Raw genomic sequence first — 56,306 nt, forward strand, 5'->3', positions numbered from 1 at the left:
GGGGAAAAGGGCACCGCCGCGCGACGGCTCCCACTTCAGTGCGTCGCCGCAGGCATCGCCATCAACGGTCAGCAGCAGCAGGCCGTCCTGGCCCCGCCTGTGTCTGGCGGCACTTTCCGGCAACTGGGCACCGGTGGAAAAATGGATGAAGCCGTCGGCCCTGTCCTGGGACGAGCCGTCATAGCGGCCAAGGGCCTGGGCGGCCTGCCATTCATCGGCGCGGCACATGTGGAAGATGGGGGCGGCCATGATGTCCGTTTGATGCGACGGGAAAGGGTTGGAACGACTGGCGCCACCCTAATCCGAAAGGGCCGCGACTGCCAATGGCCCTACGCATCGTGCAAGAGAATGCACGCCGGCCTTTACCAACATCAAACAGCATGTATTCGGCAAATAACGGCAAATCTATACGTCTGCACAGTGGCCGCCCCTTAAGAATCCTGTCTATAGTTAATCATCCACAGGGCGGGCCGGTGTTGCGACCATCGGCCCAACCAACCAGTACCAGGAGTATCCGTCATGAAGGACGTGGTCCGCATCTTCCCCGAGATCAATGAAACCATGCTGAGCGATCGCATGCGTTTCGCCTTGAATGAGGTGGAACAGATGGGAACCCGCGGCCTGACGGCGGTTCCCGTGAAGCCGACGCAGGAAATGCTGACCGCCGGCGCCCGCGCCGGCGGGATCAGCATCGAGATGGCCATGGCTGTTTATACAGCGATGCTCCGCGCCGCTGACTGATCAGGCTTTCCTGTCTGTCTTCATTATTTCTCTTCTTCTTCCCTTCTCCCTGTTCCGTAGCATACACCTTGCCGCCGTCCCCGGTACTTGCCAGGGACGGCGTTTTTTTATGTCCGGTAGAAATGAAAGCCCGCCAGCAGTGCGCGCGGTGCCAGCGCGGCAACGCCTGCGGGTACCGGATCGGCAATATCATGGAACCAGGTGGCCCCATCCACGGGATCTGCACCGCCGGCAAGCGCGCGGCGGGCCACCCGCAGGGCAGCGGCGAAGGCCGGGTCGGCACTGTCGGCCCGGCGCATCGCCTCATGGCGCGCATCGGCCGGGTCCCAGGCCGCGAACAAGGTGGGGTCGGACGCGATGCAGGCCAGCGTCCGCCCCGGAAAGAGGGTGCGGCGGTTCACCGCCATGGCGGCCAGCGCCTCCATGGCGCGGATGCCCCGTTCCCGCCCATGGGCCCAGATGGCGCGGGCCAGGGCATCGATGCCCGCATCGGGGCCGGGGCGGGCCCCAGCCCCTTCGGTCACGGCGAGCAGCACGGGCCGGCTCATCGCCCGCCCCCTTCGGCCAGCCGGCCATCCAGCTTGGTTTCGATGCGCAGCAGATGCGCCGTCAGCCGGTCTTCCAGCGCCGTGACGGCCGCGATGGAGGCATAGTTCTTGGCCACCTCCAGCTTGTAGGCGGCCAGGGCCTCGCGAAGCTGGATGGAGGTGGTCTCCAGCCCGCGCCGCAGCGGGTCGAGCGCCTGTTCATTCTCCTTGCGCGTCTGCTGCACCAGCCAGAACAGGCCGGCCAGGGCCGGCACCTCGATGGCCGTGATCCACCAGATGAGGTCCAGAGGGGGGGCGGAGGTCATGGTCGTGAAAACTCCTTGCGAGGTCGAAGCGGGTCGGGAATGCGCTATGCGGTGAAACTGCTTTCCACCTGCATCACGGCCATGCGCACGGCATCGGCCGGGTGCTGTGCCGGGCAGGTGGACAGGGCGCCGGCCAGGGCGTCCAGCCCGTCATCATGGCCCTTGCCGCCGGGCCGCCATTCGCGCATCTCGCGCAGCAGCGGCCCGGCAAACACGCTTTCATGGGCGAAAAGCCGGCTGTCATGCAGCGGCGCATCGATATGGCCCAGAATGCGGTCGGCCTTGGCCAGGGTGGAACGGACGGGCACCACCCGGGTTGCCACCTGCCGCGCCGCCAGCACGGCCCGCAGCGTTTCGGGCAGGAAGGCGCCGATGCCGTTCACCTCCAGATGGAGCACCGGCACCGCCATCTCCTTCAGCATGACGGCCAGTTCCTCGCACTGGGCGCGGCCGGCCTGCTGTTCCGCACCGGGCGGAACCTTCAGGTAAAGGGCGCGGTGGATGAAGAAATGCCCCTCCCCATCCTCCCCCAGCAGCACCGCGACGGAACCGTCGCCGGCCCGTCGCCGCTTGCGGTCGCGCAGGCCCACCGCCGGGTCCCACCAGACACGCAGGCTGCGCAGCCGGGTCTCCCCCAGGCGGTGGAAGGGCTGGCCCGTGCGCGGCATGGACAGGTCGTGGCGATAGGGCAGCAGCTTGTCGACGTCCAGCCGCCCGTCTTCCAGCGAGGCGGGCAACAGCATCATCTGGCTGGCGAACTTGTTGGCACCGGACCGGCGGCGGATGCGCTCGATGGCGGCGGCGGGGAACCGCTCGGGCCAGGCGCTGTCGCCCGCCGGCGTGTAGACGGGCTTCTCCAGCCGCTCGAACCCGTCCAGGAACGGCTCCTCCTCCCCTTCCTCCGCATGGGCCTTGCGGCTGTAGATGGAATGGAAGGCGTGCGGCGTGCCGATATAGAGAAGGGTGCCGCCGGGCGACAGGACATAGGCGATTTCCGCCAGGCGCTGGCGCAGTTCCTGACGCTTGTCGGCCGTGGCGCTGGTGTTGGGCACCTCCACATCGTCACAGACGACGATATCGGCATGGCTGCCCGTGATGTTGGCCGCAATGCCCTTGGCCAGCATGGACGGGTCGCGGATCACCTTGTCACGCGCGATGGTGAATTCCTCCGCCCCCCACAGGTCGGGCTTCTGCGGCTTCATGCCCTGACAGTCGGGATGGCGTTCGATGATGCGCTTGACGGTGCGCACCATCTTCTTGGCCAGCCGCGTTTCCGCCGCCAGCACCAGGGTACGGCGGTTGGGGTCCAGATACAGAAGCCAGGCGCAGAACAGGCCGACCAGGGTGGATTTGCCGCTGTCACGGAAGGCCAGCAGCAGCAATTCCCGCGCCCCCGCCCGCCAGCGCCCCTCCAGCCAGGCGGCCATGTCGGTGTGCAGGGCGGGGGTCTGCATGCCCTGTTCGCCATTCCAGCATTCCAGGAAGGCGTGAAAGCTTTTCTTGTCGCCGTCATCCATCAGGTGCGCCCGACAATGTGCCAGGCGCTGCCGTTGGACAGCAGGCAAAGCCCGTCATGCTGGCCGGCCAGGACCTGCGGACCGCCATCGGGGCCGGCCGTGCCGTCGCCACTGGTGACCGTGACGGGATTGGCGGACGGGTCCGTCTTTTTCACGCCCAGCCGGATGCCGGCATTGGCCGCATCCGGGGCGGGCAGGCGCAGTTCCACCGGCCCCGCGAAGGCGGAGACGAGGTAATGCTCGGCGCCCAGATCGGGCTGGAACAGGCCGGCCGCCTCGTGGAAATGGATGGTGGCCGGCGGCCGGCTGGCCCCCGTAACCCACCAGCCCGCCCCGTTGGAGAGGACGGTCACCTGCTCATGCGGCTTGCCCAGGCGCCAGACGCGCCCGTCCGGCCCCGTGCCGGCCGCCGCCGTCACCGTCACGGCGCCGTCGGACGGGTCGGATTTCTTGATGGTGATGCGGCGGCCCACGGCCTGCACGGCCGACGGGGCGGGCAGGCGTACCTCCACGGCTCCGGCCGCACCGGACACGAGATACAGATCCTTCATCAGGTCAGGTTCGAACAGGCCGGCCATGTCGCGGAAGGCGGCGTTGGCCGGTGCGCCGGTGCGCGCCGTGACCCACCAGCCGGCGCCGTTGGACACGACCGACACATGGTCGTAGCGGCTGGCCAGCAGCACGGGCCGGCCATCCGGCCCCGCCCCGCCCAGTTCGCTGACCGTGACGGGGTTGTCACTGCTGTCCGTCTTCTTGATATGCAGGATGCGGCCATTGGCCGTGTCCGCCTTGGGAAGCCGGAATTCCACGGCCCCGCCGAAGGCGGAAACCAGATGCGTGGTGAAGCCCAGATCGGCCGCCACCAGCCCGCCCGTGTCGGGTTCGACATAGGTGGTCTCCACACTGAGCCCTTCCACCCGCAGGTCGGTGACATGCGTCTCCTTCAGCAGGTTGCGCAGCGGATAGCCGGCATTGACGGCTGTATAGGCCCGTGCCTGGGCCGTATCCCAGATGGGCTGACCGCCCGTGGCGCTGAACAGGTTGACGATGCTGGTGTTCTGCGATCCGTTGTCGATGCGGATGCCGGGCACCGCACCCAGGCTCTCGGCATAGAAATTGACGATCAGGTTCTGGTCGGTGGCCGACCCCAGCCGCAGGCAGGCCTGCGCGCCGGGATGCAGGTTCGCCTCGCAATCGGTGAAGCTGTTGTTGAAGCGCCCGGCGGAAATGAAGAAGCCGCAGCCGCCGATGGGCGCGGCCAGGCTGTAGACGCGGACATCCTGGAACTTGTTGGCATTGGGCGTGTCCCCGTCGCCCTCCACCGTGAACAGCACGCCATGCGCCTGCGGGCGCGCCACCAGCACGCGGGCCACATGGTTCCAGTAGCAGGGCCGGTTCGTGTCGTGATAGCCGTCCAGGACGATGCCGTTGACGGTGTCCCAGATGGACAGGTTCTCCACGACGTTCTTCACGGCCGGCCCGTCGCGCCCATAAAGCTTCACGCCCGTGGCCCCGCCGACGATGCGCAGGTCGCGCAGCGTGGCATAGCCGTCCACCAGTTCCACGGCGTTGAAGGGGCTGGGATATGTGGGCAGGTTCACAGGATCATAGGCCTCTGCCCGCGCCTGGATGACGCTGCCCTCCCCCTCGCCATAGAGCGTGTGGCCATAGCCCAGGGTGATGGGGGCGCTGGTGCGGTAGGTGCCGGCCGGCAGGAAGACCGACCGATGCGCGGCAAGGGCTGCAAGGATGGCGTTGGTATCGTCGGCGATCCCGTCACCCACGGCCCCGAAATCCCGGGCCGACACCTGGTCGCGCAGCTTGTCCGCCACGGCGCGGGTGACAGCGCCGGCCCCCAGGGCAGCAACCGTCGCGGTGGCCGGCAGGCTTTCCAGCGGCAGCGCCACGGGATTGCCGCCCGCATCGAAACCCAGCGCGGTGCCGGCCCGCACGGCACGGTCGGGCAGCAGGCTGGCCGAAGGCAGATCGGTCGCCGCCGCCTTCAGCATGCGGGCCTGATCGGCCGCCAGTTGCTGCACCATGGCGGTCAGGCGGTTGAGCTGTTCGTTCAGGCTGCGGGCGGCCAGCGGTCCGCTTTCCAGGAAATCGGCCTGCCGGTCCAGCACCATGCGCCGTTCGATGGTGACGATGGTCCCGGCCGGCGGCGGGGTATCCAGTTGCACGGCACCGCCCGCCGGATCGCCCAGCCCTTCCAGCATGAAGCCGGACCCATGCGGGGCGGCATCCAGGAAAAGCGACAGGTCGCCGGAACCATAGACGGGAAAGGGAAAGGCGAAGCGGGTGGCGGCCCCGTCGGCGACATATTGCGCACGCGGGCTCGCCGCCGGAAGGGGGGCGGTGGACATGGAATGTCTCCGGATCTCGTGTCGGGGGAAATCATGGCGGCCGGCACCGGCCGGAGGGCGGGCGGCGTCAGAAACCCCGCGCCAGCTTTCCAGCCGCTGGCGTTCCTGCTGGCGCGTCAGGTCCAGCAGGTTGCGGCGGTCCAGCACCTCCTCTTCCTCGGCAAGGGCAGCCAGGCGCAGGGCGTCCAGGCGGTCGGCGTCGCGGTCCTCCGCCGCCGCGGCGCGCTCCCGGCCCAGGATGATGGCCTCGCCCGATCCATCGGCCGTGCTGATGCCCTGGGCGCCCAGCGCGGCACGGGTGCGACCGGTTTCCTGGCGCAGGGCCCGGCTGCGGCGGCGTCCGTCAGCCCCGGCCTCGACCTGGATGCGGTCGGCGGCCAGCGCGTTGCGGCGGGAAAGCGCCTCCACCTCCGCCGCCTGGCGGGCCGTCAGGTCGGCCGTCTCGGCCTCCTGCCCGGCCAGCAGTTGCGCGCGCTCCCGCCGCCTGCGGCCGGATTTGCCGATGCCCAGCAGGTCGCCCGTCCGCTCAACGGTCCGGCCGACGCTGTTGACGGTGCCCAGCGTGGCCAGGACCGGCGTCGTGATCCCACCCATCAGTCATTCACCTTCATTTCATGGGTTACGGACAGAAGCGTGAAGGGCAGCGGCCGCGCCTCGGCGATGCGCCAGGGCGGGCCGCTGCGGCTGGCGGACCAGCCCAGCGTGGTCAGCCGCCTGTCGCCCGTGAAGGCCGGGGCGGGGCCCGCCGCCAGCGCGGGGCCGGCGGCGCGCCGGAGCGGCACCTCCACCGGCCCCTGCCCCAGGTCGGCGCGCAGCGCGGGCGTGTCCTTCAGCCGGAAGGTCACCGCCAGCAGGCGCGCACGCCGTCCCTGTCCGTCCGCCGCCAGCAGGTTGGGCGGCATGGGTTCGATGATATGCGTGAAGGCCAGCCCAGCCTGCACCGCGGCCGCCGCCTGCGGCAGGCGGATACGGCCGGCTGCGACGGGGGCGACCGGCGTCACGGCCCCGTCGGCCAGCACGGCCAGCGTGCCGTCCGCCTGCACGGCCAGCAGCAGGCGGCGGAACCGGTCGAACTCCATATCGACCGTGCCGGGCAGGATGGGCCGGGTGGTCAGCGTCAGGTCGGCCGCGGAATAGGATTGCTCCAGGTCGGTCCACAGGAAATCGCGGATCGATCCGTCGGCGGCCGCGAACAGGGTGCCGCCATCGATTTCCTGCGGCGGGATGTTGCGGTTCGCCACGCTGCCGATCCGTGTCTGCCGGTCCAGCCGGATGGCGGACGGGGTCAGGGGCTGGCCCGTCACGGCCCATTCGCCGCCCGTCGTGAAAACCTGCAGGTGCCGGCCGGAATGGACGGCGCGGATCGGGTTCACCTCATCGGACAGGATGGCGAACTCGATGGCGCTGTCATCCTCCCCCTCGCCCAGGTCGAAATTGAACAGGTCGCCCGATTTCGACAGCCACAGCCGGTTGGGCAGGTCGCGCGATCCGCCGATCACCAGCCTGTCCTGGTGGAAGGCCACGGAAATGGGCCAGCCGCGCTGCGGGCTGAACGCCGCCTCGTCCCAGTCGCGCGTCGGGTCGGTGTGGGGCAGCGTGTCGGCAAGATCGATCTCCGCTTCCCGCTCCGACCGGACGGCGGCGATGCGCCCCGGCATCCGGTGGATGCGCAGGGGCGCCCCCTCGTGGTCGGGCGTGAAGACGGGCGCCGATGCGCGCAGCCGCACCCGGCCCGTCGTGCCCGACGGGGTCAGGGTGATGGCCGCGTCGGCAAAGCGGAAGAAGGGGATGCGGGGCCGCCCCTCCTCCTCCGCGAAGCTCCAGGGTTCCAGGGTCCATTGACCCGGACCGCGCCGGCTGATGCGGCGCGGCGGCACGTCCGGATGGCAGACCAGCAGCACGTCGCCGCTCTGTGCCCAGTTCAGGCCGGGCAATTGCGCCAGGGTCCATTGACCCGGACCGCGCCGGCTGATGCGGCGCGGCGGCACGTCCGGATGGCAGACCAGCAGCACGTCGCCGCTCTGTGCCCAGTTCAGGCCGGGCAATTGCGCCAGGGTCCAGGGTGCCGGCAGCGTGGCCTGCAGGCTGTCATCACCGAAGACGGACAGAAGCCTGTCGGTCAGCACCAGCAGATGCGTCTGCTCGGTATTGAAGGTGAAGGCGATCAGGCGGCCGGGCCCCGGCGCGCGGGCGATGAAGCCCGTGCCGGGCCGGCGACGCACCCCGCCCGTGGGTTCGATCAGCACATTGGTCAGGGCCAGGGCGCCATTCTCGAACGCAGCCAGATCGCCGCGGCCCAGCAGGTCGGGGCTCACACAGCCCCCGGTGAAACTGGTCTTGATGCTTTTCAGCCGCGTCATGACAGGCGGGCCTCGATCAGGGTGAAATCCTCGAAGCCCGGCTGGCTGTCCTGGGACGTGTCGGCCAGCCGGGCGCGGCGGAACTCCGCTTCGGCATGCTTCAGCAGGCTGTCGGCGCGGGAACTGTTCTCGGTCAGCGGAATGCAGAATTCCGCTGCGAGCCGGGCGATCAGCACACCGTCGAAGAAGGCGGGAAACCGCCCCTCCCCCACACGGCCGACATAGGTCAGGGTGACCAACGGCGCATCGGCCAGCAGCGCCCCTTCCTGGATGCGGTAGGAAAGGCCCCGTCCCCGCCCGCCGGTTCCCAGCGAAAGCGCGCGCAGAAAATCATCCGGCAGGGCGAAGGCGTGGGCGAAATCGGCAACAGGCATGCCGGCCAGCCGGGCCAGCGCGGCCTGCCGCGTGGCAAAGCTCCAGCCATGGGCGGCCAGCAGGGCGTCGCGGGTGGGCGCATAAAGGGCGGCGGCCAGTTCCGCTTCGGCCGTGCCGTCCTGGAAGGAGGTAATCGGGTTCGCCCCGACCTTCAAAAGCGCGCGGGCGCACAGCCCGACCGCGGAATAGGCCATGATATGGGCTCCTCGGGGGATACTGCCGTTTCCCGGTGAGTTGTATTCACCGGGAAACGGGATTAAGGAGGCGAAGCCCCCTCCCCCGTCATCCCGAACGCTGCCGGAACGGGGGGGCGGGGGAAGGCTGCCGGTCAATCGGTATCCGTCGCCCCGACCTGCGTCAGATCGGCGGTATCGACCGTGCCGCCGGCATTGGCATTGACCAGCAGGATGCCGGACACGGGCGTGCCGCCCACCCCGGTATTGGCCAGGATCATGTCGCCCAGGCGCAACATGTGGCTGACCGCGTTGAAATAGCCGGCCAGCCGCACGGCGGTATGGGCGTCGGGCGTGCTGTAATGCCAGAGCGTGAAGCCGTTGGCATAGGCCAGGACCGACAGGTCCTGCGGAACAAAGGACATGCTTGAACTCCTTCGGATGGAAGGGAGGGGCCGCGGTCCTGGAGCGCAGGTGATGCCGCGCCCCGGACCGCGCGCATCACTCCTTGCAGCGCAGCGTGACGACGCCGGTGGCGTCGATCAGGCAGGCACCCTGGGACATCATGTTGTTCACGAAATGTGCCGCGCGGTCGCCGTGCCAGGTGATGTCGCTGGACACGTCGGCGCCGCTGGCATGGCCCACGGCCGTCTTGTGGTACCAGTGGCACAGGCGGACATTGCCGGCCGCCAGCGTCAGACCCGAATGCGGCATCCACAGCGTGCCAAGCCAGCGCTTGGCCTGCGTGCCGCGCCAGGGCAGTTCCCCCTCGCCGACATAATCGGCATTGGCGAACTCCTCGATGCCCAGCAACTGGCTCCATTGCTTCCAGCCCACCACGGCATGGCGCTGGCCGTCGTCGGGCACGTCGGCGGCCCCCATCATCTCGAACGCCGCCAGCACCTTGTCCCTGGTCAGGCCGTCCCCGTCGCTGCCGGCAAAGCTGGCACCGGCATCCAGGCTGGCGATGATCAATTCATCGGTCTTGCGGCCCAGCGCATAGGCGCCCGCATTGGCGATGACAGTCCGCTCGTCGATATTGGTCTTCAGTTCGTCCAGCTTGTCGACCCAGTCGCCGGCATAATAATCGACCAGGCCGCATTCCACGGTGCCGTGGTCCAGGTTCATGACCGGAACGCTGCCATGGCGCGACTTGGTGCCGGCGACACCCTTGCCGACCTTCTGGAAGACCGTGGTCGCGCCCTTCACATTGTTCTTCGACCGCACCGTGGCCCGAAGCTTGGAGCCCAGGCGCTGATAGGCCTCATGCACTTCACGTTCATATTGCTTCACGAACGATTTCTCGATGTCGGTGGACATCCTGCGACCTCATTCCTATGTTGAATGCAGCCGTCGCGGTTGCCGGGCGGGGGCCGGCCGCATGTCGGGCAGCGATGGGGGAAGGTCCGGACAGACAGGTGAATGTCGAGTACTGGCCCGCAGATACGCGGGTTGCCAGCAGTGACAGGGTGTCCGGACCGTGAAAATCGGGGTGATGCCAACCCCCTGTCACCAAATGGCCTGCAGCCATGGATCGGGCGTTGGTAGGTTTTTATAGGATTATTATCCGATATCTGTCAAGCAAAAAACGATCACCCTGCCGCCGGCCTGTTGCTAGGTTATAGGCGGACAACAACCCCTGATAGGAAAATACATGCTCGACCTCTATGAACCGCGGCTGTTCGTGCCGACCTACCGCGCGGTGACGGTCGGGCGCTGGCGGGTGAAGATGGCCGATCTTCTGCTGTGCAAAGGGTACTGGAGCGAGGCGCGCCTGTGCCGGAACATGGCGGGTCTGTTGCGGCGGAACGAAGGCGGCCTGGAACAAACCTGGATGTCCACCACGCCGATGGAGATCGAAAGCCAGGAACTCGGCTGTCTGCATGCACACGGCCATGTCGTGATCATGGGCATGGGCATGGGCTGGTGTACGGCGGCGACGGCCATGAACCCGGCGGTGACAACCGTCACCACCGTCGAGCTGGACCCGGCCGTCCTGGAGCTCATCGCCGAGCTGGGCGTGCTGGACCAGCTTCCACCCGATGCGCGGGCCAAGATCCGCACTGTCAATGCCAACGCCCATGATTATGTGCCGGACCGGCCCGTCGATCTGCTGATGCCCGACATCTGGCAGCCCCTGATGAATGACGGCAGGGTGGAGGAGGTGCAGGCCATGACAGCCAACTGCAAGGCGCCGCTCGTCTATTTCTGGGGCCAGGAACTGGAGATCGCGCGCCATGCCCGCCTGTGGGGCTACCCCCTGGACCGGGATGGCGTGCGGGCCACGGTGGCAAGGTTCGGCCTGCCCCTGTTGCTGCCCGATGATGTGGATTATCCCGACCTGATCGCGCGGGCGGCCAATCAATGGATGGGCAATGACTGGTTCCCCCCGGCCTGAATGGCGGCCAGCAACCGGATCGCCGCGTCCCCGCGCTCACGCCCGGAACCGCAGTTCCACCTTCAATCCGGGTGCGTCGGGATCGTCGCGGGCGTCCGACAGGTGGAGTGCGGCATCATGCAGCCAGGCGACGGCGGCGACCAGCGACAGGCCCAGCCCGTGGCCCGGCGTGCCCCGATGCGCCTCCAGCCGCACGAACCGTTCCAGCACCTTTTCCCGCTGGCCGGCGGGAATGCCGGGTCCCTGGTCCGCCACGCACAGGACCGGGCGCCCGTCCGCGACGGCGGCCGATACCGAGACGTGGCCACCCTCGGGGCTGTATTTCACGGCATTCTCGATCAGGTTGCTGATCACCTGCGCCAGCAACTGGCGGCTGCCCTGCACCAGTACGGGGGACGAGGCCGTCACATCCATGGACAGGCCCCGTTCCTCGGCCAGTGGCTCGTACAGTTCCGCCACCTCCGCGGCCAGGGCGGCCAGATCCACCTTGGTGAAATCGTCGCGCGCCCGGCCTGATTCGGCGGCGGCAATGGTCAGGATGGCGTTGAACACGCCCAGCAGCCGGTCGATCTCCGATATGGCCTGTTCCAGCGTGGTATATTGGCCGTCCGACAGGGTCTGGTCGCGCTGGGCCAGTTCCAGCCGGGCCCGCAGGCGCGACAGGGGCGTGCGCAGATCGTGGGCGACATTGTCGGTCACCTGCCGCATGCCCAGCATCAGGCGCCCGATCTCGTCCAGCATGCGGTTCAGCTTGGTCACCAGCTGGTCGATCTCGTCCCCCGACCCCGTCACCTGCATGCGGTCGGCGAAGGACCCGGCCGTGATGCGATCGATGGTGCGGTTGATGCTTTCGATCCGTTCCGACACGCGGCGGCTCATGATGACCGCGCCCAGCGTGCCCACGGCGATGGCCAGCGACACGGCCCAGATCAGGCCCGTCAGCAACTGCCCCCGCAGCAGATAGCGGTCGGTCATGTCATGGCCGACCAGCAGCCAGCCGACATTGGGAACGGGCAGGATAACGCCCACGGCCTGGCGCTTGCGGCCGGGTTCCTTGCGGCTCTTGATGTCGAATTCGATCCAGCCCGACCCGATATCGCCCGACGGCCACCGGGCCAGGTTGCCCGCAATGATGTCATGGCTGGGGGAGGTCAGGGCATAGATCATGTCCGTCCGCCCGTCCGATGCCCGTTCCGACACGACGCGCAGCAGGCCCATGAGCCCCCGCTCGTTCAGCACGGTGGACAGTTCCTCCACCTCCCGTAGCACGGTGTCCTCCGTGTGGCGGTTGATGAAGCCGGCCGTGAACCAGTAGACGACGGACAGCACCACCACGATGGAGACGGTGAAGACCCCCATATGGAAGGCGGCCAGCCGGAAGCTGGTGGTGCGGAGGAAATTGAACCTACTCACGCAGGACGTACCCCGCCCCGCGCACCGTATGGATCAGCGGGACCGGGTGGTCCTTGTCGATCTTCTGGCGCAGCCGCGCGATATGCACGTCGATGACATTGGTCTGCGGATCGAAATGATAATCCCAGACATTTTCAAGCAGCATGGTGCGCGTAACGACATTGCCCGCATTGCGGATGAGATATTCCAGAAGCTGGAATTCCCGCGGCAGCAGGTCCACGGGCCTGCCCGCGCGCTTCACGGTGCGGGCCAGCAGGTCCATCTCCAGATCGGCAATCTGGAGCTTGGTGGTGGGCGCCGCGCCGCCCCTGGACCGGCGCTGCATCACCTCCAGCCGGGCCAGCAGCTCGGCAAAGGCGAATGGCTTGGTCAGGTAATCATCGGCCCCGGCGCGCAGGCCCTTCACGCGGTCATCCACGCTGCCCAGCGCGGACAGGACCAGGGCCGGCGCCTCATTGCCCGTGGCGCGCAGCACCTCCAGCAGCGACAGCCCGTCCCGGCCCGGCAGCATGCGGTCGACGACCAGCGCGTCATAGGGTTCGGAGGCTGCCAGGAACAGGCCGTCGCGGCCATTGTCGGCATGATCGACCACATGGCCGGCCTCCTTCAGGCCTTTGACCAGATAATCGGCGGTGGCGCGGTCGTCTTCGATGACAAGGATCTTCATGATTGGCGCATCCTAACGCTTCTGGCGCCCGAAAAGAAGTGTGGCCGGGCGGTGGGGGCCGCCCGGCCACAGGGGACGAGAGAGACTACGATGTACTACAAGGGAAGCGTCGGCGGGGGTCGGAGAGTGGGGAAGCGACCCCCGCCAACTTCTGGTCTGGACCGCCGGGCGGGGGGGTGTGGGGCTCGGTGCCCGTCGATCCATGACTGCACCTTAGCCCCGCCCCGCTGACAGCCGCCTTTCGGGAAGATGAACAAAGTTTCATGATGCCCGGCCTTGAATCCGGCCGGACAATGACCCCCGATCCCGGCCCGGGGACGGCCCGGCGGGATGACAGATTTTTCATACGGCTGTCAGGGCGCTGTCGTCAGGGCGGGATGATGCTGCCATCATCAAGGCGGCACCGCCTTCCCCCTTCCCCTTATCCGGGGTCAGGCCGGGTGGAGGGCGATGCGGCGCCAGGACAGAAAAGAAGATACGGAGAGTACGATGTCGCTTGCCACGCCCCGGGCCTTTCGCCGCAACCTGGCCATGGCCCTGCTTGCCGGCACCGCCCTGCTGGGCGGCCTTGCGCCGGCAACCCTCGGAACCGCCCGCGCCGCGCCGCCGGAGGTGCTGGCCCAGGGTGGCATCGCCGATCTGGTGGAGCGCGTGTCGCCCGCCGTCGTGACCATCACGGCGGCCCAGACCACGCCGAACCGCCGCATGGCCCGTGACCTGCCGCCGGGCTTCGAGGAATTCCTGCGCCGCTTCGGCCTGCCCGGCCTGCCCGGCGGCCCCGGCGGGCGCGAGGGGCGCAGCGCCCCGATGGCCCGCGCGCTGGGCTCCGGCTTCGTTTTCGACAGTGCTGGCTATGTGGTCACCAACCGCCATGTGATCGCCGATGCCGATCAGGTGACCGTCTCCTTCAGCGACGGAACGGAGCGCGAGGCGGAGATCATCGGTGAGGATGAGCGCACCGATCTGGCCGTGCTGAAGGTGAAGACGGACAAGCCGCTGCCCGCCCTGAAATTCGCCGACAGCGACAAGGTGCGCGTGGGCGATGTGGCCATCGCGGTGGGCAACCCGTTCGGGCTGGGCGGTACGGTCACGGCCGGTATCGTCTCGGCCCGGTCGCGCGATATCGGCTCGGGCCCCTATGACGATTATCTCCAGCTCGACGCCTCCATCAATTCCGGCAATTCCGGCGGGCCCACCTTCGATATCACCGGCGATGTGATCGGCATCAATACGGCCATCTTCTCCCCCAATGGCGGCTCGGTCGGTATCGGCTTCGCCATCCCCTCCAACCTGGCCAAGCCTGTGGTGGAGGCGCTGAAGCGCGACGGCAAGGTAGAGCGCGGCTGGCTGGGCGTGAACCTGCAGGCCGTCACCAAGGAACTGGCCGAGGGCCTGGGCCTTAAGAAGGAGGGCGGCGCCCTGATCGCCACCGTGGATGCCAAGAGCCCCGCGGAAAAGGCCGGATTGCAGCCCGGCGACGTGGTCCTGTCGGCCGGCGGCAAGCCGGTGAAGGACACGCGCGATCTGGCCCGGCAGGTGGGCATGGTGAAGCCCGGCACGAAGCTGGACCTGGGGATCTGGCGCGACGGGCGGGAACGCACCATGACTGTCACGGTGGATCAGGCCCCCGGCCAGCCGCAGCAGCGTCTGGCCCGTACCGAGACCCAGCAGCAGGACGGGGAGGAGGTCGCCGGCATGAAGCTGTCGACCCTGAACGACCAGTGGCGCCAGCGGCTGCGCCTGCCCCAGGACGCCAACGGCGTCGTGGTGCTGGACGTGGGCGAGGGGATCGAGGGGCTGCGGCCGGGCGACCTCATCCAGTCGGTCAACAACACCCCCGTGAAAAGCCCGGACGACGTGGCCGAACAGGTGAAGGCCGCCAACAAGGCCGGGCGCCGCAATGCCCTGGTCCAGGTGCGGCGCGGCGACGCCACGGCCTTCCTGACCATCCCCGCCACGGTCGGATAGGCGGGAAGGACACCGGCCCGGCCAACCGGAAGGCAATGGAGCGGGGGGACGGGTGGCGCAGACCACCCGTCCCCTTTTTCATGACCGGCATCGGGCTTGAAAGGCGGCACGGAGCCGGTAGGATCACCGGACAAGGCCATGTCCAGCGGAAGCGGCGGCGATGAATGACGAGATCCGGCAACTGGCCGAACAGCTTCTGGTCCAGGGCGACACCGCCCTGACGGAACGTGAGCGCCGCGTGCTGAGCCGCATCGCCCATCGCCGGTCGATCACCCGCAATGCCCGTTCGGAGTTCGAGTCCCGCATGGCTCTGGGCGAAAGGCTGGCCGACAAGGTGGCGGCCATAGGCGGTTCCTGGAGCTTCGTCGGCGGCTTCGCGCTGTGCATGCTGGGCTGGATGGCGATGAACGCCGCCTGGCTGGGATTCGGCTGGGACCCCTATCCCTACATCCTGCTGAACCTGGTCCTGTCCACGCTGGCGGCCATCCAGGCCCCCATCATCATGATGTCGCAGAACCGGCAGGCCGCGAAGGACCGTGTCCAGGCCGCCATGGATTATGAAATCAACCTGAAGGCGGAACTGGAGATCATGGCCCTGCACGAGAAGCTGGACCGGCTGCGCACCGGAGAGCTTGAAGCCATGCTGCACAGCCAGGCCGAGGAACTGACGTTGCTGCGCGCCGCCGTGGACGGGCTGGCGGCACGGGGATAGACCTCTATCCCCGCCCTTCGCGCCGCCAGGCCAGCAGCAGCATGCCCAGCGCCAGCAGCAGCACGGGCAGGGCCGGCAGCAGCGGGGTCTGCGTGACACCCGTCACGACATGGTCGTCATTGCCGCGCAGCCCCAGCCAGCCCGACCCGGCGGCGTCGCGGCCCGGCCGCACGCGGCGGATGGCGGGTATTCCCGACCCGTCGCCTTCCAGCCAATAGGCACCGCCCCCCGTCTGGCGCAGCACGGGCGACAGCGGTTCCGGTGTCGACCGGACATCGGCCAGTTCCGGCGGGTTCACGGCCCCCACCACGGCCACGGCCGATTTCTCCCCGTCCGTCACGCGCCAGATGCCGGGTTCCGACGCGATCAGCGTGCCCGTGGCCTGCCCCGTGCCGGCCTCCTGCATCTCCACCTGCTGGGCGGTGTCGTCGGGCGCGGTGACGGTGACGGGCCGGGCGTCGGGTTCCAGCGACCGGCGGGTGATGGTGATCCGGCTGCCATCGACCGCCGTGCGCAGGTCGTTCTCCTCCAGCTCCGGTTCCTTCATCAGCCAATGGGCCAGGCGGCGCAGCAGTTCGGCCTGCGGCCCGCCCCCCTCATATCCCCGCGACCAGAGCCAGAAATGATCCGATGACAATTGCGCCACCCGCCCCTGGCCCACCCGGTCCAGCAGCAGCAGCGGCCGGCCTTCGGCACCCGACATCACGGTGCTGCCCCTGTCGGCCGACACGTCGATCTGCCGCATCCAGCGGCCCCAGGAGCCCACGCCGTCCGGCGCATCGGTCAGCCCGGCCGTCACGGGATGGCGTTTACCCACTTCCGTCACGGTGGGCTTGAACGGCTGTTCCAGCACGCGGCCCGTGGGGCCGCCCGGCAGTATGGTGCCGATGGGAGAACGATAGAGTGACAGGGCCGTGGCGAAGGTGGGGCCGCTGGCCTCCAGGAAGGCGCCGCCCCGCTCCACATATTCGGCGATGTTGGCCAGATACATGTTGTTGATGACGCCACGCTTCTTGTAGCGGTCGAAGATGATCAGGTCGAATTCCGACAGCTTCATCTCGAACAGTTCGCGGATGGGAAACGCGATCAGCGACAATTCACGGATCGGCGTGCCGTCATTCTTCTCCGGCGGGCGCAGGATGGTGAAATGTACCAGATCGACGGCGGGATCGGCCTTCAGAAGATTGCGCCAGGTGCGCTCCCCCGCATGCGGCTCGCCGGAAACCAGCAGCACGCGCAGCCGGTCGCGCACGCCGTTGACGACGACGGCGGCACGGTTGTTGGCCAGCGTCAGTTCACGCGGCCCGGCCTCCGCCGTCAGTTCCACGATATTCAGGCCGCCATGCGACAGCGGCAGGGTGATCGGCACCTCCTCCCCCAGGGGAACGGCCAGCATCTGGGCCTCCTGCCCATCCTGGCGCAGGGTGACGCCGGCAATCCCCCCGTCACCGCCGCCGCGCGGGGCCGGCAGGTCATCGACCCGGATGGTGAAGGTGATGTCCTTGCCCACGATGCCGAAGCTGGGCGCCTGTACGATGGTCAGCCGGCGGTCGCCCTCCTCCCGGTCACCCGTCAGCAGGGCGTGGACGGGGCCGAAATCGCCCAGCGACGGCAGGGTGGCCGCCACGTCATGCACCTGCCCGTCGGTGACCAGGACGGCCCCCGCCAGCCGGCCGCGCGGCACGTCGGAGACGGCCCGCGTCATGGCCTCCATCAGGCGGGTTTCCTCCACCTCGGTCCCGTCCCCCCCGCCGGCGCGCACGATCCGCACCTCCAGGTCGGGGAACCGGGCCAGCCGTTCGCGCAGCGCGGCGACGGCCCTTTCCGTGCGCGCCGTGCGCTCGCCGATCTTCTGGCTGGGCGACTGGTCGACGACGATGACGGCGACATCCCTGATGGGCTCGCGCTTCTCCGTCACCAGCGACGGGTTGGCCAGCGCCAGGATCAGCACGGCCAGCCCCGCCAGCCGCCACCAGCCCCCCCGCGCCCGGCGGAACAGGCCATAGGCGGCCAGCATCAGCGCCACAAGCGCCAGCGGGACCAGCACGGCCCACGGGACCAGCGGGGCGAAGGCGATATCCTGCGCCGTCATTGCCCCAGCCTTTCCAGGATGGCCGGCACATGCACCTGATCGGCCTTGTAATTGCCCGTCAGGGCGTACATCACGATGTTCACGCCCACGCGATAGGCGATCTCCCGCTGGCGTTCCGGACCCGGCATGACGGGATAGAGCGGCCGGCCCCGGTCGTCCATGGCCCAGGCCGCGGCCCAGTCGTTCGACCCGATGATGACGGAAGAGACGCCGTCATTGCTGCTATTGTCCTCCCGCGCCTCCACCCACACTTCCCCTCCCGCATAGCGGCCGGGGAAATCACCCAGCAGGTAGAAGGCCTTGCTCAGCACATGCTCGGCCCCCACGGGCGCCAGTGGCGGGATGTCCAGACCCCGCAACAGGGATTCCAGCCCAGCACCACCCGGCCCGCCACTGCCATTGGCCGTGGGGGTGCGCGTGTCGATCAGCACCATGCCCCCCTGGCGCATATAATCGTTCAGGTGGGTGCGGGCCTTTTCCGACAATTCCGTCTGCCCCGCCGTCACGGGCCAGTAGATCAGGGGGAAGAAGGCCAGTTCGTCATTCTCCAGGTCCACGCCCATGGCACCCGCGACATCGATGGCCGTGCGGTCGGCCAGCACACGACCCAGCCCTTCCAGGCCGGCGCGGCTGATATTGTCGACCGCACCATCGCCGGTGCGCACGAAGGCCAGCCAGTTCTGGGCGGTTGCCTCGATGGCGCGCCTGTCATCGGCCCTGCCCCCGGGCACGGCCAGGGACAGCGCCAGCAGCAGCCCCAGGCCCACGCCGGCACCCCGGCGCAGGAAGGCGGGCAGGGGCAGCAGCCCGCGCAGCGACAGCGCGATCAGCAGGTCGATCAGGCCCAGGATCAATGCCATGGTCAGCAGGGTCGGCTTCAGTTCGGTTTCACCGCCGCCAGCGTACAGCCCCCGGGGCACACCCGCCAGCAGGGCATCGGGCGTGGTCATGGCGGGCACGGCGGCCGACAGGTTCAGCGCGCGCGGCGCCTCGGCCGGACCGTAATATCCCGGCGGGTGGCGGGGTCCCGGCGGGCCCGACAGGTCGGCGGCGGCGATGGGGAACACCGTAGCCGGCGGGTCGGACAGCCGGCCAAACCCGTCCATCACGGCCCGCGGCGACAATGTGCCCGAGGCCTCCCCGCCCCGCACCCCGGCCGACAGGGCCACGACACGGCGCAGCATGTCGACATAAAGGCCCGACAGGGCCAGGTTGGACCAGTCCGGCCCGGCGCTGGTATGGACCAGCGCCAGCGCACCGCGTCCGCGCCGTTCCCCCGTGACCAGCGGCGTGCCGTCGGCCAGGCGCGCCCAGGTGCGCGAGGCGAGGTCGATCCCCGGCTCTGCCAGCACCTGACGCTTCACGGTCACATCATCCGGCACGGCCAGCCCGGCGAACGGGCTTTCATCGACGAACGGTGCCAGGCCGGCCGGCACGTCCCAGGACAGGGCACCGCCCAGGGCCCGGCCACCGGCGCGCAGCGGCACGGGGATCAGGCTGTCGGCATTCTGGGCCAGACGCGGACCGGCGAAGCGCAGCAGCACGCCGCCACCCTCGATCCAGGCCCGCAGCCGTTCCACCTCCGCCTCCGACAGGGACCCGACATCGGCCAGGATCAGCACGGACAGGTCGCGTTCCAGCAGGTCGGTGATGTTGCCCTTGCGCAGTTCGGCATAGGGGCCAAGTGCCCGTTCCAGATAGTAAAGGTCGGACAGGAGCGGCTGTTCGCCATCGGCCCGGCCGGAAACCAGCCCCACGGGGCGGCGGCGCCAGCGCTCATCGGTCAGCAGGGTGGCACCGGCTGTTGCCTGGCCCTCCACGCGCAGACTGGCCAGTTCGTTGCGCAGTTCGGTCGGCAGGTCCAGCGGGACCTCCACCCGTCCCTGGCCGCCCGCCAGCGTGACCTGCGCCGCCCCCAGCAGCCGGCCATCCGCCCCCTGGGCGCGCAGCGTGATGGGCAGCGGCAGGCTGGCGTCGGCCCGTTCGACCGGCACCCGCAGCGTGCCGCCCTCCAGTTGCGGTGGACGGACCAGCAGGGCCGGCTGTTCAGGCCCGTCGGTCCGCACCTCCAGCGTTCCCAGCCGGCGCAGATGCGTCACCATCTCCGCCGTGGCGGGATCATCGATGCCGGCCGGCCCGGCCGCGGCCACCCCGTCCGACAGCCAGACGATATAGGGCGCCCCATCGGGCCGGTATTCGCGCAAGGCCGCCAGCGTCCCCGCCCGGTCCACCGGCCAGGGATAGGGACGCAGCGCCTGCGCCTGCCGCTTGGCGATGTCGGCCGGCATGGGGCCGGCGAGGGCCGGCGCGTCGCCATTGGCCGATGGCGCCGTGGGCAGCAGCACGACGCTGCGGCCCTGCCTGTCGGCCTGGTCGATCAGCCCGTCCATGGCCGACAGCCGCGCCGGCCAGTCACGTCCCGCCGCCCAGCCATTATCCACCACCAGCAGCAGCGGCCCGCCGCCGGGCAGCGAAGCGGCCGGGTTCAGCAAAGGCCGCGACAGGGCCAGGATCACCAGGGCGGCCAGCAGCATGCGCAGCACCAGCAGCCACAGGGGCGTGCGGTTCGGCGTCTCCTCCCGATGCACCAGATCGGCCAGAAGCCGGATGGCGGGAAAGGCGATGGTGCGCGGATTGGGCGGCGTCACCTTCAGCAGCCAGTAAAGCACGGGCAGCACGGCCAGCCCCAGCAGAAGCCAGGGCGCCGCAAACGCGATGGGACCCAGGTTCAGCATGGCCTCATCCCTCCCCGGCCAGCGCCGTCCACAGGGACAGCAGCACGGCCTGCGGTGGCTTGTCGGTCCGGTGCAGGGTCAGGGTCCAGCCCGCGGCGCGTGCGATGGCGGCCAGGCCGTCGCGCTGGGCGGCCAGCCGGTCCAGATAGGCGTCGCGCACCCCATCGACGCGGGGCACCAGCAGCGCCCCCTCCCCCTCCAGCCCCTTGAAGCGGATGCGCCCGGCATAGGGCAGCGTCTCCTCCCCCGGGTCCAGCACCTGCACCAGATGCCCGCGCACGCCCATGGCGGCCAGCCGGGCCACGGCGGCCTGGATATCGTCCAGCGGCGACAGCAGGTCACCGACCAGCACGGCCTGGGCATGGCGCGGCAGGCGTACTGCGGCCGGCGGCAGGCCGGACCCGTCATGCCCGTCCGCCCTGGCCGTCAGCCAGTCCGCCAGACGGGGCAGGATGGACCGGGCGGCCGACGGAGGCACGTCGCTGCCGGCCAGATGCACCCGTTCCCCGCCGCGCAGCAGCAGGGCGGCCAGCGCCAGCACGACAAGATCGGCGCGCTCGCGCTTGCTGGACAGGCCGCGGCCCGACCGCCAGTTCATCGACGGGCTGTCGTCGCGCCAGATCCAGACGGTCTGCGCCGCCTCCCATTCGTTTTCGCGCACGAAGACATGGGCCGACTTGCCGGTCTGGCGCCAGTCGATGCGGTTATGGGCATCACCGGGCTGATAGCGCCGGAACTGCCAGAAGGTCTCACCCGTGCCGACGCGGCGGCGGCCATGGGCGCCCTGCGCCACGGTCGCGGCGATGCGCTCGGCCTCCACCAGCAGCGGGGGCAGGCGGCGGGCGAGATCCTCCGCCCGGTGCTGGGCGCGGATGGCGGCGGGCAGGTGGCGGCCGGGATTGTCCATGCCGGCGGTTCCTCGTCAGGCCAGCCGGGCTGCAAGCTGGTCGATGATGGCATTCAGGGTGATGCCATCGGCCCGCGCCGCGAAGTTCAGCGCCATGCGATGGCGCAGCACGGGCCGGGACAGCGCCACGACGTCATCCAGCGACGGCGTCATGCGCCCGTCCAGCAGCGCGCGGGCGCGCGCCGCCAGCATCAGCGCCTGCGACGCGCGGGGACCGGGACCCCAGGCCACGTGCCGGCGCACGCTTTCCAGCGGGCTGTCGTCGGGCCGGGCGTTGCGCACCATGTCCAGGATGCCGTCGACGACATTGTCGCCCACGGGAACGCGGCGCACCAGGGCCTGCGCCGTGATCAGCTCCGGCCCCGACAGCACGGGCGTGGCGATACTGGCTTCCGGGCCCGTGGTGGCGATCATCATGCGCCGTTCGCTGTCGCGATCGGGATAATCCATATCGACCTGAAGAAGGAAACGGTCCAACTGCGCTTCGGGCAGCGGATAGGTGCCTTCCTGCTCCAGCGGGTTCTGCGTGGCCAGCACATGGAAGGGCCGGGGCAGCGGATGGTAATGGCCGGCCACCGACACGCGGCCTTCCTGCATGGCCTGCAAAAGCGCCGACTGGGTGCGCGGGCTGGCGCGGTTGATCTCGTCAGCCATCAGCAGTTCGGCGAAGACGGGGCCGGGAATGAAACGGAAGGCGCGGCGGCCGTTCTCCTGTTCCTCCAGCACCTCCGACCCCAGGATGTCGGCCGGCATCAGGTCGGGCGTGCATTGCACGCGACGGTTGTCCAGCCCCATGACGGTGCCCAGCGTCTCCACCAGCCGCGTCTTGGCCAGGCCCGGCACGCCGATCAGCAGCAGATGCCCGCCCGCCAGCAGCGTGACGAGCGACAGGTCAATCGCCTCCTGCTGGCCGAAGATCACGCGCCCGATGGCTTCGCGCGCCTCCGCCAGCTTGTCGCCCAGCACCCCGACGTCGCGCAGCAAGGCCTGCGGGTCGGCGTTGCGGCCGGCGTCCAGACTGTTCACCACCATCATCGTCCCTTTGCTGATCAGACTGCCGCGCATCGTCGCGGACGGCATACCCTGGGTACCAGAAGCTAGGCATCACGACTATGTTATCAATACGGCAGTCGACGGCGCCACCAGCCCGGAACCGAACAGGATGGTCCAATCCACGATGACGGAAAGCAAGAACAATAACGGTGCCGATGCACCGCAGGCCGATGGAACCGGCGGCGCCGGTTCCGGCGGGGCTCATGCGGGGGCCGATGCGGCGTTGCGCGCCCTGGCCGGCGGCACCCCCCGCGCGCCCACCGCCGAGGACGAGGCCTATCCCATCGAAATCCGCGCCGACGGCACCTGGTATTACCATGGCAGCCCCATCGGCCGGCTACCCATGGTCCGGCTGTTCGCCACGGTCCTGCGGCGGGACACAGCCGGCGATTACTGGCTGATCACCCCGGCGGAACGGGGGCGCATCACGGTGGAGGATGCGCCCTTCGTGGCCGTTGGCCTGACGGTGGAAGGCAGCGGGCACGACCAGCGGCTGGTTTTCCGCACCAATCTGGATCAGGAGGTCATAGCCGGCCCGGACTATCCCATCCGGGTGCAGACCGACTCCGAGACAGGGGAGCCGCGGCCCTATATCATGGTCAAGGGTCCGCCCGAGGCGCCGCTGGAGGCGCGTATCAACCGCGCGATCTTCTATGAACTGGTCGAACGGTCCGAACCGGGCCAGGATGACGGCATGATCGGGGTGTGGAGCCAGGGGGCATTCTTTCCCCTGGGACGTGCGACGGAAGGCTGACGGGCAATTGATCGGGGCTGAGACAAGGCCGGGGCTGGTCCCCGCCATGAACGACATAAGGGGACTTTTCCAGCGGCGCCGGCAGGAACCGTCGCGCCTGATCGGCATGCGCGGCGACCTGGACGGCAATCCCGGCCTGGAACAGCCGGCCCTGCTGCGCGATGCCGCCGTGCTGGTGCCGCTGGTCGACCGGCCCGACGGCACCACCATCCTGCTGACCCAGCGCACCGCACACCTGGCCGCGCATGCGGGCCAGGTCAGCTTTCCCGGCGGCGGGGTGGAGGAAGAGGACGAGGACGCCGTCGCCACCGCCCTGCGCGAGACAGAGGAGGAAATCGGCCTGCACCACCGGCATATCGAGGTGCTGGGCCATCTGGACACCTATGTCACGCGCACCGGTTTCCGGGTGGTCCCCGTCGTGGCCCATATCCGCCCGCCCTTCACGCTGACACCAGACCCCTATGAGGTGGCGGACGTGTTCGAGGTGCCGCTGTCCTTCATCCTGGACCCCGCCTCCCGTCGCCGGGACAGCGTGGAGTTCAAGGGCGCGCTGCGGCAATTCTGGGTCTTCCCCTACCAGGACCGCCATATCTGGGGCGCCACGGCCGGGATGCTGGTCAATCTGTGCGACGTGCTGGGCGAACTGGGCTGATCCCGGACCGCCATCCGGCGGTCATCCGCGTCACCCAGACCGCCATCCGGCGGTCATCCGCGTCACAGGTGACCAGCCATCACGGATGTCACGTCGGCCAGGTGGACATCGGCGCAGCGGAAGGATTTGCCGATGCCCCGGGCCAGAATGAAGGTGACGCGCCCATCCTTCACCTTCTTGTCCCTGGCCATATGAGAAACCAGCTTTTCCGCGGTCCAGGTGCCGCCGCCCAGATGGGCGGCCGATACGGGCAGGCCCACCGCCGACAGATGCGCCTTCACCCGGTCCAGATCGCCGGCCGGGCACAGGCCCATGCGCACCGACAGGTCGAAGGCCATGACCATGCCGATGGCCACCGACTCGCCATGCAGCAGGGCCGTGCCATAGCCGGCCTCCGCTTCCAGCGCATGGCCGAACGTGTGGCCCAGGTTCAGCAATTCGCGCAGGCCCGCTTCCTTCTCGTCCTTGCCCACGATATCGGCCTTGGCCGCACAGGAAACGCGGATGGCCTCGGTCAGCAGGGCATCGTCGCCGGCCACCAGCGCCGGGCCGTGCATCTCCAGCCAGGTGAAGAAATCCGGGCGGTCGATCAGCCCGTATTTCACCACCTCCGCATAGCCGGCCAGCATCTCGCGCCGGGGCAGGGTCTTCAGGCTGTCGGTATCGGCCAGCACCAGCCGCGGCTGGTGGAAGGCGCCGATCAGGTTCTTGCCATGGCGGCTGTTGATGCCGGTCTTGCCGCCGACGGAACTGTCCACCTGGCTCAACAGCGTCGTGGGCACCTGGATGAAGTCGATGCCGCGAAGCGCGATGGCGGCTGCGAAGCCGCCCAGGTCGCCCACCACGCCGCCGCCCAGCGCCACCAGCACCGTCCGGCGCTCGATCCCCCGCGCCAGCAGGGCGTCCAGCACCGTGCCCAGCCTCTCCATATCCTTGCTGGCCTCCCCCGCCGGAACCACGATCGGTTCCGCCACGCGCGCACCGGCGGCGCGCAGGCTGTCCAGCAGGGAGGACAGATGCAGTTCGGCCACGCTGCTGTCGGTCAGCACCACCAGCGGCCGGCCGGGCACGGCGGCCGTGATCAGCGCACCGGCATCCCCGATCAGGCCCGGGCCGATATGGATGTCATAGGACCGTTCGTCCAGGGCGACGGGCAGGGCGACGGGAACGATGGTGCGGGCGGCGGCGGTCATGGGCGGCGGTATCCAGGCGCAAACGGTAGGGAAGAAGGCGGGATCAGGCGGTCGCCACCCCGGCATCCATGGGGGCCGGATGTCCCAGATGGGGGCGCAGGGCGGCGATGACGCGCTCGGTCGTGATGTCGGGCGGGCTGTCGTCACTGTCCACGGTGAGGTCGGCCGCGGCGTAGACGGGGTAGCGCACATCCATCAGCCGCGACAGCACGGCACGCGGGTCACCCTGGCGCAGCAGCGGCCGGTGGTCGCGCCGCGCCGTCCGCTGGACCAGCAGGTCCAGGTCGGCGCGCAGCCAGATGGAAATGCCGCGCTCGCGGATCAGCGCGCGGGTCTCCGCGTCCATGAAGGCCCCGCCGCCCGTGGACAGGACCTGCACGGGCTGTTCCAGCAGCCGGGCGATGACGCGGCGTTCCCCGTCGCGGAAACCCGTCTCCCCGAACCGGTCGAAGATTTCCTGGATGGTGCAGCCGGCCGCCCGCTCGATCTCATGGTCGGCATCGACGAAGGGCAGGCCCAGCCGCGTGGCCAGCCGCTTGCCGATGCTGGTCTTGCCGGCCCCCATCAGGCCGATCAGCACCAGGGTCTTGGGCACGGGGAACGGGACGGCGGCGGGCATGGGCGTCTGATCCAGGGGTTGCGGCGCCGGTCAAGGGCTTAAACCAGGATGGCCGGTGGTGGCGCGATTGCCAGCCCATGATACGGACGCTATGGTGCTGGCAAGGCCACCGGAACGGACGTTTCCATAGCACGCGCGGGCGCCATCGCCCAACCCCGCGAGCCAAGGGAAAAGCGGAGCCGGACCCGGTCGCCGACGCATGGCTGGGCGCCCCGGCGCCGGCCATGTGCCATCCTTTTCTGCCATTTCACCGGAACCGGTTGTTCATGAGCACGCTGATCAAGATCCTGCTGGTTGTCGTTCTGCTTGTCGGTGTCGGCGGCTTCGTCGCGCTGGCCAGCATGGACCTGCCCGCCCCGTCGCAGCCGGTGGAGCGGGTGATCCCCAATGACCGTTTCGGCTGACCGGGTGCGCCGCTTCGGCTGCATGACGGCCATCGGGCTGGCGCTGCTGGCCTCTCCCGTCCTGGCGCAGCAGCCATGGCCGCCCGCCGGCCCGCCACCCGCCACACCCCCCGGCTCCGGGCCGGCCCCCGGTCCCACCGGGGCGCCGCTGTCGCTGTTCCCGCCGGCCCCGGCCGGGGCGGAACCGGCAGCCGCCGATCCGGCACCGGCCGCCACGCCCCCCGATGCGCGCGGCGTGCGCGGGGTGATGGTGGAGGAGTTGAAGGCGCAGGACCCGGAACTGGCAGGTTCGCTGGGACCCGACAATGGCGGGCTGTCGCCCGACCTGTGGCAGGGCCTGCCGCGCGGGGAACTGGAAAGCCTGATCGCGGCCGTCCCGGCCGGCCTGACCAGCCCCGCCCTGCGCGATCTGGCCAGCCGGCTGCTGCTGACCGCGGCCGACGGGGTGGGCCCTGGCGCAAAGGGCCGCGATCTGGCCGCGTTACGGGCCGAAGCACTGGTCCGCGTCGGTAATGCCGCCGGGGCCGATACGCTGCGCAGTCTGGCCCCCGCCGTGCTGGAGGATGAAGACGCGGCCCTGGCCTGGCTGGAAATGCGGTATTTCACGGATGACCGGCAGGCCGCCTGCGATCAGGTGCCCGTCCTGCTGGGCCGTTTCCGGCACCCCGTCTGGCAGAAATGGCAGATCGTCTGCCAGATCGTGGCCGGCCAGCCCGACATGGCCCTGCTGGGCCTGGATATGCTGCGCGAGCAGGGGGAGAAGGACGAGCTTTTCACCCTGCTGGCCGAAGGCGCCATCACGGGCAACGACCGCCCCGTGCGTGGCGTACCGGACCCCACACCCACGCAATTCGCCCTGATCCTGGCGTCGGGCCGGGCCTTTCCGCCGGAAACCCGGATCACGGGCGCCGGCCCGCTGGCCGCCCTGGCCCGGGTGGAAAGCCTGGCATTGCCGCAGCGGCTGGCGGCGGCGGAACGGGCGGCCGCACTCGGTGGTCTGACGGCGGAGGGGCTGCGCAGCCTTTATGAGGCCGTGCCCGAACCCGATCCCAAGACATTGACCGTAGCGGCGGCGAAGAAGCCGACGCCCCTGCTGCGCGCCCAGCTCATCCGGGCCCTGGCGGCCGAGCCGGCGCCCGCCGCCAAGGCCGGCCTGTTCAGGGTCGCCATGCTGGCCGCCAGCACGGAAATGCAGGCGGGAACCTATGGCAGCCTGCTGCTGGAGGAGGCGCGGCAATTCCGCCTGACCATCGGCTTCGCGTCGGTGGCGCCGATGGTGGCGCGTCTGCACCTGCTGCATGGCGACCTGCGCAATGCCGGTCCCTGGCTGAACCTGGCGCGGGACGATTTCAACGCCGGCAAGGATGAGGGTGCCTTCGCCCGGCTCTGGCCCCTGGCCGCCGCCCATGGGCTGGTGCGGGAGGCCGATTTCGACCGCACCGTCTGGCAGCGCGATCTGGGCGGGAATGCCGCCCGCGATACGGTCGACAGCGTGCTGATCCTGCTGAGCGCGCTGGAGAACACGCCCATGGCCCTGCCGCCGCTGGCCGACGGGTCGGCGCCGCCGGGTCAGGTGAAGGGGGCCGTCCTGCTGGATGCCATCATCGCCCTGGGCACGGGCGGGCCGGCCGGCATGCCGGCCATGGACCTGGCCGCCATCCTGACCGACCTGACACGGGCCGGCCTGGGGGAACAGGCCCGCCGCATCGGCGCGGAAGCCATCGCCGGCCTGCTGCGACCGGAGGCCTGAGCCATGACCCGACCGGCGGCAGGGTCCCTCGGTGCCGCCAAGGCGCGGCCTGGCCGGCCGCGCAAGCCGGCCCCCCCGCCGCCGCCCTGGGTTGATGCCTTCCTGGACATGATGGTGGCCGAGCGCGCGGCCTCGGCCAACACGCGCGAGGCCTATCACCGTGATCTGGCCGATGTGGCGACCTTTCTGGCACAGCAGGGCCGCCCCGCGCTGGACCGTGCCGCCACCGATGACCTGCGCGCCTATCTGGACCATCTGGCTGCCGGCCGGGTGAAGGCCGGTTCATCGGTGCGCACCGTGGCCCGGCGGCTGTCGGCGCTGCGCCAGTATTACAAGTTCCTGGTGTCGGAAGGGCACCGGGCAGAGGACCCGGCCAGCGTCCTGGACACGCCCAGGCAGGGCCGTGCCCTGCCCAAGATCCTGTCGGAAGCCGACGTGACGGCCATGCTGTCGGCCGCTGCGGCCCGCGGCGCGCCGGAGGGTCGGCGGCTGAACGCGCTGCTGGAGGTGCTGTACGCCACGGGCCTGCGCGTGTCGGAACTGGTGGGTCTGCCCATGGCCGCGCTGACCCGCGATGCCCGCGCCCTGATCGTGCGCGGCAAGGGCGGCAAGGAACGGCTGGTGCCCCTGTCCGCCCCGGCCCGCGACGCCCTGTCCGCCTATCTGCCCGATCGCGCCTTCTTCATGACCAGGGGGCGGGAAGGCCGGCAACAGGCCTTCCTGTTCCCATCGCGCGCCAATGCCGGGGTCCTGACCCGCCAGCGCTTCGGCCAGTTGCTGAAGGATCTGGCCATCGAGGCGGGCCTGGACCCGGCCAAGGTCAGCCCGCACGTCCTGCGCCACTGCTTCGCCACCCACCTGCTGGATCATGGCGCCGATCTGCGATCGGTCCAGAAGATGCTGGGCCATGCCGATATCGGCACGACGCAGATTTACACCCATGTCGTGGGCGAACGGCTGAAACAGACGGTGGAACAGCACCATCCGCTGTCGGGCAAGCGAAAGGCAAAGGCATGATCCGTCTGGCCGGACCGCTGCGACCACTTTATACTGTGTCCCGATGACCACCACCGGTCACCGGGTTCAATGGCCATCGCCCCCATCCATGGGCTCGGCTACGTTCCACGCGCCAGCAGTTGCCGCCATTATAACCCGCAGGATATAACGGTGAAGATATTGCACAGAAATTGGATTCTCACCGTCACCCCGGCGAAAGCCGGGGTCCAGCGCGAGGCGCGGTCAGCGCCGACATGATTTATACCAGCGGCCGCAGCATGGATAACCTGATACTGAAAATCAAAGCATGTACTGCATTAAAATCACAAAGAACTTTTCATACAGATGCTAAACGCCAGCCTGAGCATAGTAATCGAGTCGGTGCTTCGCTGCGTTGATTGAGGCATCTTGCGCTGCCTCCCAGGTCGCTTGAATGAGATCGCCACCCCATTTCTCAATATGCTCACAGTCTGGCAGCGACCAATGCAGACTGTATTCCACAGTGAATCCTTCTCCACTCAGCAGCTCAAAGTTGACCGGAGTGATTACAACCCCGCGATAGCAAACCGAGCCGGCAGACATAGTCATCGTAGTGCCTATCGTTTAAAGTCGCCCGAAAAGAGAGCCCACTCTTTTAACAGAAAAAATATGTTATTCCAACATCTAAAAGCCCGCCGCTGGTTTCCCCGCGGCGGGCCTTTGTTCACGATCCCGAACCTTACTCCGCCGTCGTGATCTTCGGCTTTGGCAGGTCCAGCTTGATATGCAGTTCCTTCAGCCGGTCCGGCGTGACGCCGTTGGGAGCCTGCATCAGCAGGTCTTCGGCGCGCTGGTTCAGCGGGAAGACGATGACCTCGCGGATGTTCGGCTCGTCGGCCAGCAGCATCACCATGCGGTCGATGCCAGGGGCCGAGCCGCCGTGCGGCGGCGCACCCAGCTTGAAGGCCGACAGCATGCCGCCGAACTTCGCTTCCAGCACCTCCGGCGGATAACCGGCGATCTCGAACGCCTTGTACATGATTTCCGGCTTGTGGTTCCGGATGGCGCCCGACGACAGTTCCACGCCGTTACAGACGATGTCGTACTGATAGGCGTTGATGGTCAGCGGGTCCTGATTCAGCAGCGCGTCCAGGCCGCCCTGCGGCATGGAGAACGGGTTGTGGCTGAAGTCGACCTTCTTCCGCTCCTCGTCATATTCGAACATCGGGAAATCGACGATCCAGCAGAACTTGTAGGTGTCCTTCTCGATCAGGTCCAGTTCCTCGCCGATGCGCGTGCGGGCCAGACCGGCCAGCTTGGCGGCGGGGCCGGCCTGGTCGCAGACGAAGAAGACGGCATCGCCATCCTTCAGGCCCACGACCTCACGCAGGGCCGCCTGGGCGGCCTCCGGCACGAACTTGGCGATGGGGCCCTTGCCGCCGGCCGCCTCGAAGAGGATATAGCCAAGGCCCGGCGCGCCCAGGCCGCGGGCCCAGTCGTTCAGCTTGTCGAAGAAGCTGCGCGGACGGTCGCCGACCGACGGGGCGCGGATGGCGCGGACGACGCCGCCCTTCTCGATCACGCCCTTGAAGGCCTTGAATTCCACATCGTCGCGCTTGAACACCTCGGTGACGTCGGTGATCACCAATGGGTTGCGCAGGTCCGGCTTGTCATTGCCGTATTTCAGCATCGATTCAGCATAGGGGATGCGCACGAACGGGTACGGCGACACCGTCCGCCTGGTGCCCGTGAAGCCGCTGAATTCCTCGAAGATGCCATGGATCACCGGCTCGATGGCGGCGAACACGTCTTCCTGGGTGACGAAGCTCATCTCGAAATCGAGCTGGTAGAACTCGCCCGGCGAGCGGTCGGCGCGGCTGTCCTCGTCGCGGAAGCAGGGGGCGATCTGGAAATAGCGGTCGAAGCCCGACACCATCAGCAACTGCTTGAACTGCTGCGGCGCCTGCGGCAGGGCATAGAACTTGCCCGGATGGTTGCGGGACGGCACCAGGAAGTCGCGGGCACCCTCCGGGCTGCTGGCCGTCAGGATCGGGGTCTGGAATTCCACGAAACCCTGTTCGATCATGCGGCGGCGGGCCGAGGCGATGACGTTGGAGCGCAGCAGGATGTTCTTCTGCATCTTCTCCCGGCGCAGGTCCAGGAAGCGATAGCGCAGGCGCAGTTCCTCGCCGGCGTCCTGCTCGCTGTTGACCTGCAGCGGCAGCGGATCGGCGGCCGACTGCACCGACAGGTCACGGACCTTCACCTCGATATGGCCGGTCGGCAGCTTGTCGTTGATGGTGTCGGCGGTGCGGGCCACCACCTCGCCCGTGATGGTCACCACCGATTCCAGACGCAGATCCTCCAGCCCCTTGAAATGCGGGGACGAGGTATCGACCACGCATTGGGTGATGCCGAAATGGTCGCGCAGATCGACGAACAGCAACTGCCCATGGTCGCGCTTGCGGTTGATCCAGCCGGACAGGCGGACGGACTGGCCGGCATGATCAAGGCGGAGTTGGCCACAATTGTGGGTGCGATAGGCGTGCATGGCGCGACTGCTGCTTTCAAACGGTGGTGGAAAAGAACGGTGGTGAACAAGACATGAAGCGGTGAAACGGCACGGGCGGGCCACCGCCTGCCGGCGGTCGTCCCGTCGATGCGCACACCACACCGACAGCCTCTCCCTGTCAAGACATGGCATCGATATGGGAGCCAGTACCGACCCGGCCACTGCGACCCGCCCGCCCTTCCGCTGCGGCAGGAACGGCACACAAAAGCAGGAACGGCACACAGAAAGGGAATAGATGCCTGAACTACCGATAAAGCCTTTGTCTGGCGGGCAGCGGGGATGCTACCAGAACCCTCATGACTCTGATCACGACCACCGAAGACCTGTCTGCCTTCATCGACCGTATCCGGGACGCCGATTACGTCACTGTCGACACGGAATTCATGCGGGAAAAGACCTATTGGCCGCAGCTTTGCCTGGTACAGGTCGCCGGGCCCGATGAAGCCGCCGCCATTGATCCGCTGGCCCCCGGGATCGACCTTTCGCCCCTGTTCGCGCTGATGGCCGATCCGGCGGTGCTGAAGGTGTTCCATGCGGCCCGGCAGGACCTGGAAATCTTCGTCAACCTGATGGGGTCGGTGCCCGCCCCGCTGTTCGACACCCAGGTGGCGGCCATGGTCTGCGGCTTCGGTGATTCGGTCGGCTATGAGACGCTGATCACCAAGCTGACGCCGGCCCGCATTGACAAGTCCAGCCGTTTCACCGACTGGTCGCACCGGCCGCTGACCGACCGGCAGTTGCAATATGCGCTGTCAGACGTGACCTATCTGCGTCCGGCCTATGAGAAGATCCGCGCCAAGCTGAACCGCACGGGGCGGGAGGCCTGGCTGGCGGACGAGATGGGGATCCTGACCGATCCGGCCACCTACCGGACGGAGCCGGAGGATGCCTGGAAGCGCCTGAAGGTCCGCACCGAAAAGCCGCGCTTCCTCGCCATCCTGAAAGAGGTGGCGGCCTGGCGCGAACGGGAGGCGCAGCGCAAGAACCTGCCGCGCAACCGCGTGCTGCGGGATGAGGCGCTGATGGAGATCGCGGCGCACGCGCCCGGCAATGTCGATGACCTTGGACGCACGCGCGGCCTCGGCACCGGCATGGCGCAGGGACGCTACGGCACCGAATTGCTGGCCGCCATCAAGACGGCGCAGGCCATTCCCGACAGCGCCCTGCCACGGCCGGAACCGCGCGTGGAACCCGCCCCCGGCATCGCGCCCATCGTGGAATTGCTGCGCGTGCTGCTGAAGATGGTCTGCGACGACAATGACGTGGCCAGCCGGCTGGTTGCCAACGCCGCCGACCTGGAAGCCATCGCGGGGGACGATGATGCCGATGTCCCGGCCCTGAGGGGCTGGCGCCGGGACGTGTTCGGGGAAGCCGCCCTGCGCCTTAAGCACGGCAAGCTGGCCCTGGCCATCGCCGGCAAAAAGGTCAAGATGGTCGATCTGGCCAAGTGACCCGGTTGCCGGCAGGCCTGGGCCGACCGGCAACCGCGACGATGGCACCCTGACAATGGCACCCTGACAATGGCACCCTAACGACGGCCCCCTGACGACGGCACCCCAATCACGCCACCCCAATGATGGTTCCCTTGTCGTGATTGGGCCTCTGGGAGGAGGCCTCGTCACGAATGGGGATTGGCCTTGGCGAAGGCGGCCTTCTGATCGGCCGTTGCTTCCTTCTGATGCCGGGCCTTCCATTCCTCATAGGGCATGCCATAGACGCGCTCGCGCGCCTCATCCTGGCTGACGGCCTGCCCCCGTTCGTCCGCGGCAGCCTTGTACCATTTGGACAGGCAGTTGCGGCAGAAGCCGGCCAGGTTCATCAGGTCGATATTCTGGACATCCGTCCGCTCCTGAAGATGCGCCACCAGCCGGCGAAAAGCCGCCGCTTCCAGTTCAATGCGCGTCTGCTCGTCCATGTCTGTTTCCTCGGCAACGATGGAGCAGCCTATATGGGTCGCTGATCATCTTTCTATAAGAGAAATAATCTTAAATTTTAGTTGAGTATAATTGATCAAATTCCCTATTGCAGTCTCGCTATAACTATGCAAGATCGACGTCAAGTTCAAAAACCTATCCAAAAGTATCAACCGAATCTTTACCAAATGGAGAGGCCGATGGTCGTCGACATGCGCACCCGCTTGCCCTACAGCCACATCACCAGCCATGCCGCCACGCTCAGCCTGCATGCGGAGCGTCTGAACCAATGCGCGGCTGATCTTTCCACCGCGCTGTTGGCCTTGCAGTCTCTGGATGTCCGTGGGCTGATGGCGGATATTGAAAACGATTGACGGTCCCCCGCGGGATCGACCGCCCGTAGCCGGCAGGGGTGGGCTATGCCCGGCTGGCCAGCACAGCCGGCAGCAGCCGGGCCAGCCGTTCCGCCCAGGCGCCGGCTCCGGCGGCATCCGCGATCAGATCCTGGCGGATTTCCAGCATCAGGACGGGCAGACCGGCCTTTTCCCCATGATGGATGATGGTGAAGTCGGTGCCCGTGCGGGCGCTGTAAGGCTCGTTATCGCCCACCACCAGGTCCGGTTCGGCGCGCAGCGCCTCCAGCATGGGCAGGGCCAGACCGCCATCGCGGTTCCATAGCACGCCGACATGCCAGGGTCGGCGAAACCCGTTCATCTGTGGTGTGAAACTGTGGATGGAGATCAGGACCGGAGACTGCCCCCGCGCGGCGATATGCTGGCGCGCCGCGCTGATGGCGTCGTGATAAGGGTGGTAAAACGCTTCCAGTCGCTGTATCCGCGCGCTTTCCGAAAGGACCGCATTGGCCGGCACCGGTGTCCCGTCGCTGATCGCGGGCATCAGGGTCGGGCTGTCCGGCCAGCGGTTGCAATCCACGACCAGCCGCGAATAGACCGACAGCACGGCCGTGGCATCCAGCCGCCGGGCCAGTTCCTCCGTCACGGCCGCCGCCCCGATATCCCAACCGATATGACGGTCCAGGTCGGCCGGCTCGACGCCCAGCCCATGCAGGGCGGCGGGCACGGCCTTGCCGGCATGGTCACAGACCAGCAGCAGCGGGCTGGCCCCATCGGGGTTGATCACGCGGACGGGTGCCGGATCGGCGGCGGACAGGAAGGAGGGGGCGGCGATATCCATACCACCCTGCTTATCGTAAATCCCCGTGGCCGTCACCGGTTCAGGCATCCCGTCCGGCCAGCCGGATGGACGGATATCAGCGGACCAGCCGCCGCCACAGCCTGGCCAGACCGTCCAGCGGCCCGCGGCGATAGATCATGCGCGGCTGGCTGAACCGGCGGATCCCCGGCTCTCCATGATAGGCAGCGATGCCGGCGCAGACCGGGTTCCCTTGTGCATCCCGCCATTGCGTGCCGTTGACCATGATACTGCCGGCCCGCACACGGTCCAGCACGAAACCGACATCCGGTTCGTGCCGGCTGAACAGGTAAAGGGCGGGTGGACGGGGGCGGCCATTCACCATGGCCACGGCCTCATCCAATGCGCCATAGGATAGAAGCGGCAGCAAGGGGCCATGGACTTCGCGCGACATCACCTCGGCCTCCTCCATCACGGGCCAAAGCAGGGTGGGTGCCAGCTTGCGCGACCCCGGCTCCGGCCCCTCTCCCCCGGGATGGATGGCATAGGCCCGCGCGCCCCACCGGCGCGCATCGTCGATCATGCCCAACAAATCCTGATAATGCTTATCTGTTACGATAGCGGAATAATTTGATCTCCGCAGAGAGGGATAAAGAGAAATTGTTGCTTTCTCGAAATGATTTATGAAATCCAGTTCGCTCCCGGCCGGCAGCAGCACATGGTCGGGTGCGGCCCCCGTCTGCCCGGCATCGGCCAGTTTGGCGGCGGCGATCTGCGCCGCCGCCAGGGCCAGCGGATAGCCGGGGGTGACGATCACCGGGTTCTTTCCGCCCAATTCCAGCGTGACGGATGCCGGATTGTCGGCGGCGGCCCGCATCACCTGCCGGCCATTGCCGGCCCATCCCGTGAAATGCACATGGTCCACCGCCGTCTGGCAGATGGCCTGCGCCGTGTCGGCTCCGCCGCCGGCCACGGCCATTTCCGACGGTGTGAACGTCTCCGCCAGCAGGCGTTCCAGCAGGATGGCCGTGCGCGGCGCCTGTTCGGACGGTTTCAGCAGCACGCGGTTGCCGGCGGCGATGGCGGCGGCAACCGGGACCAGGGCGCGCTGCACGGGGTCGTTGCGGGACGTGATGATGGCGACCACCCCCAGCGGCTCCCATTCCATGCCACCGCGCGGCAGCCAGTGCCGTGCCCGTCGCCGGCAAAGGCGGGCCAGGTTGCGGATCGCCTCATGACTGGGCCTGATGCCGGCATCGGGGCGGACATGGCCCGGCGGGTGCCCGAAATCCGCCGCCATCGCCTCGGTCAGCGATGCCTCGTAATGCCGCAATGTGCCGGCCAGCCGGTCCAGCACCTCTGCCCGCCGGTCGATGGCGATGCCGCCTTCACGGCGCCAGCCTTCCCGCAGATGGGACAGCGCCGCCACCAGCCGCTTGTCGGCGGCACTGGCCGGCCGCTGGCGTGCCAGGGCGGAGGGGAACTCGATGACGGCGTCGGCCATGGCGCAGCTCCCTTGTTCCGGGCGCCTTTCCGGGCAGCCCGACGGTCGCAACAGGGCACCGGGCCCGCCATCAGCCGCGCCGGAAGCGCTCCACCTTCATAATCCGGTATCCCAGGGACGGCGGGAAGCGCGGTTCGGCCCGATAGCGGGCATCTCGGTCGGTCGTTCCCGGAATAATATAGGTACGGCCGTTGGCCCATTCCACGGCTGTTTCCGACGGCAGCGGCGCGCCCGTCCCCCCGGCATTGACGACCGTCACCTCCCAAAGCCGGCCATAGGCCAGCGTGGCACGGTCCAGCATGAAAAGGCGCTGCTTGGGCGCCTCCGCCAGGGCGAGGATTTCCGCCTCCACCTGCTCCCGCGCGGCGACCAGTTCGCCCAGGCCGGCCCGGCCCTTGGACAGTTCATCCTCCACCTGCGCAATCAGGGTGCGCAGCGTGTTGCAGGCCACGTCCAGGCGGTGATGCTCTTCCTCCACCGTGCGCAGGTCGCGCTGATACTGGCCGACATCCGTTTCGATCTTGCGCATCACGGCGGCGGCGTAGGCCACCGACACCAGCATCAACAGGACAAGCCCGACCTGGATCAACATGGCCGCTCACTCCGCCGCGATGGCCGCCTGACTGGCGGGCACGGCCTTGGACAGGCTGAAGCCGCCATCAGGCGGGAATTGGGTGCGGGCCATGCGGTTGGCATCATCGGCATTCTCCGCCCAGATCTCCACGACATGGCGCAGGGCGCGGAAACGGCAATCCTTGATGGTGTTCTGGTTGATGGTCAGCACGCTGCCCAGTGTCATCTGCACCACGAACAGCCGGCGGGATGCGGACGGCTCGCCCAGTTCATGCACGACGATGTAATTCTCTTCGCCCGCGGCCTTCAGGCGGCGCTGCGCATCGGCCAGTTGGGTCGATGCGGCCTTGCGCTCCACCTCCGTCTGACGGACGGCCTCCTGCGCATCGCGGTAGGCCTTGGTCAGTTCCTCCTGCTTGCGGGACAGGTCGCGGTTGCTTTCACCGATACGGGCGATGTGGGCGCGCCGGGAATAATAGAGGACCTGCCGGACCAGCGCGATGCTGACAGCGCCGATGGCGCTCAGCAAGGCAACGACGAAGAGGACGACATTGATTTCCAAAGCGGCAATTCCGTCTGACGTCATGCTGTGGCCGACCACCACGACCGCACCTGCTAACGCGGCGAGGTCGAGTGTAACACCCGCAGGACGGCTTGTCGCGCATTGCAACCTAACCAAAAGTTAGGGCGGGCCGAACCGCAGGTCCAGCCCGGCCCGCTGCAGCGCGGCAGGCCATTGCGGGCCTGTCAGGCAGGCCATTTCCACCTGCCGCGCGCCGACCACGGGGTCGAGCGTGGCCAGTTCATCGTCGGGCAGGGCGGGATGCACCATCAGCAATCCGCCATCGCCCATACGCGCCAGAAAGCGTGGCAGCAGGCGTGGGAAATCCCCCCGGAAACCATGGATGCCGGAAAAGCCGCGATTGACGGTCAGGCCCGCGGTGCGCGCATCCTCCGCCATGCCCCGCGCCAGGGCGGCAATGAACAGCGCCTTGCCCGCTGCCACCCCACGCGCGACGATGCGCCCCGCCCCCTCATGACAATCGCGGACCCAGACGCCGCCGGCCGGATAGCGCCGGGCCACCGCCGCCAGGACCAGGGGGCGAATGCCGGGCAGAAGATGCACATGTTGATGCCCGTCGACGAAATGCGGCGGACGGCCCATCGCGGCCTCGAAACCGTCCAGCTGCCGGTCGATCTCCGCCGCCAGTTCGGCCTGCATCGCCGGCGCGTGCAGTCTGCCGGCATGCGACAGCAGCAGCCAGCGGCCCAGCGCCGGAAAGCGCCCGTCCGGGCACAGGACCGGCATCGGCCCCAGCGGCATCAGCGACCCCGTCAGGGTGAGATGCAGGCCGGTCTGGAACCCGTCCGGCATGTCCCGCAGACCGGCCGCGTCGTGCCGCCAGCGCGGGCTGGGCACCATGGCCCCCGTGCCCGACAGCCGCCGACGCCGGCCCAGGTCCAGGATGGCCGCCGTCACCCCAGCCGACAGGGCGTAATCGTCGGCGATGACCAGGACCGACGGGGCCATGACCGCCGCTTATGCCGCAGGCGCGCGGGTAAGCTGCAGGAACACGTCCTCCAGGTCGCTTTCCACCATGGACAGGTCCTTCACGGCCAGTCCCGCCGCGGCCATGGCCCCCAGCAGGTCGGCGACGCGGGTCTCGCTGGGCTTGTAATGGACGACCAGCCGGCGCGGGGTCTCCAGCTTCGCGTCGAAGGCGGCGAACGCGGGGGGCACGGTGGCCAGGTCGGCATCCAGCGTGACCACCATCTCCTTGCTGTCCAGCCGGCCCAGCAGGTTCTCCGTCGACTCGCACGCCACCACCTGGCCGTGGTTGACGATGGCGATGGTGTCGCAAAGCTCCTGCGCCTCTTCCAGGTAATGGGTGGTCAGCACGATGGTGGTGCCGGCCCGGTTCAGTTCGCGCACATGGGCCCACAGGCTCTGCCGCAATTCCACATCCACGCCGGCCGTCGGCTCGTCCAGCACCAGGACGGGCGGGGCATGCACCATGGCCTTGGCCACCATCAGGCGGCGGCGCATGCCACCGGACAGGGTGCGGGCATAGGCGTTGGCCTTGTCCTTCAGGCCCACGGCCTCCAGCAGGGCGTCGGTCTGCCGCTCTGCCTTGGGCACACCATAAAGGCCGGCCTGCAGGTCCAGGATCTCCCGCGGGGTGAAGAACGGATCCAGGTTCAGTTCCTGCGGCACGATGCCGATGGCGGCGCGGGCCGAGCGGGCATGCTCATCGATATCGATACCCCAGATGCTGGCCTTGCCGCTGGTCTTGTTCACCAATCCGGCCAGGATGTTGATGAAGGTGCTCTTGCCGGCGCCGTTGGGCCCCAGCAGGCCATAGATCGACCCCCGCGGGATCGACAGGGTGATACCCTTCAACGCCTCCTTCGGCGGGGCCTTGGCAGTGCCGGCATAGGTTTTGCGCAGGTCGGTGACGGCGATGGCGGCGGCCGGTGCGCTGTCGGTGGCGGTGCCGGCGGACCGGCTCAGGCTGTCGGGCATTGTGACCATGTTCCGGACGGTGGGGCGACGGGCGTCGCTGCATACCCCCTGGCCTACACCCGCAACAACCGCCGGTCAATTTGCCGAACGGCAGGGGCGGCCGCCGGCCTTGCGCAAACCGGCGGCCGGAGTATGATGCGCCGCACCCGCCGAACCCGGATTTTCCCCGGATTCCCTTCAAGACCATTCCCAAGGAACAGATGACCATGCAGCCGGCCGAGACCATCTATATCGACGAAGACACCGTCGGCTGCGATGGCGGCGGCGGGGCGCTGGGTCATCCGCTGGTCTATCTGACGCTGGCCCCGCGGGGGGAGATCGACTGCCCCTATTGCGGCCGCCACTATGTACAGACGGCGGCCGGAAAGGCGGCCGGCGGCGGCCACGGCCACTGATCTCCTCGCCTGCCCCCCGGCTTTCGGTTCAACCCCTTTCGGTTCAACCCGATGCGACCGACAGCATCGGGCCCGGGTGGATGATGTAGCGGGCGGTCTGTGCCGTGCGCTCATAGGCGCGGGCGAAAAAGCAGCGATGCAGGCCGGCGGCCGGCGCCACCACCCCCTGGGGTGGCATGAAGTCGGCTGCCATGGGCTCCCGTCCCGTCGGCACCAGGGCGATGCCATCGAAACCGCCGCTGGCCGCGCGCAGGCAATCCGGCGGCAGGGGGCGGCCCGATACCAGCGTGACGGGCATCGGAGCCGCCAGCAGCGCCGCCCTTTCGGCAAAAAGCTGTACCAGCACCACCCCCTCGACCCCCAGGGCCGCACCGAAGCCGGCATGGGTCCATCGGGCGTCCAGCAGGTTTTCCCGGTGCCCCGGTGACTGCATCAGATTGTCCAGCGCCAGCCGGCCGGCCCTTTCCGGCTGCGCCGCGTCGAACAGGTTGCTGCCATAGAGATTCTCTCCGTTCACGCCCACCAGCGTGCGGTGCAGCAGGCCGATCCGGTCCATGGCGTGCCGCCCGCCCGCGTCGGCATGGGCGAAAGGCGCGCCGGCGGCCAGTTGCGCGGCGTAATGGCGGGCGATCCAGGCCAGGTCCATGTCGGACGCCAGGGGCGCCGCCCCCTCCCCCAGCCGCAGCGCCGACGCCCCCTCCAGACAGGCCCGCTCCATGCGGGGCAGCGGCATGTCGTCGCGCCGCCATGCCCCCTGGGCCTGCGCGGCCCGCCGGAACACCTGATGGGCCGCAGCATAGTCGGCGAATCCATCCAATGGTATGGCATTGTCCGCCAAAGGGTCGCGCACGGAATCGTAGGCTCGCGATGCCGACGCACCCGCCGCCCCGGCCGGGAGCAGCAGTCCCAGCCCCCCCAGCAGCACGGTCCGGCGGGCGATGCATGCCGTTCGGACATAACCATCTGGATGTATGACAAGCAGGGCGCCTTGACCTATTCTTGAAGCGGGTTGCATCCCGAATCACACCCGATATAGTAGCCTAAGGTTGTTTTACACCGACTTATTGTGAACAACAGGTTAACAGCATAGCGTGCCGCCGCTCGTCGCGCCAACCCTTCTGTCTGCCGATATCATGCCGACCAGCCACCATCCCGCCGATCTCCACCACCCTTCCGGCCTGCGTTTGCCGGTGACGCGACTGCCCTTCGTCGGGGAGCGCGTTGATGGGCGTTTCGGGTATTGGGTGCTGCCCGACATGCCGGAGGGGCAGGATCTGCGCTTCCAGGGCCGCACCTATGCCGCCTGGTTCCTGTTGTACGAGGAAGCCAATGGTGCTGTCGCCGCCGTCGACCTGATGGACCGGATCGAACGGGAGATGCCGTCGCGCTATCCGGCCGTCGATCGCGCCTTTCTGCAGGAACTGAACAGCCGGCGGGCCCGTTCCTCCGCCGCCTGATCCCGGTGCCCCCCGGCGGCCCCTCCCCTACCCAGTCCTGCCCCCATCCGGATTCCCTTCTCCGGGTTCCCTTCCCCGCACACAACAATCCGGCAGCGTCGCCCTTTTGCAGGTGCGAAACGCCATCTGCGTGTGCCACATGCATGTCTTTTCCCTGAAATGTAAAAGTTTGTCCCCTATCGCAACCAGTTACCATCGCGTAACAATTGGGGGGTTGGAGCTTGGGCGTCGGGCGTCTAGTTCCTGAAAGGCACGCTGGCCGGCACTGTTCCGGCTTCGGGGCGTCCGGGCTTGACCGGATGGTGGCCAGCGACATTTAACGGATGGTATCTTTCCGCGTGCGGCGGCACAGGAAGGATCCAGGAAGCAACAAACAGGGTCGGCATGTCCCCGGATGCCGGCCGCCATAACATGCGGATGGATCATGCGCCTGCCCCTTCAGATCGCCACCGCCGTCGCCATCGTCGCCATCGCCGGCGGCGTCTGGTATGCGACGGGCAGGAGCGACAATGGCACCGCCGCCACCCAGCAGGCAGCACGCCCCGTTTCCGTCATCGGCAAGACGGTGGGCCGGGGCGACATTCCGGTCGTCTTCGACGCCGTCGGATCGCTGCGTGCGGCGGAGGCTGTGACCATCACCGCCAAGACGGCCGGCCTTGTCCGGTCGATCAACTTCTCCGAGGGGCAATTGGTTCAGGCGGGCCATGTGCTGGTGGAACTGGATGACCGGGAGGTACGGGCCAATCTGGCCGGCGCGGAGGCCGACCGGCGCAACGCCGCGCAGTTGCTGGAACGCGCCCGTGCCCTGCTTGTCCGCCAGAACGTGTCCCAGGCCCGCGTCGACGAGTTGAGCCAGCAATTGCAGAGCGCCGACGCGGTCGTGCGCGCCACGCAGGCCCGCCTTCAGGACCTGACCATCCGGGCCCCCTTCACGGGCTACACGGGCCTGCGTCAGGTCAGCCCCGGCGCCCTGGTCCGTCCGGCCGACGTGGTGACGACGCTGGACGACACGCGCACCCTGAAGCTGGAATTCACCGTGCCTGAACTGGCGCTGCGCGACCTGCGCCAGGGGATGGAGATCACGGCCATCACCAGCGTCTATCCCGACCAGCCGGCGCGCGGTCATGTCGCCGCCATCGATACGCGCGTCGACAGCGTCACCCGCACCATCGCCGCGGTAGCGGAAATCGACAATGCCGATGGCCGCCTGCGGCCCGGCATGTTCATGACGGCGCGCCTGACCCTTGAAACCCGCAGCGACGTCGTGCTGGCACCCGAAGAAGCACTGGTTCCCGTGGGCGACCGGCAGTTCGTGTTCCTGGTGGCGAACAACCGGGTCGAGCGCCGGCAGGTGACGATCGGCGCGCGGTCGCGCGGCTTTGTGGAGATCACGGCCGGCCTGACCGGCGGCGAGGTCGTGGTGACCCGCGGCATCCAGAAGGTCCGGGACGGCCAGGCGGTCCAGGTGGAAGTGGTCGGCGATGCGGCGGCGGCCGCCCAGTCGGCCGCGCGGCCGACCCTTTGATTTGTGCGGGCGGGGGTGCGCATCGCACGCCCCGCCCGACCGGCGATGAGGGCCGGGTCGTCCCATGGGCGGCACCGGCCATTGATGAATGGTGCATGCGCTTCTGGCTGCATGCTACTCTGGTGGGAAACCGGCCATGGTGATTTCCGACATCTCCATCCAGCGCCCTGTGCTGGCCTTCGTGATCAGCGCCATGCTGGTGGTTTTCGGCGTGCTGGGGTACGAGCGGCTGCCGGTCCGCGAACTGCCGAAGATCGATTATCCCATCGTCTCCATCTCCACCTCATATCCCGGCGCCAGCGCGGAGGTGATCGACAATGAGATCACCGAGCGCATCGAGGGCGTCATCAATGGCATCGAGGGCGTGAAGACCATCCGCTCCCGCTCACGCGAGGGCAGTTCGTCGGTATCGGTGGAGTTCGAGATCGACCGCGACATCGACGCCGCCAGCAATGATGTGCGCGACCGCGTGGGCCGGCTTTCCGACAATCTGCCCGAAGAGGCGGAATTGCCCGAGATCAGCAAGGTCGATGCCGACAGCAGCCCCATCATGTGGCTGTCGCTGGCATCGGACCGGATGAACCAGCTTGAGCTGACCGACTATGCCCGCCGCTATTATCTGGACGCGCTGGCCACCGTGCCGGGTGTGGCGTCGGTGCGCCTGACGGGCCGGCGCGATTTCGCCATGCGCATCTGGCTGGACCGCAACGCCATGGCCGCCCGCCAGGTGACGGTGCAGGATATCGAGGCCGCCATCCGGCGGGAGAATACCGAACTGCCCGCCGGCCGTATCGAAAGCAGCCAGCGCGAGTTCACGGTGCGCACCGACACCCGCCTGAACCGCCCCGAGCAGTTCGGCGCCATCCTGGTCCGTCAGGACGGGGCGAACTGGATCCGGCTGGGCGACGTGGCGCGGGTGGAGGTGGCCGCCCGCGACGACCGCGGCGATTTCCGCATCAATGGCGGCACCGCGGTCGGCATGGGCATCGTGCGCCAGTCGACGGCCAACACCGTGGAAGTGTCGGAAGGCGTGCGCGCCATGCTGGCGGAGTTCAACAACAACCTGCCGCCCGGCATGACGCTGGAAATCCGCCAGGACGACGCCGCCTATGTCAGCCAGTCCATCTATGAGGTGTTCCACGCCATCGCCGTGGCCGTGGGCCTGGTGGTGCTGGTGGTCTGGGCGTTCCTGCGCACCTTCCGTGCCACCATCATTCCCGTGGTGGCCATCCCCGTGTCGCTGGTGGCAGCGTTCGGCATCATGGCGGCGCTGGGCTTCTCCATCAACGTCCTGACATTGCTGGCCTTTGTGCTGGCCGTGGGGCTGGTGGTGGATGACGCGATCATCGTGGTGGAGAACATATCCCGCCGTATCGAAGAGGGGGAGCCCCCCCTGCTGGCCGCCTATCGCGGGGCACGGCAGATCGGCTTTGCGGTGCTGGCGACGACGGCCGTGCTGCTGGCCGTCATCGCACCGCTCTCCATGCTGCCGGGCGACCAGGGGCGCCTGTTCCGGGAATTCGCCGTGGCGCTGATGGCCGCCATCGGCTTTTCCTGCATCGTGGCCCTCAGCCTTTCTCCCATGCTGTCATCCAAGCTGCTGCGTCCCCACCATTCGCCGGGACGCCTCTACCGTCTGTCCGAAGCGGTGCTTGTCGGCCTGACCAACTTCTACACCCGCATCCTGCGCATGGCCCTGTCGGCGCGGTTGCTGGTGCTGCTGGTCATGGGCGGGACGATCGTGCTGACGGCGCTGATCGGTGCCACGCTGCCCAGCGAACTGGCCCCCGTGGAAGATCGCGGCACGGCCCGCATCTCCCTGACGGGACCGGAAGGGGCCAGCATGGAATACACGATGGAAGAGGTGGCGAAGGTCGAAGGATTGCTGGCCCCCTATCTGAAGTCGGGCGAACTGGACAGCGTGCTGACCATCGTCAATCCCGGCTGGGGCGGCAATGCCGGCGTCAACCGCGCCATGATGATCATCCGTACCCCGCCCTGGAACAACCGCGTGACGGACCGCAGCCTGCCGCAGATGGTGAACGAATTGCGCCCGCAATTGTCGGCCATCCCCGGATCGCGCATCGTGCCCGTGCTGCCGTCCGGCCTGGGCGGCGGCGGGGCCTCGGCCAACCAGATCCAGGTCGTGATCGGCGGCAACACGTTCGAGGAACTGGCCGACTGGCGCGACGCGCTGATCGAACGGCTGGAACAATATCCCGGCCTGACCGGCTTCACGGCCGATTACGACGAGACGAAGCCGCAGCTTTATGTCACCGTCGACCGCGACCGGGCCGCCGACCTGGGCGTGTCCGTCACGGTCATCGGCGGCACGCTGGAAAGCATGCTGGCCGAAAAGGTGGTCACGCGCTATCTGGACCGGGGCGAGGAATATGATGTCGTGGTCCGGGCGGAGGCGGAGAACCGGTCCAACCCCCGCGACCTGACCAACATCTTCGTGCGGGGCACCACGGCCGGCGGCACGGGGCAGCTGGTGCCGCTGGCCAACCTGATCCAGATCCGCGACGTGGCCGGCCCGACGGAACTGAACCGCTATAACCGGCTGCGGTCGATCACCATCACGGGCAACCTGACGGCGGGCACGGTGATGAGCGATGCCATCGCCGAGGTGCGCCAAGCCGCGGCCGAGGTGCTGCCGCCGGAGGCCCGGATCAATTTCGAGGGTGCGGCCCGCCTGCAACTGGAAGCCAGCAGCGCCATCTGGTTCGCCTTCGGCATGGCCATGCTGGTCGCCTTCCTGGTGCTGTCGGCCCAGTTCGAGAATTTCCGCCTGCCGCTGATGATCCTGGCGTCGGTGCTGCCGGCGGGGCTGGGCGGCGTGCTGGCCATCATGGTGACGGGCATGTCACTGAACACCTATACGCAGATCGGCCTGATCATGCTGATCGGCCTGCTGGCCAAGAACGCCATCATGATCGTGGAGTTCGCCAACCAGCTCCGCGAGGAGGGGCTGGAACTGATGGCCGCGGTGGAGGAGGCGGCGCGCCTGCGCCTGCGCCCCATTCTGATGACCTCCATCGCCACAGTCTTCGGCGCCATGCCGCTGGCGCTGGCCACGGGTGCCGGTGCCGAAAGCCGCATGGCCATCGGCTGGGTGATCGTGGGCGGCGTGACCGTCGGGACATTGCTGTCCCTGTTCGTCACGCCCGTGCTGTACAGCCTGTTCGCCAGCGGCGTGAAGCCCATCGGCATCGTCCGCCGCCAGTTGGAGGAGGAGGAGCGCCGCTACAAGGACCCGTCGCAGGTGCCGGCGGAGTGATGGCAGCGTCCGTCGCCGCTTGTCAGCTCATCAATGGCCGGGCACGCCCCTTCGTGAGGCCGGTGGCCAGCCCGACATTCATGTCCGGTCGAACCGCGCCGGCTTTCCGAAGAAGCGGGTGGCCAGCGCAGTGATGCGGGACGGATCGCCCGTGGTCAGGAAACTGACATCCCCCTGGCCGGGCCGGTCGAATTCCGGGTGCCGTTCCAGATAGGCCGACAGGCTTTTTGCCGTCAGGTCGGGCTGGGACAGCACCTCCACCCCCACCGGCAGGGCGTCCGTGAACAGGTCCGCCACCAGCGGATAATGGGTGCAGCCCAGCATGACCGCCTGCGGCGGCGCACTGGCCAGCCGGGTCATCAGGCCGTCGGCATACAGGCGCACGGCTTCCGCCACGCGCTGGCGCGGGGCATCGGCTTCGATCAGGGGGACAAGGGCGGGGCATGCCTGCTGCACCACGCGCACTTCCGGCGCGCGGGCCGCGATCTCCCGCGGATAGGCACCGCTATCCACCGTCCGGCTGGTGGCGAAGATGCCGACCGTGCGCGGTTCGCCCGCCTGCCGGCTGGCCGCCACATCGGCCATCCAGGGCACACCCGTCACCGCCTCCACCATGGGAACCAGCACGCCCAGCACGCGCCGGCCGGGCCAGGCCGTTTCCAGCCAGGTCTGCTGCAACCGGCGCAGCGCCACGGCGGATGCCGTATTGCAGGCCAGGATGACCAGGCCGGCCCCCCGCTCGAACAGGCGTGACACACCGGCCAGGGTCAGCCGGTAAATCTCTTCCGGCGGCCGGTCGCCATAGGGGGCGTCGGCATGATCGCCCAGATAGAGGAAATCATGCGATGGCAGGGACCGGTGCAGGGCGCGCAGCACCGTCAATCCGCCATGACCCGAATCGAACACGCCGATCATCAGGAAAACCCATTCCCAGCCATCTGCGCGCTGTTTAGCACGGGTTTGCGGCGATGGAACGGCATTTCAGCGACTTGCCAGCGGCCCTGCGCTGTGCGTAACTCCGCCTCCGTACCGTTCAATCCCCTGCCCTGGTGAGTGCTTCCGTCCATGCCCGCGCTGATCCGTCCGCTGTTCGCCCTCTCCCTGGCCCTTGCCGTCCTGCCAGGCCTGGCCCTGGCACAGGATGCCCGCCCCGCCGCCGGCCCCACCATGGGCGAAATCGCGCGGCAGGCGCAGCAGCAGCAGGCGGCGCCCGTGCCGGCATCCCCGCTGCCGCCGGCGGGCAACCTGCCCACCATGGGCGATCTGGTACGCCAGCAGGGGCAGGCCGCTGCGGCAGCCCAGGCCGAAGCGCCGGGCTGCACCCGTCCGCGCACGCCGGGCGCCCTGCCCGATGGCACCAAGGCGACGGAAGAGGATATGCGCAAGGCCCAGGTGGCCGTGAAGACCTATGTCACCGAGTCGGAGGCCTTCAACACCTGCCTGGACCGGCTGGTGAAAAGCGCGCAGAATCAGGTTACGGTCGAGGAATATCTGGCCCTGGTCCAGCAATATGACCTGACCGTCGCAGCCATGCAGATCTTCGCCGATCGGTTCAACGAGCAGCTCCGCATCTATCGCGCCAGGGCGAAGCCCTGATCCGTGCCCCAGGGCCAAGCCCTGATCTGCGCACCGGACGCCAAGCCCTGATCCGCGCCGGGGCAGGATGATGGGTTGCGTGGGGTCGGCGCGGACGGCCTACAGCCGCACGCGCAGGCCCATGAGCCATTGACGCTCCGGCCCGATATTGGTCAGCCCATCGCCCCGCCGGCCTGTCTCCACGCGCGCTCCCGCCACATTCTCCGCCGTGGCGTAGAATTCCAGGCTCTGATCGACATGCCAGGCGGCGTAGAGGTCGCCCACCGTATAGCCGTCCAGCGTGCCCTGGTTGCGGCTGTCCTCGAATTGCCGGGCGGCACTGCGGACCTGGGCGCGCAGGGTCAGGGCGGGAACCGGGTTCCAGGTCAGGTCCAGGGTGCCGGCATGGCGGGGTGACTGGCCCAGCCGGTTGCCCTCCAGCCCCGCCATGGCCCCCGCATCCGTGATCTCGCTGTCACTATGCAGATAGGCGGCGCCGAGACGCAAACTGTCCGTCACCTGCCAGCCCAGGTCCAGTTCCAGCCCCCGCACTACCACGCGATCCAGCCCCCGGCGCTGGGCCAGGCTGCCGCCGGCCGGCACGAAAACGCCCAGTTCGGCATTGTTGCCCGGCGTTGTCTGGATGACGACATTGTCCACCGCATTCCGCAGCCGGACATGGAACAGGGTAGCACTGGCGGTAAGGCCCCCGCCCGGCGTCAACCGGATCCCGGCTTCCACACCGCGCATCCGTTCCGGTTCCAATCCGGCATTCGCCTCGGTTATGTCATTGCCGACCCGGAATGGCCGATAAAGCTCGTTCAAGGTGGGCAGGCGGAAACCGGTATAGAGGGCAGCGCGCAGGCCCAGCAGGTCGCTGGCCTGCCAGTCGGCGCCGGCCCGGCCATTGGCAACGGTGCCGTCCCGTTTCGCGAACCGGTCGTCGCGCAGGATCGCCCCCGTGGCATTGTCGCGTTCGGTCCGGTGGCCGTCATTGTTGCGCCAGCCATCCAGACGGCCCCCGGCCGACAGGGTCAGACCGGGCACACCGGTCCAGGCATGTTCGATGAACAGGCCGGCCACCTGCTGTTCCCCGCCCGCCGCGCGCTCCCGCGTGTACCGGCCAGCGGAAAAGGTGAAATGCTCGCGGGTTCGCCCGTCGGTCAGGCGCAGGTCGGCGCCGATATCGGTCTCGTGCCCCGCGGCGGGCCGGAAGGAAAGCTGGAGGATGCCGCCCGTGGCCGTGGCCGGCACGTCATGCTGGTCCAACGATGGCGTTTCGCCCGTGCGCCCGGCGTTGACCCCGGAAAAGGTGCTGGCAAAGGACCAGTCACGCCAATAGGCCAGCGCCTCCCAGGTGACCGCCCCGCCATCACCGGCCAGACGCAGACTGCCTTCCAGCGCTTCGGTGGCATTGTTGGTGTAGGGCGTGCCATTCCCCCGGCTTTCCTTGAAGCCGGAAAGCTTGGCCGTGGCGGCGATGCCGCCAATCCGGGTGGCGACGACCCCGTTCACGGCATAGGCGTCGGCATCGGCGGGGATGTCGATGGGACCACGGCGGGATCTTTCGACCAGCATCACCCCATCGGTGCGAAACGCGCTTCCCGACAGACCCACATGCCAGCCGCCGGCCGACCCGCCGGCCGTGGCCCGGCCCAGCCATGTGCCATCGCCACCCCCCGCCAGTTCCATGTCCAGACCGTCGCGCTGGCGTGTTTCAATACGGATCGTGCCGGCCAGGGCGCTGTTGCCCCAGGGGCCGGCACCGCCGCCGCGCGTGATCGTGACGGTTTCCACCGACCCGGTGGGCAGCCGGGACCAGTAAACCCAGCCGCCGAACGGATCATTGACCGGCACCCCGTCCACCAGCAGCAGCGTGCGGCCGGCACCATTGGGGCCGATGCCGCGCAGCGACACGCCCTGCGCCGTGGGGTTGGCCGTGCGGGAACCGGAACGGCGGAACAGGCTGAAACCCGGTACGGCCCGCAACGCCTCATCCAGCCGCCGTTGCGGGGCGGTGGCCAGGGTGGCCGCGTCGATGATGGTGGGACCATAGACCCGTTCAAAGGCCGGCACACCGACGCGCCGGCCCGTCACGACGATCTCTGCCACCTGCGTGTCCTGCGCCCGGACCGGACCGGCCGGCCCCAGGGGCAACAGGGCCAGGGCGGCAACGGTCCACAGGAACGGGCGGGGGGCATCGCGGTGCAGGCGCATGGGGCACTATTCCTCCAAATTCTGCCCTATAGGATATAATTTACAGGGCTGAACCAGCCATAACATCTTGATGCACCGTTTGAATACCGCAAAGCACCGGGAGAATCCGATCAGATGCAGGCACGGATGCAGGCACGGCAGGGGCGCGGGGAACCGCGCCGGCCGGCTGCCCTGTTCCAGGGATAGGCCGCCGGTGCATCCGGCGGCACCTGTCCCTTGGCAGGCATCCGCCCCGGAAAAAGGAGGGAGGGACGGGCCCGCGGATGCCGATGAGGGCCGGTAACCCGGCCTTCATCGGCACAAGGGGCTCAAATCGCCGCCGTTGCCTGATGCAGCCAGTCGAGATCGGGACCTTCGACCAGCGGGGACAGTTCGGTCCGGACGCGGGCATGGTAGGTGTTGAGCCAGTCGCGCTCGTCCCCCGTCAGCATGTCGCGATCGACCATGCGGTGATCGATGGGGCACAGGGTCAGCGTCTCGAAGCCCAGCATGGGCCGGTCGGCCCCCGGAATGGCGGCGGGCACCACCAGTTCCAGGTTTTCCACCCGAATGCCATAGGCACCGGCCAGGTAATAGCCGGGCTCGTTGGACAGGATCATGCCGGGCAGCAGGGTGACGCCGTTCAACTGCTTGCCGATGCGCTGCGGCCCCTCATGCACCGACAGGTAGCTACCGATGCCATGGCCCGTGCCATGGTCGTAATCCAGCCCGTGCTGCCACAGGAACTGGCGCGCCAGACTGTCGAGCTGGCTGCCGGCCGTGCCGGCGGGGAAGCGGGCGCGGTTCAGTGCGATATGGCCCTTCAGCACCAGGGTGAAGTGCCGGCGCGCCTGTGGTCCGACATCGCCGACGGCCAGGGTGCGGGTGATGTCGGTGGTGCCGTCCAGATACTGCCCGCCGCTGTCCAGCAGGAAGACGCTGTCCTTCTCGATCCGGCGGTTGGTGGCCCGGGTCGCGCGGTAATGCACGATGGCGCCATTGGGGCCGGCCCCGCTGATCGTATCGAAGCTGGGGCCGCGGAAATCGGCGGCTCCCTGGCGGGCCTTGTGCAGCCTGTCCACCACGGTCAGTTCGTCCAGATGGCCCTTCGGCGCCTCGGCGTCGAACCAGCGCAGGAAACGGACCAGGGCGGCCCCGTCGCGGCGATGGGCGGCCCGGGCGCCCTCGATCTCCGTCTGGTTCTTCACGGCCTTGGGCAGGGTGCAGGGGTCGCCGCCGCCATCCACCCTGGCCCCGGCGCCCGACAGCCGGTCCACCACCCACAGCGCCGCATTGGCCCCGTCCAGCCGCACCTTGGCACCGGCCGCGCCCAGCGCATCCAGCGCGCTGCCCAGCTCGTCGGGCGCGCGGATGGCGACCTGGTTGCCCAGATGCGCCTCCAGCCCCGGCGCCAGCTTGCGCCGGTCCACGAACCAGTCCACCACGCCATCGGCCCGGATGGTGGCAAAGGACAAGGGCAGCGGCGTGCAGGGCACATCGGCCCCGCGCACATTCAGCAGCCAGGCGATGCTGTCCGGCTGGGTCAGCACGGCGGCGTCGGCCTTCAACCCGGCCAGCGCCGTGGCGATGTCGGCCCGCTTGTCGGCGGCGGACCGCCCGGCGGCCGACAGGGGATGGGCATTCACCACGCCCAGCGGGGCCGGCGGCTGGTCGGCCCAGACGGCATCCAGCGGATTGCCGTCGGTCGCCACCAGTTCGATGCCGGCCGGCGTCAGGCAGGATCGCATCCGGTCGGCCCAGGCACCGGTATGCAGCCACGGATCGAAGCCCAGGCGGGACCCGGAAGGCAGGTTCGCCGCCGCCCAGTCGCCGTGGAACTCCTCGATCAGGTGATGATAGCTGAACAGGCTGGCCGACACTTCCTGGCGCACCTGGATCGTGTAACGGCCATCGGCGAAGACGGCCGCCTTGTCCAGCGTCACCACCACGGCCCCGGCCGAGGCCGTGAAGCCGCTGATCCAGGCCAGCCGCGACCCGCGCAGGGGCACATATTCACCCTGATATTCATCGGCGCGCGGCACCACGAACCCGTCCAGCCCGCGGCGTTTCAGTTCGGCACGCAAGGCCGCCAGCCGGGCGCCATGGTCGCCATGGGCCGGATCGGCCGGGCGGGCCATGGTGGCGCGGAGGGCCAGCAACTGCTGCGTCGTCGCGTCCGACCGCCGGCCGGACACAAGCTCCAGCCAGGCATCGGGCGCCTCGCCATCCGGGGCGGCATTCACGCCGGCGATCAGGTCCCGGATGGCGGCCACGGACCGGTCGATCCCGTCGCCACGCAGCAGATCGGCAAGGGCGGCGTCGCCCTGGTAAATGGTGGTAGGGGTGCTGACAGACACTTTCTTGGCTCCCGCGAGCGGCTTTTTGATGCCGCCACGCTAGAGCGCCGGGCGCCGGGGTGCAAGGGGCGGGTGGGGCCGACAGCGGGCGCCGCCCGCCCCGCCGGTCAGCCCTTCAGCACCAGCGTCGACCAGTCGCCCAGGCGGAAGCGCTTGACCAGGCGCAGGCCCTGGGCGCGGTGGGCGTTGATGACCAGCGGTTCCTGATGGTGCAGCAGGCCCGACAGGATGGCCGTGCCGCCGGGCACCAGATAGCGGCGCAGATCGGGCGACATGCGGGCCAGCGGGCGGGCCAGGATGTTGGCCACGATCAGATCGAATTTGCCGTGCCGGCGCACGGCTTCGGCCGCATAGCCGTTGGCGGCATAGAGCTTCACCAGGTCCGCCACGCGGTTCAGCCGGGCATTCTCCCGCGCGATCTCGATCGACACCTCGTCGATATCGACGCCGATCACGGGCACGCGCGCCAGCTTGGCCAGGGCGAAGGCCAGGATGCCGGAGCCGCAGCCCATGTCCAGCGCGTTGGCGAACCCGCCGCGGGCCGACAATTCGGAAATGGCGCGCAGGCAGCCCTGCGTGGTCGCATGCTCGCCCGATCCGAAGGCCATCGCCGCCTCGATCTGCAGGCCCAGCTTGCCCTTGGGCACGGGCTTCTGATGGTGGCTGCCATGGATGAAGAAGCGGCCGGCCGTGATGGGCGGGAAGCTGAGATAGGTCCTGGTCACCCAATCGATGGCGGCCAGCGGCTCCACCGTCAGGTCCGGTTCCGCGATGCCGTGGGCCGCGGCCAGCACGGCCAGTTTCAACCCGATGCGCGCCTTGTCCGGCTCGTTATAGGACGTGCATTCGACCAGCCACTGGCCGCCTTCCTGCAATTCGAAGGTGGACACGGCATCGACATGGGGTTCCACCATGTCGGCAAAGACGGGAACCAGCGCCTCCGGCACCTCGAACGCAACACGCCACATCGGCTGCATGAAAACTCTCCGCCTCTTCCGAACTGTCCGCCCCCGCATCGGGCGCGGCCATTTCTAGCCGCCGCCGCCGCCCCCGACAATGACACATTGCGGCACATTGCGGCATCAGAGCCCCGCAAGACGCGAAGAAACGGCTCGGTCAGGTCCGCAGGATCGGGTTCAGCCAGCGCAGGAAGCGGCCGGTCAGCCGCAGCGGCGCGTCGGTGAAGGCGATGCAGATGCAATCCCCGTCGGCGTCGGCCACGGGGCGGTGATCGATGCTGGGGTCGGTGGCGGCGAAATCCCCGCGCAGGTAATGCCCGTCGGCATCGGAGAAGCCACCGGCCAGCACCAGGGTGAGTTCATCGCCATTATGGGTATGCCGGGGCATGCCCATGCCGGCCCGGATGCGCATCATCTTCACCGATCCGCCCCGGCAGGGCACGGCCGCCTCGTGCAGGCCGGGAATGGTCAGGCGCCAGCGGACGCGGTCCAGGTCCCCCCCAATATAGGATCGCAGCGGCTGGGGCAGCAGCGGCATCCCGGCCGGCGGCGGGCGCGGCGTGACATCGGGCATGCGGATGAGGGGCCGGGCCGGTTCATCCAGCCGGGCCAGCACGCCAGCCAGCAGGTCATCGCCTACGGCGACCTGCTCGGTCCCCTCCAGCAGGGCGCCGCCGATCTCCTCCAGCCGCGTCACCTCCGCCCGGCAATGGGGACACAGCGCCAGATGCGTGGCGACCAGAAGCGATGCCCCCTCGTTCAGGGAGCCGGCGGCATAGGCCAGCAGAAGATCCGGAGCCGGATGATGGTGGGGATGTGACCTCATGCCTGCTCCCCCAGCGTATCGCCGCTCATCGCCTTGCGCAGGCGGGCCAGCGCCAGGCGCAGCCGCGATTTCACCGTGCCCAGCGGCAGGTGCCTCTCCTGTGCGATGGCGCTGTGCGCCTTGTCCTCGAAATAAGCCATCCTCAACAATTCCGCCTGTTCGGCAGGCAGCTCCCGGATCGCCCGGTGCAGCAGCGCCGCCCTTTCCTCCACCAGCATCATTTCCATCGCACCATCCACCGGGTCCGGCACCAGGGCCGGATCGTCCGGATCGAAGGCGGGGCGCCGGTCGCGGCGCAGCCGGTCGATGCGCCGGTTGCGCGCGATGGCGAAGATCCAGGTGCTGGCCGCGGCCAGCGACGGGTCGAAATCGCCGGCCCGGCGCCAGACCGTGACCATCACGTCCTGGATCGTCTCCTCCGCCGCCCCCGCATCCATGCCGCCACGCAGGAGGAAGGATTTCAGCCGGGGTGCGAAATGATTGAACAGGGCGACGAACGCCTGCCTGTCCCGCTGCCGCGCCACGCACAGCAACAGTCCGTTCAACCGGTCAACCTCGGTGGTGTCAGCCATGTCCGCGGTCATATCCGGTGGCGGTATCCGTTGGGCGACAAGCGCAGCCCTGGCCCCGGCCTGTCTGCCGGGTCCCGCCGCGCTGAATGCCCGCCGACTATAGTGACCGCTCTGTTCCATGCCAATCATTACGAAGGTCGGGCGGAAACGGATCACCGGAGGCGGCGAATTTTTTGGCATTCCGTTCGACCGGGCAATTCGGTTAAACGGGAAGGGGACGACGCCAGCCACCCGGGCGGGACCAGCAAGGGAAGGACGAAGGGGGCCCATGCGCGCATCGCTACGACGGATGATCGGTCTGACGGTGGGCTGGCTGTCGGTGCTGTCGGTGCTGGCCCTGCCGGCCCCTGCGGCGGAACCGAAGCTGATCGGCGCCTACCGCGACTGGAACGCCTTCATCCTGGAAGAGGCGTCGGGCCCCGTCTGCTGGATGGTGTCGCGGCCCAAGCGGCAGGAGGGGGAGTTCACGCGGCGCGGGGATGTTTTCCTGCTGGTGGTCCATCGGCCGGCGGAAAGAAGCTTCGATGTGGTCAATTTCATCGCCGGCTATCCGTTCGCGGAGCGTAGCGAGGTGCTGATCCAGGTGGGCCGGCACGGCTTCAAGCTGTTCAGCGACGGGGAGCAGGCCTGGGCGCGCGATGACAAGACCGACCGCGCCATCGCCCAGGCCATGACCCAGGGCTCGCTTCTGAAGGTGCAGGGCACCAGCCTGCGCGGCAACCGCACCATCGACACGTTCAGCCTGGCGGGCAGCGGTGCCGCCTATCAGGCCATCGGCAGCGCCTGCGCCGACCGCGCCCCACCGCCGGCGCCGTAATAATAGAATATTTGACCGTTGGTCTCATACCAACGTGCGATGAGTAGAACGCATCGCAAGTTGGTCCGGCGGCGACCGCCACAGCACCGCTCGTGCGGCGTCGCCCGCGCCAACGAATGGTGGCGCCGGCAATTGAGGGCGGTGACCAGAACCAATAGGTTCTGGTCACCGCAAAATAGTATCAGCCGTCGCTGCCCGGCCGGCTCTTGGCGATGGCGCGCGACAGCAGGATGACGGGCAGGATGCCGACCGCGACGATGGCCAGCGCCGGGGTGGCCGCCTCGGCCAGCCGCTCGTCGCTGGCCAGCGTGTAGACACGCACGGCCAGCGTGTCGAAATTGAACGGCCGGACGATCATGGTGGCCGGCAGTTCCTTCATGACATCCACGAAGACCAGCAGCCCCGCCGTCAGCAGGCTGCCGCGCATGATGGGGGTGTGGACCTTCAGCAGGGTGCGGCCCGGCGTCTGGCCCAGGATGCGGGCCGCCTGGTCCATGGTGGGACGTATCTTCGACAGGCTGGCCTCGACCGTGTTGAAGGACACGGCCAGGAACCGCACCAGATAGGCATAGACGATGGCGGCGATGGTGCCGGACAGCAGCAGGCCGGTGGAAACGCCGAAATGACCGCGCATGAAACCATCGACGGCATTGTCGATGCGTGCAGCGGGGATCAGGATGCCAACCGCGATGACCGAGCCGGGAATGGCATAGCCCATGGCCGCCACCCGCGCTGCGGTCTTCAACGTCGCCGTGGGGCGCAGGCGCAGCCCATAGGCGACCAGACAGGCCAGCGCCACGGCCAGCACCGCCGTCAGCCCCGCCAGCGTGAAGGAATTGCCGGCCAGTTCCCTGAAATTCGCCCCGAACAGCTGGTCGCCCCCCTCCATGGCCAGCTTTCCCAGGATGGCGATGGGAATGACGAAGCCGGCCAGCAGCGGCGCCAGGCAGGCCACCAGCGCCGCCAGCGCCGGCAGGCCGCGCAGATGATAGCTGGGCAGGCTGCGATACCGCCCGGTGGAATGGAAATAGCGGGCCCGGCCGCGGCTGTACCGTTCCATGACGATCAGCACCATCACGAACAGCATCAGGACAGAGGCAAGCTGTGCCGCCGCCACAGGCTCTCCCATCGCGAACCAGGTGCGATAGATGCCCGTCGTGAAGGTATCGACGGCGAAATACTGCACCGTCCCGAAATCGGCCAGCACCTCCATCATGGCCAGCGCCAGTCCGGCGGCGATGGCCGGCCGGGCCAGCGGCAGGGCCACGCGCATAAAGCTGCGCCACGGCCCGGCGCCCAGCGTGCGCGCCACCTCCAGCACACAGACCGACTGTTCCAGGAAGGCCGCCCGGGCCAGCAGATAGACATAGGGGTACAGCACGAAGGACAGGACCGTGATGGCCCCGCCCAGCGACCTTATCTCCGGAAACCA

Annotated in this window: 50 protein-coding genes (2 of these 50 only partly in view); 17 read left to right on the top strand and 33 right to left on the bottom strand. The window is 68.3% G+C overall.

From position 1 onward, the window contains the following. Positions 1-249: the 5' portion of a DUF952 domain-containing protein gene (locus tag ACM9LZ_RS08065; protein ID WP_416618872.1), read on the bottom strand. The gene continues 141 nt to the left of window position 1, outside the view; the window shows 249 of its 390 coding nt (coding positions 1-249); the start codon lies at positions 247-249; its stop codon lies beyond the left edge, outside the window. A 270-nt stretch (positions 250-519) separates the two neighbouring features. Between ACM9LZ_RS08065 and ACM9LZ_RS08070 the strand changes: the two genes are divergently transcribed. Beyond that, entirely contained in the window at positions 520-741 is a 222-nt protein-coding gene (locus tag ACM9LZ_RS08070) for a hypothetical protein (RefSeq protein WP_416618873.1), read from the top strand. A gap of 107 nt (positions 742-848) precedes the next feature. On the opposite strand, the gene ACM9LZ_RS08075 is transcribed toward ACM9LZ_RS08070, so the two are convergent. From ACM9LZ_RS08075 to ACM9LZ_RS08110, 8 genes are all read right to left on the bottom strand, one after another. Next, positions 849-1,289, bottom strand: coding sequence for a cell wall hydrolase (locus ACM9LZ_RS08075; RefSeq protein WP_416618874.1), 441 nt, complete (start codon positions 1,287-1,289; stop codon positions 849-851). Continuing rightward, positions 1,286-1,594 carry a hypothetical protein gene (locus ACM9LZ_RS08080; RefSeq protein ID WP_416618875.1) on the bottom strand — a complete coding sequence of 103 codons (309 nt, stop codon included), beginning with the start codon at positions 1,592-1,594 and terminating at the stop codon, positions 1,286-1,288. Before ACM9LZ_RS08080 ends, ACM9LZ_RS08075 begins: the two co-directional genes overlap by 4 nt. A 44-nt stretch (positions 1,595-1,638) precedes the next feature. Continuing rightward, complete coding sequence (terL, locus tag ACM9LZ_RS08085; RefSeq protein ID WP_416618876.1) at positions 1,639-3,111, bottom strand: phage terminase large subunit; 1,473 nt, start codon at positions 3,109-3,111, stop codon at positions 1,639-1,641. Next, positions 3,111-6,071: a glycosyl hydrolase family 28-related protein gene (locus tag ACM9LZ_RS08090; RefSeq protein WP_416618877.1), complete on the bottom strand. Its 2,961-nt coding sequence runs from the start codon at positions 6,069-6,071 to the stop codon at positions 3,111-3,113. Before ACM9LZ_RS08090 ends, terL begins: the two co-directional genes overlap by 1 nt. Further along, a complete protein-coding gene (locus ACM9LZ_RS08095; protein WP_416618878.1) occupies positions 6,071-7,837 on the bottom strand; it encodes a phage tail protein in 1,767 nt (588 codons plus the stop codon). Before ACM9LZ_RS08095 ends, ACM9LZ_RS08090 begins: the two co-directional genes overlap by 1 nt. Then, complete coding sequence (locus ACM9LZ_RS08100) at positions 7,834-8,406, bottom strand: phage connector family protein (protein WP_416618879.1); 573 nt, start codon at positions 8,404-8,406, stop codon at positions 7,834-7,836. Before ACM9LZ_RS08100 ends, ACM9LZ_RS08095 begins: the two co-directional genes overlap by 4 nt. Positions 8,407-8,540: 134 nt before the next feature. Next, a complete protein-coding gene (locus ACM9LZ_RS08105; RefSeq protein ID WP_416618880.1) occupies positions 8,541-8,810 on the bottom strand; it encodes a hypothetical protein in 270 nt (89 codons plus the stop codon). Between the two features lie 76 nt (positions 8,811-8,886). Further along, positions 8,887-9,705, bottom strand: a complete 819-nt coding sequence (locus ACM9LZ_RS08110) for a phage capsid protein (protein WP_416618881.1) — start codon at positions 9,703-9,705, stop codon at positions 8,887-8,889. A gap of 334 nt (positions 9,706-10,039) precedes the next feature. Here ACM9LZ_RS08110 and ACM9LZ_RS08115 point away from each other — a divergent pair, with 334 nt between their 5' ends. Next, positions 10,040-10,783 (top strand): hypothetical protein, encoded by a 744-nt coding sequence (locus ACM9LZ_RS08115; RefSeq protein ID WP_416618882.1) that lies wholly within the window; start codon positions 10,040-10,042, stop codon positions 10,781-10,783. Between the two features lie 36 nt (positions 10,784-10,819). Here ACM9LZ_RS08115 and ACM9LZ_RS08120 read toward each other — a convergent pair whose 3' ends face one another. Further along, positions 10,820-12,196: a sensor histidine kinase gene (locus ACM9LZ_RS08120; RefSeq protein ID WP_416618883.1), complete on the bottom strand. Its 1,377-nt coding sequence runs from the start codon at positions 12,194-12,196 to the stop codon at positions 10,820-10,822. Next, a complete protein-coding gene (locus ACM9LZ_RS08125) occupies positions 12,189-12,863 on the bottom strand; it encodes a winged helix-turn-helix domain-containing protein (protein WP_416618884.1) in 675 nt (224 codons plus the stop codon). Before ACM9LZ_RS08125 ends, ACM9LZ_RS08120 begins: the two co-directional genes overlap by 8 nt. A 489-nt stretch (positions 12,864-13,352) precedes the next feature. On the opposite strand from ACM9LZ_RS08125, the gene ACM9LZ_RS08130 reads away from it, so the two are divergent. Together ACM9LZ_RS08130 and ACM9LZ_RS08135 are read left to right on the top strand one after the other, a co-directional pair. Then, positions 13,353-14,831, top strand: a complete 1,479-nt coding sequence (locus ACM9LZ_RS08130; RefSeq protein ID WP_416618885.1) for a DegQ family serine endoprotease — start codon at positions 13,353-13,355, stop codon at positions 14,829-14,831. Between the two features lie 160 nt (positions 14,832-14,991). Further along, positions 14,992-15,543, top strand: a complete 552-nt coding sequence (locus tag ACM9LZ_RS08135; protein ID WP_416618886.1) for a DUF1003 domain-containing protein — start codon at positions 14,992-14,994, stop codon at positions 15,541-15,543. A gap of 4 nt (positions 15,544-15,547) precedes the next feature. On the opposite strand, the gene ACM9LZ_RS08140 is transcribed toward ACM9LZ_RS08135, so the two are convergent. Genes ACM9LZ_RS08140 through ACM9LZ_RS08155 form a run of 4 tightly spaced genes read right to left on the bottom strand, consistent with a single transcriptional unit; the run spans position 15,548 to position 22,312 of the window. After that, positions 15,548-17,635, bottom strand: a complete 2,088-nt coding sequence (locus ACM9LZ_RS08140) for a hypothetical protein (RefSeq protein ID WP_416618887.1) — start codon at positions 17,633-17,635, stop codon at positions 15,548-15,550. Beyond that, the gene (locus ACM9LZ_RS08145; RefSeq protein WP_416618888.1) at positions 17,632-20,370 is read right to left on the bottom strand and encodes a DUF4159 domain-containing protein; all 2,739 of its coding nucleotides are present in this window, start codon (positions 20,368-20,370) and stop codon (positions 17,632-17,634) included. Before ACM9LZ_RS08145 ends, ACM9LZ_RS08140 begins: the two co-directional genes overlap by 4 nt. Positions 20,371-20,374: 4 nt before the next feature. Then, on the bottom strand, positions 20,375-21,277 hold the full coding sequence (locus tag ACM9LZ_RS08150) for a DUF58 domain-containing protein (RefSeq protein ID WP_416618889.1): 903 nt from the start codon (positions 21,275-21,277) through the stop codon (positions 20,375-20,377). Positions 21,278-21,292: 15 nt separating this feature from the next. Continuing rightward, positions 21,293-22,312 (bottom strand): AAA family ATPase, encoded by a 1,020-nt coding sequence (locus ACM9LZ_RS08155; protein WP_416619057.1) that lies wholly within the window; start codon positions 22,310-22,312, stop codon positions 21,293-21,295. A gap of 142 nt (positions 22,313-22,454) precedes the next feature. Between ACM9LZ_RS08155 and ACM9LZ_RS08160 the strand changes: the two genes are divergently transcribed. Both ACM9LZ_RS08160 and ACM9LZ_RS08165 read left to right on the top strand, forming a co-directional pair. Next, the gene (locus ACM9LZ_RS08160; protein WP_416618890.1) at positions 22,455-23,084 is read left to right on the top strand and encodes a DUF1285 domain-containing protein; all 630 of its coding nucleotides are present in this window, start codon (positions 22,455-22,457) and stop codon (positions 23,082-23,084) included. 46 nt (positions 23,085-23,130) lie between these two features. Beyond that, the gene (locus tag ACM9LZ_RS08165; RefSeq protein WP_416618891.1) at positions 23,131-23,736 is read left to right on the top strand and encodes a CoA pyrophosphatase; all 606 of its coding nucleotides are present in this window, start codon (positions 23,131-23,133) and stop codon (positions 23,734-23,736) included. A gap of 62 nt (positions 23,737-23,798) precedes the next feature. Here ACM9LZ_RS08165 and aroB read toward each other — a convergent pair whose 3' ends face one another. Together aroB and ACM9LZ_RS08175 are read right to left on the bottom strand one after the other, a co-directional pair. Beyond that, positions 23,799-24,929: a 3-dehydroquinate synthase gene (gene aroB, locus ACM9LZ_RS08170; RefSeq protein WP_416618892.1), complete on the bottom strand. Its 1,131-nt coding sequence runs from the start codon at positions 24,927-24,929 to the stop codon at positions 23,799-23,801. Positions 24,930-24,972: 43 nt separating this feature from the next. Beyond that, positions 24,973-25,548, bottom strand: coding sequence for a shikimate kinase (locus ACM9LZ_RS08175; RefSeq protein WP_416618893.1), 576 nt, complete (start codon positions 25,546-25,548; stop codon positions 24,973-24,975). Positions 25,549-25,814: 266 nt separating this feature from the next. On the opposite strand from ACM9LZ_RS08175, the gene ACM9LZ_RS08180 reads away from it, so the two are divergent. The 3 genes from ACM9LZ_RS08180 to ACM9LZ_RS08190 are packed head-to-tail and all read left to right on the top strand — an operon-like array spanning position 25,815 to position 28,719. Next, a complete protein-coding gene (locus tag ACM9LZ_RS08180; protein WP_416618894.1) occupies positions 25,815-25,952 on the top strand; it encodes a hypothetical protein in 138 nt (45 codons plus the stop codon). Further along, on the top strand, positions 25,936-27,702 hold the full coding sequence (locus ACM9LZ_RS08185; protein ID WP_416618895.1) for a hypothetical protein: 1,767 nt from the start codon (positions 25,936-25,938) through the stop codon (positions 27,700-27,702). The genes ACM9LZ_RS08180 and ACM9LZ_RS08185 overlap by 17 nt, the downstream gene beginning before the upstream one ends. A gap of 3 nt (positions 27,703-27,705) precedes the next feature. After that, positions 27,706-28,719, top strand: coding sequence for a site-specific tyrosine recombinase XerD (locus ACM9LZ_RS08190; RefSeq protein WP_416618896.1), 1,014 nt, complete (start codon positions 27,706-27,708; stop codon positions 28,717-28,719). 697 nt (positions 28,720-29,416) lie between these two features. Here ACM9LZ_RS08190 and aspS read toward each other — a convergent pair. Next, positions 29,417-31,228: an aspartate--tRNA ligase gene (gene aspS, locus ACM9LZ_RS08195; RefSeq protein ID WP_416618897.1), complete on the bottom strand. Its 1,812-nt coding sequence runs from the start codon at positions 31,226-31,228 to the stop codon at positions 29,417-29,419. Between the two features lie 317 nt (positions 31,229-31,545). Here aspS and rnd point away from each other — a divergent pair, with 317 nt between their 5' ends. Further along, on the top strand, positions 31,546-32,700 hold the full coding sequence (rnd, locus tag ACM9LZ_RS08200) for a ribonuclease D (RefSeq protein WP_416618898.1): 1,155 nt from the start codon (positions 31,546-31,548) through the stop codon (positions 32,698-32,700). Positions 32,701-32,867: 167 nt separating this feature from the next. Here rnd and ACM9LZ_RS08205 read toward each other — a convergent pair whose 3' ends face one another. Beyond that, complete coding sequence (locus ACM9LZ_RS08205; RefSeq protein ID WP_416618899.1) at positions 32,868-33,164, bottom strand: DUF1244 domain-containing protein; 297 nt, start codon at positions 33,162-33,164, stop codon at positions 32,868-32,870. A gap of 198 nt (positions 33,165-33,362) precedes the next feature. Here ACM9LZ_RS08205 and ACM9LZ_RS08210 point away from each other — a divergent pair, with 198 nt between their 5' ends. Further along, positions 33,363-33,536: a hypothetical protein gene (locus ACM9LZ_RS08210; protein WP_416618900.1), complete on the top strand. Its 174-nt coding sequence runs from the start codon at positions 33,363-33,365 to the stop codon at positions 33,534-33,536. Between the two features lie 43 nt (positions 33,537-33,579). Here ACM9LZ_RS08210 and ACM9LZ_RS08215 read toward each other — a convergent pair whose 3' ends face one another. The 6 genes from ACM9LZ_RS08215 to ACM9LZ_RS08240 all read right to left on the bottom strand — a co-directional run bounded on the left by ACM9LZ_RS08215 (position 33,580) and on the right by ACM9LZ_RS08240 (position 38,915). Then, on the bottom strand, positions 33,580-34,404 hold the full coding sequence (locus tag ACM9LZ_RS08215; RefSeq protein ID WP_416618901.1) for an N-formylglutamate amidohydrolase: 825 nt from the start codon (positions 34,402-34,404) through the stop codon (positions 33,580-33,582). A 28-nt stretch (positions 34,405-34,432) separates the two neighbouring features. After that, a complete protein-coding gene (locus ACM9LZ_RS08220) occupies positions 34,433-35,818 on the bottom strand; it encodes an aldehyde dehydrogenase family protein (RefSeq protein WP_416618902.1) in 1,386 nt (461 codons plus the stop codon). Positions 35,819-35,888: 70 nt separating this feature from the next. After that, positions 35,889-36,410, bottom strand: coding sequence for a coiled-coil domain-containing protein (locus ACM9LZ_RS08225; RefSeq protein ID WP_416618903.1), 522 nt, complete (start codon positions 36,408-36,410; stop codon positions 35,889-35,891). A 6-nt stretch (positions 36,411-36,416) separates the two neighbouring features. After that, positions 36,417-36,977: a hypothetical protein gene (locus tag ACM9LZ_RS08230; RefSeq protein ID WP_416618904.1), complete on the bottom strand. Its 561-nt coding sequence runs from the start codon at positions 36,975-36,977 to the stop codon at positions 36,417-36,419. A 96-nt stretch (positions 36,978-37,073) separates the two neighbouring features. Further along, the gene (locus ACM9LZ_RS08235; RefSeq protein ID WP_416618905.1) at positions 37,074-37,922 is read right to left on the bottom strand and encodes a ChbG/HpnK family deacetylase; all 849 of its coding nucleotides are present in this window, start codon (positions 37,920-37,922) and stop codon (positions 37,074-37,076) included. Positions 37,923-37,931: 9 nt separating this feature from the next. Beyond that, positions 37,932-38,915, bottom strand: coding sequence for an ABC transporter ATP-binding protein (locus tag ACM9LZ_RS08240; RefSeq protein ID WP_416618906.1), 984 nt, complete (start codon positions 38,913-38,915; stop codon positions 37,932-37,934). A 200-nt stretch (positions 38,916-39,115) separates the two neighbouring features. On the opposite strand from ACM9LZ_RS08240, the gene ACM9LZ_RS08245 reads away from it, so the two are divergent. Beyond that, complete coding sequence (locus ACM9LZ_RS08245) at positions 39,116-39,310, top strand: zinc-finger domain-containing protein (RefSeq protein ID WP_416618907.1); 195 nt, start codon at positions 39,116-39,118, stop codon at positions 39,308-39,310. A gap of 43 nt (positions 39,311-39,353) precedes the next feature. On the opposite strand, the gene ACM9LZ_RS08250 is transcribed toward ACM9LZ_RS08245, so the two are convergent. Next, positions 39,354-40,160, bottom strand: a complete 807-nt coding sequence (locus tag ACM9LZ_RS08250; RefSeq protein ID WP_416618908.1) for a CAP domain-containing protein — start codon at positions 40,158-40,160, stop codon at positions 39,354-39,356. Between the two features lie 241 nt (positions 40,161-40,401). Between ACM9LZ_RS08250 and ACM9LZ_RS08255 the strand changes: the two genes are divergently transcribed. The 3 genes from ACM9LZ_RS08255 to ACM9LZ_RS08265 all read left to right on the top strand — a co-directional run bounded on the left by ACM9LZ_RS08255 (position 40,402) and on the right by ACM9LZ_RS08265 (position 45,572). Continuing rightward, a complete protein-coding gene (locus ACM9LZ_RS08255; protein WP_416618909.1) occupies positions 40,402-40,767 on the top strand; it encodes a hypothetical protein in 366 nt (121 codons plus the stop codon). Positions 40,768-41,191: 424 nt separating this feature from the next. Then, the gene (locus ACM9LZ_RS08260; RefSeq protein WP_416618910.1) at positions 41,192-42,292 is read left to right on the top strand and encodes an efflux RND transporter periplasmic adaptor subunit; all 1,101 of its coding nucleotides are present in this window, start codon (positions 41,192-41,194) and stop codon (positions 42,290-42,292) included. A gap of 136 nt (positions 42,293-42,428) precedes the next feature. Continuing rightward, complete coding sequence (locus ACM9LZ_RS08265; RefSeq protein ID WP_416618911.1) at positions 42,429-45,572, top strand: efflux RND transporter permease subunit; 3,144 nt, start codon at positions 42,429-42,431, stop codon at positions 45,570-45,572. Positions 45,573-45,650: 78 nt separating this feature from the next. Here ACM9LZ_RS08265 and murI read toward each other — a convergent pair whose 3' ends face one another. Further along, positions 45,651-46,487, bottom strand: coding sequence for a glutamate racemase (gene murI / locus ACM9LZ_RS08270; protein WP_416618912.1), 837 nt, complete (start codon positions 46,485-46,487; stop codon positions 45,651-45,653). Between the two features lie 150 nt (positions 46,488-46,637). On the opposite strand from murI, the gene ACM9LZ_RS08275 reads away from it, so the two are divergent. Further along, positions 46,638-47,168, top strand: a complete 531-nt coding sequence (locus tag ACM9LZ_RS08275; RefSeq protein WP_416618913.1) for a hypothetical protein — start codon at positions 46,638-46,640, stop codon at positions 47,166-47,168. Between the two features lie 99 nt (positions 47,169-47,267). Here the strand turns inward: ACM9LZ_RS08275 and ACM9LZ_RS08280 are convergent, their stop codons facing one another. The 5 genes from ACM9LZ_RS08280 to ACM9LZ_RS08300 form a co-directional block, all read right to left on the bottom strand. Next, positions 47,268-49,364, bottom strand: a complete 2,097-nt coding sequence (locus ACM9LZ_RS08280; protein WP_416618914.1) for a TonB-dependent receptor plug domain-containing protein — start codon at positions 49,362-49,364, stop codon at positions 47,268-47,270. Between the two features lie 308 nt (positions 49,365-49,672). Further along, entirely contained in the window at positions 49,673-51,700 is a 2,028-nt protein-coding gene (locus tag ACM9LZ_RS08285; RefSeq protein WP_416618915.1) for an aminopeptidase P family protein, read from the bottom strand. Between the two features lie 107 nt (positions 51,701-51,807). After that, positions 51,808-52,677, bottom strand: a complete 870-nt coding sequence (locus tag ACM9LZ_RS08290) for a 50S ribosomal protein L11 methyltransferase (RefSeq protein ID WP_416618916.1) — start codon at positions 52,675-52,677, stop codon at positions 51,808-51,810. A 139-nt stretch (positions 52,678-52,816) separates the two neighbouring features. Beyond that, entirely contained in the window at positions 52,817-53,485 is a 669-nt protein-coding gene (locus ACM9LZ_RS08295) for a ChrR family anti-sigma-E factor (protein ID WP_416618917.1), read from the bottom strand. After that, positions 53,482-54,057 (bottom strand): sigma-70 family RNA polymerase sigma factor, encoded by a 576-nt coding sequence (locus ACM9LZ_RS08300; protein WP_416618918.1) that lies wholly within the window; start codon positions 54,055-54,057, stop codon positions 53,482-53,484. The genes ACM9LZ_RS08295 and ACM9LZ_RS08300 overlap by 4 nt, the downstream gene beginning before the upstream one ends. A 268-nt stretch (positions 54,058-54,325) precedes the next feature. Between ACM9LZ_RS08300 and ACM9LZ_RS08305 the strand changes: the two genes are divergently transcribed. Then, a complete protein-coding gene (locus ACM9LZ_RS08305) occupies positions 54,326-54,874 on the top strand; it encodes an invasion associated locus B family protein (RefSeq protein ID WP_416618919.1) in 549 nt (182 codons plus the stop codon). 181 nt (positions 54,875-55,055) lie between these two features. Here the strand turns inward: ACM9LZ_RS08305 and ACM9LZ_RS08310 are convergent, their stop codons facing one another. Then, positions 55,056-56,306 carry the 3' portion of an ABC transporter permease gene (locus ACM9LZ_RS08310; RefSeq protein WP_416618920.1) on the bottom strand. The gene runs 453 nt beyond the window's last position, so only the last 1,251 of its 1,704 coding nucleotides appear in the window; its start codon lies beyond the right edge, outside the window — the gene reads right to left on this strand; it ends in the stop codon at positions 55,056-55,058.

This window comes from Niveispirillum fermenti, assembly GCF_048066175.1.
Classification (GTDB): domain Bacteria; phylum Pseudomonadota; class Alphaproteobacteria; order Azospirillales; family Azospirillaceae; genus Niveispirillum; species Niveispirillum fermenti.

Excerpts from the sequence above, each read along its gene's own strand:
- ACM9LZ_RS08070 (WP_416618873.1), top strand. The coding sequence starts at position 520 with ATGAAGGACGTGGTCCGCATCTTCCCCGAGATCAATGAAACCATGCTG.
- ACM9LZ_RS08075 (WP_416618874.1), bottom strand. The coding sequence starts at position 1,289 with ATGAGCCGGCCCGTGCTGCTCGCCGTGACCGAAGGGGCTGGGGCCCGC.
- ACM9LZ_RS08080 (WP_416618875.1), bottom strand. The coding sequence starts at position 1,594 with ATGACCTCCGCCCCCCCTCTGGACCTCATCTGGTGGATCACGGCCATC.
- terL (WP_416618876.1), bottom strand. The coding sequence starts at position 3,111 with ATGGATGACGGCGACAAGAAAAGCTTTCACGCCTTCCTGGAATGCTGG.
- ACM9LZ_RS08090 (WP_416618877.1), bottom strand. The coding sequence starts at position 6,071 with ATGGGTGGGATCACGACGCCGGTCCTGGCCACGCTGGGCACCGTCAAC.
- ACM9LZ_RS08095 (WP_416618878.1), bottom strand. The coding sequence starts at position 7,837 with ATGACGCGGCTGAAAAGCATCAAGACCAGTTTCACCGGGGGCTGTGTG.
- ACM9LZ_RS08100 (WP_416618879.1), bottom strand. The coding sequence starts at position 8,406 with ATGGCCTATTCCGCGGTCGGGCTGTGCGCCCGCGCGCTTTTGAAGGTC.
- ACM9LZ_RS08105 (WP_416618880.1), bottom strand. The coding sequence starts at position 8,810 with ATGTCCTTTGTTCCGCAGGACCTGTCGGTCCTGGCCTATGCCAACGGC.
- ACM9LZ_RS08110 (WP_416618881.1), bottom strand. The coding sequence starts at position 9,705 with ATGTCCACCGACATCGAGAAATCGTTCGTGAAGCAATATGAACGTGAA.
- ACM9LZ_RS08115 (WP_416618882.1), top strand. The coding sequence starts at position 10,040 with ATGCTCGACCTCTATGAACCGCGGCTGTTCGTGCCGACCTACCGCGCG.
- ACM9LZ_RS08125 (WP_416618884.1), bottom strand. The coding sequence starts at position 12,863 with ATGAAGATCCTTGTCATCGAAGACGACCGCGCCACCGCCGATTATCTG.
- ACM9LZ_RS08130 (WP_416618885.1), top strand. The coding sequence starts at position 13,353 with ATGTCGCTTGCCACGCCCCGGGCCTTTCGCCGCAACCTGGCCATGGCC.
- ACM9LZ_RS08135 (WP_416618886.1), top strand. The coding sequence starts at position 14,992 with ATGAATGACGAGATCCGGCAACTGGCCGAACAGCTTCTGGTCCAGGGC.
- ACM9LZ_RS08140 (WP_416618887.1), bottom strand. The coding sequence starts at position 17,635 with ATGACGGCGCAGGATATCGCCTTCGCCCCGCTGGTCCCGTGGGCCGTG.
- ACM9LZ_RS08145 (WP_416618888.1), bottom strand. The coding sequence starts at position 20,370 with ATGCTGAACCTGGGTCCCATCGCGTTTGCGGCGCCCTGGCTTCTGCTG.
- ACM9LZ_RS08150 (WP_416618889.1), bottom strand. The coding sequence starts at position 21,277 with ATGGACAATCCCGGCCGCCACCTGCCCGCCGCCATCCGCGCCCAGCAC.
- ACM9LZ_RS08155 (WP_416619057.1), bottom strand. The coding sequence starts at position 22,312 with ATGATGGTGGTGAACAGTCTGGACGCCGGCCGCAACGCCGACCCGCAG.
- ACM9LZ_RS08160 (WP_416618890.1), top strand. The coding sequence starts at position 22,455 with ATGACGGAAAGCAAGAACAATAACGGTGCCGATGCACCGCAGGCCGAT.
- ACM9LZ_RS08165 (WP_416618891.1), top strand. The coding sequence starts at position 23,131 with ATGAACGACATAAGGGGACTTTTCCAGCGGCGCCGGCAGGAACCGTCG.
- aroB (WP_416618892.1), bottom strand. The coding sequence starts at position 24,929 with ATGACCGCCGCCGCCCGCACCATCGTTCCCGTCGCCCTGCCCGTCGCC.
- ACM9LZ_RS08175 (WP_416618893.1), bottom strand. The coding sequence starts at position 25,548 with ATGCCCGCCGCCGTCCCGTTCCCCGTGCCCAAGACCCTGGTGCTGATC.
- ACM9LZ_RS08180 (WP_416618894.1), top strand. The coding sequence starts at position 25,815 with ATGAGCACGCTGATCAAGATCCTGCTGGTTGTCGTTCTGCTTGTCGGT.
- ACM9LZ_RS08185 (WP_416618895.1), top strand. The coding sequence starts at position 25,936 with ATGACCGTTTCGGCTGACCGGGTGCGCCGCTTCGGCTGCATGACGGCC.
- ACM9LZ_RS08190 (WP_416618896.1), top strand. The coding sequence starts at position 27,706 with ATGACCCGACCGGCGGCAGGGTCCCTCGGTGCCGCCAAGGCGCGGCCT.
- aspS (WP_416618897.1), bottom strand. The coding sequence starts at position 31,228 with ATGCACGCCTATCGCACCCACAATTGTGGCCAACTCCGCCTTGATCAT.
- rnd (WP_416618898.1), top strand. The coding sequence starts at position 31,546 with ATGACTCTGATCACGACCACCGAAGACCTGTCTGCCTTCATCGACCGT.
- ACM9LZ_RS08205 (WP_416618899.1), bottom strand. The coding sequence starts at position 33,164 with ATGGACGAGCAGACGCGCATTGAACTGGAAGCGGCGGCTTTTCGCCGG.
- ACM9LZ_RS08210 (WP_416618900.1), top strand. The coding sequence starts at position 33,363 with ATGGTCGTCGACATGCGCACCCGCTTGCCCTACAGCCACATCACCAGC.
- ACM9LZ_RS08215 (WP_416618901.1), bottom strand. The coding sequence starts at position 34,404 with ATGCCTGAACCGGTGACGGCCACGGGGATTTACGATAAGCAGGGTGGT.
- ACM9LZ_RS08220 (WP_416618902.1), bottom strand. The coding sequence starts at position 35,818 with ATGGCCGACGCCGTCATCGAGTTCCCCTCCGCCCTGGCACGCCAGCGG.
- ACM9LZ_RS08225 (WP_416618903.1), bottom strand. The coding sequence starts at position 36,410 with ATGTTGATCCAGGTCGGGCTTGTCCTGTTGATGCTGGTGTCGGTGGCC.
- ACM9LZ_RS08230 (WP_416618904.1), bottom strand. The coding sequence starts at position 36,977 with ATGACGTCAGACGGAATTGCCGCTTTGGAAATCAATGTCGTCCTCTTC.
- ACM9LZ_RS08235 (WP_416618905.1), bottom strand. The coding sequence starts at position 37,922 with ATGGCCCCGTCGGTCCTGGTCATCGCCGACGATTACGCCCTGTCGGCT.
- ACM9LZ_RS08240 (WP_416618906.1), bottom strand. The coding sequence starts at position 38,915 with ATGCCCGACAGCCTGAGCCGGTCCGCCGGCACCGCCACCGACAGCGCA.
- ACM9LZ_RS08245 (WP_416618907.1), top strand. The coding sequence starts at position 39,116 with ATGACCATGCAGCCGGCCGAGACCATCTATATCGACGAAGACACCGTC.
- ACM9LZ_RS08260 (WP_416618910.1), top strand. The coding sequence starts at position 41,192 with ATGCGCCTGCCCCTTCAGATCGCCACCGCCGTCGCCATCGTCGCCATC.
- ACM9LZ_RS08265 (WP_416618911.1), top strand. The coding sequence starts at position 42,429 with ATGGTGATTTCCGACATCTCCATCCAGCGCCCTGTGCTGGCCTTCGTG.
- murI (WP_416618912.1), bottom strand. The coding sequence starts at position 46,487 with ATGATCGGCGTGTTCGATTCGGGTCATGGCGGATTGACGGTGCTGCGC.
- ACM9LZ_RS08275 (WP_416618913.1), top strand. The coding sequence starts at position 46,638 with ATGCCCGCGCTGATCCGTCCGCTGTTCGCCCTCTCCCTGGCCCTTGCC.
- ACM9LZ_RS08280 (WP_416618914.1), bottom strand. The coding sequence starts at position 49,364 with ATGCGCCTGCACCGCGATGCCCCCCGCCCGTTCCTGTGGACCGTTGCC.
- ACM9LZ_RS08290 (WP_416618916.1), bottom strand. The coding sequence starts at position 52,677 with ATGCAGCCGATGTGGCGTGTTGCGTTCGAGGTGCCGGAGGCGCTGGTT.
- ACM9LZ_RS08295 (WP_416618917.1), bottom strand. The coding sequence starts at position 53,485 with ATGAGGTCACATCCCCACCATCATCCGGCTCCGGATCTTCTGCTGGCC.
- ACM9LZ_RS08300 (WP_416618918.1), bottom strand. The coding sequence starts at position 54,057 with ATGGCTGACACCACCGAGGTTGACCGGTTGAACGGACTGTTGCTGTGC.
- ACM9LZ_RS08305 (WP_416618919.1), top strand. The coding sequence starts at position 54,326 with ATGCGCGCATCGCTACGACGGATGATCGGTCTGACGGTGGGCTGGCTG.